General features: G+C 74.0%; 44 protein-coding genes and 2 tRNA genes (1 of these 46 running past the window's edge). 35 read left to right on the top strand and 11 right to left on the bottom strand.

Annotation, left to right across the window (positions count from 1 at the left end; genetic code table 11):
* Positions 1-655, bottom strand: the beginning of a protein-coding gene (locus tag ACWD4P_RS11440; RefSeq protein WP_359824931.1) for a penicillin-binding transpeptidase domain-containing protein. 1,106 nt of this gene lie to the left of the window's left edge; the window shows 655 of its 1,761 coding nt (coding positions 1-655); its start codon is at positions 653-655; its stop codon lies off the left edge, out of view.
* Positions 656-844: 189 nt separating this feature from the next.
* Positions 845-2,626 (bottom strand): dolichyl-phosphate-mannose--protein mannosyltransferase, encoded by a 1,782-nt coding sequence (locus tag ACWD4P_RS11435; RefSeq protein WP_359824933.1) that lies wholly within the window; start codon positions 2,624-2,626, stop codon positions 845-847.
* A gap of 106 nt (positions 2,627-2,732) precedes the next feature.
* Between ACWD4P_RS11435 and rsmI the strand changes: the two genes are divergently transcribed.
* The 8 genes from rsmI to ACWD4P_RS11395 all read left to right on the top strand — a co-directional run bounded on the left by rsmI (position 2,733) and on the right by ACWD4P_RS11395 (position 11,403).
* Entirely contained in the window at positions 2,733-3,602 is an 870-nt protein-coding gene (rsmI, locus tag ACWD4P_RS11430) for a 16S rRNA (cytidine(1402)-2'-O)-methyltransferase (RefSeq protein WP_359824935.1), read from the top strand.
* A gap of 235 nt (positions 3,603-3,837) precedes the next feature.
* Positions 3,838-4,263, top strand: coding sequence for a hypothetical protein (locus tag ACWD4P_RS11425; RefSeq protein WP_359824938.1), 426 nt, complete (start codon positions 3,838-3,840; stop codon positions 4,261-4,263).
* 84 nt (positions 4,264-4,347) lie between these two features.
* Positions 4,348-5,970: a methionine--tRNA ligase gene (gene metG / locus ACWD4P_RS11420; RefSeq protein ID WP_359824940.1), complete on the top strand. Its 1,623-nt coding sequence runs from the start codon at positions 4,348-4,350 to the stop codon at positions 5,968-5,970.
* Position 5,971: 1 nt separating this feature from the next.
* Complete coding sequence (locus ACWD4P_RS11415) at positions 5,972-6,850, top strand: TatD family hydrolase (protein ID WP_449779422.1); 879 nt, start codon at positions 5,972-5,974, stop codon at positions 6,848-6,850.
* A gap of 70 nt (positions 6,851-6,920) precedes the next feature.
* Entirely contained in the window at positions 6,921-7,520 is a 600-nt protein-coding gene (locus tag ACWD4P_RS11410; protein ID WP_449779421.1) for a Uma2 family endonuclease, read from the top strand.
* 28 nt (positions 7,521-7,548) lie between these two features.
* Entirely contained in the window at positions 7,549-8,472 is a 924-nt protein-coding gene (rsmA, locus tag ACWD4P_RS11405) for a 16S rRNA (adenine(1518)-N(6)/adenine(1519)-N(6))-dimethyltransferase RsmA (RefSeq protein WP_449779420.1), read from the top strand.
* A 59-nt stretch (positions 8,473-8,531) separates the two neighbouring features.
* Positions 8,532-9,464, top strand: coding sequence for a 4-(cytidine 5'-diphospho)-2-C-methyl-D-erythritol kinase (locus tag ACWD4P_RS11400; RefSeq protein ID WP_359831556.1), 933 nt, complete (start codon positions 8,532-8,534; stop codon positions 9,462-9,464).
* Between the two features lie 121 nt (positions 9,465-9,585).
* The gene (locus ACWD4P_RS11395; RefSeq protein ID WP_359831558.1) at positions 9,586-11,403 is read left to right on the top strand and encodes an ABC-F family ATP-binding cassette domain-containing protein; all 1,818 of its coding nucleotides are present in this window, start codon (positions 9,586-9,588) and stop codon (positions 11,401-11,403) included.
* Between the two features lie 40 nt (positions 11,404-11,443).
* On the opposite strand, the gene ACWD4P_RS11390 is transcribed toward ACWD4P_RS11395, so the two are convergent.
* On the bottom strand, positions 11,444-13,579 hold the full coding sequence (locus ACWD4P_RS11390; protein WP_449779419.1) for an FUSC family protein: 2,136 nt from the start codon (positions 13,577-13,579) through the stop codon (positions 11,444-11,446).
* A 562-nt stretch (positions 13,580-14,141) separates the two neighbouring features.
* Here ACWD4P_RS11390 and ACWD4P_RS11385 point away from each other — a divergent pair.
* The 5 genes from ACWD4P_RS11385 to ACWD4P_RS11365 all read left to right on the top strand — a co-directional run bounded on the left by ACWD4P_RS11385 (position 14,142) and on the right by ACWD4P_RS11365 (position 20,156).
* Positions 14,142-14,624 carry a hypothetical protein gene (locus tag ACWD4P_RS11385; RefSeq protein ID WP_359828836.1) on the top strand — a complete coding sequence of 161 codons (483 nt, stop codon included), beginning with the start codon at positions 14,142-14,144 and terminating at the stop codon, positions 14,622-14,624.
* A 43-nt stretch (positions 14,625-14,667) separates the two neighbouring features.
* Complete coding sequence (locus ACWD4P_RS11380) at positions 14,668-16,329, top strand: hypothetical protein (RefSeq protein ID WP_449779418.1); 1,662 nt, start codon at positions 14,668-14,670, stop codon at positions 16,327-16,329.
* 99 nt (positions 16,330-16,428) lie between these two features.
* Positions 16,429-17,703 (top strand): type VII secretion-associated serine protease mycosin, encoded by a 1,275-nt coding sequence (mycP, locus tag ACWD4P_RS11375; RefSeq protein ID WP_449779417.1) that lies wholly within the window; start codon positions 16,429-16,431, stop codon positions 17,701-17,703.
* 70 nt (positions 17,704-17,773) lie between these two features.
* Entirely contained in the window at positions 17,774-18,631 is an 858-nt protein-coding gene (locus ACWD4P_RS11370; RefSeq protein WP_449779416.1) for a S8 family serine peptidase, read from the top strand.
* A gap of 145 nt (positions 18,632-18,776) precedes the next feature.
* On the top strand, positions 18,777-20,156 hold the full coding sequence (locus tag ACWD4P_RS11365; protein WP_449779415.1) for an MFS transporter: 1,380 nt from the start codon (positions 18,777-18,779) through the stop codon (positions 20,154-20,156).
* Between the two features lie 17 nt (positions 20,157-20,173).
* On the opposite strand, the gene ACWD4P_RS11360 is transcribed toward ACWD4P_RS11365, so the two are convergent.
* The gene (locus ACWD4P_RS11360; RefSeq protein WP_359828828.1) at positions 20,174-20,770 is read right to left on the bottom strand and encodes a flavodoxin family protein; all 597 of its coding nucleotides are present in this window, start codon (positions 20,768-20,770) and stop codon (positions 20,174-20,176) included.
* A 176-nt stretch (positions 20,771-20,946) separates the two neighbouring features.
* Between ACWD4P_RS11360 and ACWD4P_RS11355 the strand changes: the two genes are divergently transcribed.
* The 5 genes from ACWD4P_RS11355 to ACWD4P_RS11335 all read left to right on the top strand — a co-directional run bounded on the left by ACWD4P_RS11355 (position 20,947) and on the right by ACWD4P_RS11335 (position 25,031).
* Positions 20,947-21,402 (top strand): winged helix-turn-helix transcriptional regulator, encoded by a 456-nt coding sequence (locus ACWD4P_RS11355; protein ID WP_359828827.1) that lies wholly within the window; start codon positions 20,947-20,949, stop codon positions 21,400-21,402.
* Positions 21,403-21,595: 193 nt separating this feature from the next.
* Positions 21,596-21,671: transfer RNA gene (locus tag ACWD4P_RS11350), tRNA-Thr, on the top strand.
* Between the two features lie 200 nt (positions 21,672-21,871).
* Positions 21,872-22,540 carry a response regulator transcription factor gene (locus tag ACWD4P_RS11345; protein WP_359828825.1) on the top strand — a complete coding sequence of 223 codons (669 nt, stop codon included), beginning with the start codon at positions 21,872-21,874 and terminating at the stop codon, positions 22,538-22,540.
* Between the two features lie 141 nt (positions 22,541-22,681).
* Entirely contained in the window at positions 22,682-23,644 is a 963-nt protein-coding gene (galE, locus tag ACWD4P_RS11340) for a UDP-glucose 4-epimerase GalE (protein ID WP_359828823.1), read from the top strand.
* A gap of 373 nt (positions 23,645-24,017) precedes the next feature.
* Entirely contained in the window at positions 24,018-25,031 is a 1,014-nt protein-coding gene (locus ACWD4P_RS11335; RefSeq protein WP_449779414.1) for a LuxR C-terminal-related transcriptional regulator, read from the top strand.
* A 125-nt stretch (positions 25,032-25,156) separates the two neighbouring features.
* Here ACWD4P_RS11335 and ACWD4P_RS11330 read toward each other — a convergent pair whose 3' ends face one another.
* Entirely contained in the window at positions 25,157-25,654 is a 498-nt protein-coding gene (locus ACWD4P_RS11330) for a MarR family winged helix-turn-helix transcriptional regulator (RefSeq protein WP_359827718.1), read from the bottom strand.
* Between the two features lie 110 nt (positions 25,655-25,764).
* On the opposite strand from ACWD4P_RS11330, the gene ACWD4P_RS11325 reads away from it, so the two are divergent.
* On the top strand, positions 25,765-26,562 hold the full coding sequence (locus ACWD4P_RS11325) for a methyltransferase domain-containing protein (protein WP_449779413.1): 798 nt from the start codon (positions 25,765-25,767) through the stop codon (positions 26,560-26,562).
* A gap of 118 nt (positions 26,563-26,680) precedes the next feature.
* Here the strand turns inward: ACWD4P_RS11325 and ACWD4P_RS11320 are convergent, their stop codons facing one another.
* Together ACWD4P_RS11320 and ACWD4P_RS11315 are read right to left on the bottom strand one after the other, a co-directional pair.
* Entirely contained in the window at positions 26,681-27,283 is a 603-nt protein-coding gene (locus tag ACWD4P_RS11320; protein ID WP_359827732.1) for a TetR/AcrR family transcriptional regulator, read from the bottom strand.
* A gap of 212 nt (positions 27,284-27,495) precedes the next feature.
* Complete coding sequence (locus ACWD4P_RS11315) at positions 27,496-28,539, bottom strand: acyl-CoA desaturase (RefSeq protein WP_449779412.1); 1,044 nt, start codon at positions 28,537-28,539, stop codon at positions 27,496-27,498.
* Between the two features lie 258 nt (positions 28,540-28,797).
* Between ACWD4P_RS11315 and ACWD4P_RS11310 the strand changes: the two genes are divergently transcribed.
* The 6 genes from ACWD4P_RS11310 to ACWD4P_RS11285 all read left to right on the top strand — a co-directional run bounded on the left by ACWD4P_RS11310 (position 28,798) and on the right by ACWD4P_RS11285 (position 33,713).
* Positions 28,798-28,868 (top strand) — tRNA-Gln (locus ACWD4P_RS11310).
* 143 nt (positions 28,869-29,011) lie between these two features.
* Complete coding sequence (gene glmU, locus ACWD4P_RS11305) at positions 29,012-30,466, top strand: bifunctional UDP-N-acetylglucosamine diphosphorylase/glucosamine-1-phosphate N-acetyltransferase GlmU (RefSeq protein WP_449779411.1); 1,455 nt, start codon at positions 29,012-29,014, stop codon at positions 30,464-30,466.
* Between the two features lie 203 nt (positions 30,467-30,669).
* Entirely contained in the window at positions 30,670-31,647 is a 978-nt protein-coding gene (locus tag ACWD4P_RS11300; RefSeq protein WP_359827723.1) for a ribose-phosphate diphosphokinase, read from the top strand.
* 279 nt (positions 31,648-31,926) lie between these two features.
* A complete protein-coding gene (locus ACWD4P_RS11295; protein ID WP_359827724.1) occupies positions 31,927-32,514 on the top strand; it encodes a 50S ribosomal protein L25/general stress protein Ctc in 588 nt (195 codons plus the stop codon).
* A gap of 150 nt (positions 32,515-32,664) precedes the next feature.
* Complete coding sequence (pth, locus tag ACWD4P_RS11290; protein WP_359827726.1) at positions 32,665-33,243, top strand: aminoacyl-tRNA hydrolase; 579 nt, start codon at positions 32,665-32,667, stop codon at positions 33,241-33,243.
* Positions 33,244-33,431: 188 nt separating this feature from the next.
* Positions 33,432-33,713 carry a hypothetical protein gene (locus ACWD4P_RS11285; RefSeq protein ID WP_359827727.1) on the top strand — a complete coding sequence of 94 codons (282 nt, stop codon included), beginning with the start codon at positions 33,432-33,434 and terminating at the stop codon, positions 33,711-33,713.
* A gap of 145 nt (positions 33,714-33,858) precedes the next feature.
* On the opposite strand, the gene ppc is transcribed toward ACWD4P_RS11285, so the two are convergent.
* Positions 33,859-36,657 carry a phosphoenolpyruvate carboxylase gene (ppc, locus tag ACWD4P_RS11280; RefSeq protein ID WP_359827728.1) on the bottom strand — a complete coding sequence of 933 codons (2,799 nt, stop codon included), beginning with the start codon at positions 36,655-36,657 and terminating at the stop codon, positions 33,859-33,861.
* 258 nt (positions 36,658-36,915) lie between these two features.
* Here ppc and ACWD4P_RS11275 point away from each other — a divergent pair, with 258 nt between their 5' ends.
* Positions 36,916-38,184 (top strand): sensor histidine kinase, encoded by a 1,269-nt coding sequence (locus ACWD4P_RS11275; protein WP_359827729.1) that lies wholly within the window; start codon positions 36,916-36,918, stop codon positions 38,182-38,184.
* Positions 38,185-38,191: 7 nt separating this feature from the next.
* Here the strand turns inward: ACWD4P_RS11275 and ACWD4P_RS11270 are convergent, their stop codons facing one another.
* Entirely contained in the window at positions 38,192-38,719 is a 528-nt protein-coding gene (locus tag ACWD4P_RS11270; protein ID WP_359827733.1) for an SUKH-3 domain-containing protein, read from the bottom strand.
* Between the two features lie 77 nt (positions 38,720-38,796).
* On the bottom strand, positions 38,797-39,258 hold the full coding sequence (locus ACWD4P_RS11265) for a YwqJ-related putative deaminase (RefSeq protein ID WP_359827730.1): 462 nt from the start codon (positions 39,256-39,258) through the stop codon (positions 38,797-38,799).
* Between the two features lie 369 nt (positions 39,259-39,627).
* Between ACWD4P_RS11265 and ACWD4P_RS11260 the strand changes: the two genes are divergently transcribed.
* The 6 genes from ACWD4P_RS11260 (at position 39,628) to mfd (ending at position 51,957) form a co-directional block, all read left to right on the top strand.
* On the top strand, positions 39,628-40,791 hold the full coding sequence (locus ACWD4P_RS11260) for a Gfo/Idh/MocA family protein (RefSeq protein WP_449779410.1): 1,164 nt from the start codon (positions 39,628-39,630) through the stop codon (positions 40,789-40,791).
* A complete protein-coding gene (locus ACWD4P_RS11255; RefSeq protein ID WP_449779409.1) occupies positions 40,788-41,957 on the top strand; it encodes a DegT/DnrJ/EryC1/StrS family aminotransferase in 1,170 nt (389 codons plus the stop codon). The genes ACWD4P_RS11260 and ACWD4P_RS11255 overlap by 4 nt, the downstream gene beginning before the upstream one ends.
* A 123-nt stretch (positions 41,958-42,080) precedes the next feature.
* Positions 42,081-43,082: an SMI1/KNR4 family protein gene (locus tag ACWD4P_RS11250; RefSeq protein WP_359831654.1), complete on the top strand. Its 1,002-nt coding sequence runs from the start codon at positions 42,081-42,083 to the stop codon at positions 43,080-43,082.
* Positions 43,083-43,158: 76 nt separating this feature from the next.
* Positions 43,159-45,858: an SUKH-4 family immunity protein gene (locus ACWD4P_RS11245; RefSeq protein ID WP_449779408.1), complete on the top strand. Its 2,700-nt coding sequence runs from the start codon at positions 43,159-43,161 to the stop codon at positions 45,856-45,858.
* Positions 45,859-46,123: 265 nt separating this feature from the next.
* Positions 46,124-47,608 (top strand): DUF4047 domain-containing protein, encoded by a 1,485-nt coding sequence (locus tag ACWD4P_RS11240; protein ID WP_359831432.1) that lies wholly within the window; start codon positions 46,124-46,126, stop codon positions 47,606-47,608.
* Between the two features lie 719 nt (positions 47,609-48,327).
* Positions 48,328-51,957 carry a transcription-repair coupling factor gene (gene mfd / locus ACWD4P_RS11235; protein WP_449779407.1) on the top strand — a complete coding sequence of 1,210 codons (3,630 nt, stop codon included), beginning with the start codon at positions 48,328-48,330 and terminating at the stop codon, positions 51,955-51,957.
* Between the two features lie 122 nt (positions 51,958-52,079).
* Here mfd and ACWD4P_RS11230 read toward each other — a convergent pair whose 3' ends face one another.
* Complete coding sequence (locus ACWD4P_RS11230; protein WP_449779406.1) at positions 52,080-52,742, bottom strand: DUF4352 domain-containing protein; 663 nt, start codon at positions 52,740-52,742, stop codon at positions 52,080-52,082.
* Between the two features lie 214 nt (positions 52,743-52,956).
* Here ACWD4P_RS11230 and ACWD4P_RS11225 point away from each other — a divergent pair, with 214 nt between their 5' ends.
* The 3 genes from ACWD4P_RS11225 (at position 52,957) to ACWD4P_RS11215 (ending at position 57,581) form a co-directional block, all read left to right on the top strand.
* Complete coding sequence (locus ACWD4P_RS11225; RefSeq protein ID WP_449779405.1) at positions 52,957-55,107, top strand: N-6 DNA methylase; 2,151 nt, start codon at positions 52,957-52,959, stop codon at positions 55,105-55,107.
* A gap of 228 nt (positions 55,108-55,335) precedes the next feature.
* A complete protein-coding gene (locus tag ACWD4P_RS11220; protein WP_449779404.1) occupies positions 55,336-55,935 on the top strand; it encodes a hypothetical protein in 600 nt (199 codons plus the stop codon).
* On the top strand, positions 55,932-57,581 hold the full coding sequence (locus ACWD4P_RS11215; protein WP_449779403.1) for a protein kinase domain-containing protein: 1,650 nt from the start codon (positions 55,932-55,934) through the stop codon (positions 57,579-57,581). The genes ACWD4P_RS11220 and ACWD4P_RS11215 overlap by 4 nt, the downstream gene beginning before the upstream one ends.
* Positions 57,582-57,671 lie beyond the last annotated feature (90 nt).

Raw genomic sequence — 57,671 nt, 5'->3', positions numbered from 1 at the left:
GGTCCACCACGGTGGACGGCGGGGCGAACACCGGCTGGACGGAGATGGTCTCGTTGCCGGACAGGTGCGGGTGGATCACCGACGGCGCCCAGTGCACGGCCGGGGTGTTGTCGCTCATCTTCACGACACCGAGGAAGCCCTGGTAGTCCCAGACCCGGTTGGTGCCCGCGAACTCGGCGCGCGCCTTGTAGGACATCAGCGTGCCGGTGGGCCCGGGCGTGGCGGTGGCGGACGGCGAGTCGGTGCCGCCCGCGCCCGGCGTGGCGGAGGCCCCGGCGGACGGCTTGGCGGCCGGGGCGGGGGTGCCGGTGGCGGCGGAGAAGACCTGCTGGGTGGTCGGGCCGAACGGGGTGAGGGTCAGCGCGCTCGGCTTGACCTGGTCGCGGAAGGCGGTCAGGGCGGCGGTCGCCGCGGCCGGGTCGTCGGTCAGCGAGGCCGCCTTGGCGATGTCACCGGCCTGCCAGGCCGCCAGGAAGTCCTTCGTACCGGCTGTGGCCTGCTCGGCCGACGGCGGCTCGGCGACCACGGTGCGCGGCTTCTTGCCACCGGAGCCGCCGTCCGACTCGCTCACCAGGCTGTACACGCCGTAGCCGCCGCCCGCGAGGACGGCGATGGACACGCCGGTGATGATGCCGATCTTCGCGCCACTGCGCATGGTGCAGGTCCCCCAGGGGTCTCGCGGCCGGGCGCAACCGGCCGGGGCCGGAAACGCGGTACCCCCCCACCCTAGGCAGCGCGGATCGGTGCGCCGGCGAATCGCCGGGCACTTGTGACGGATCTGGTACGTGTCGTGCACCGCGTACGGACGATTCGCGGGAACCCGGTGTGCGCCGGGCGCGGCGGGTCAGATCCAGGTGCTGAACCACATCCGGCGGCGCCAGTCCTCCAGCGGGATGGTCTGCCCGGTGAACAGCGGGAAGAAGAAGAGGAAGTTCCAGAGGATCAGCAGGACCAGCAGGCCGGCCGCCGTGGAACCGATGATCCGGCGGTCCCGGGAGGCGCCGGCGGGCCCGATCAGGGCGCCGATCATCATCGTCACGGCGAGCACCAGGAACGGGACGAAGGCCACCGCGTAGAACAGGAAGATCGTCCGCTCCTGGAAGGCGAACCAGGGCAGGTAGCCGGCGGCCAGGCCGCAGAGCAGCGCGCCGGCCCGCCAGTCCCGCCGGGCCGCCCAGCGCCACAGGCAGTAGGCCAGCGCCACGACGCCGGTCCACCACAGCAGCGGGGTGCCGATGCCCAGCACCTCGCGGGCGCAGTCGGCGGCGGTGCAGCCGGCCTGGCCGAACTTGGGGGACTCGTAGAAGAAGGACACCGGCCGGCCCAGCACCAGCCACGACCACGGGTTGGACTGGTAGGTGTGCGGGTCGCTCAGGCCGACGTGGAACTCGTAGACCGTCGAGTGGTAGTGCCACAGGGCACGCAGGGCCTCGGGTATCCACGGGAAGTCGGTGGAGCGGCCGACCGCCCAGTCCCGGCCCCAGCCGCCCTGGCCGGGGACGGTGCTGCTGGCGAACCAGCCCCACCAGGACGCGATGTAGACCGCCACCGATACCACGACCACCGAGACGAAGGCCGGCACCGCGTCCCGGGCGAGCACCGCCAGGAACGGGCGCGGGGCACCGGCCAGGCGGCGGGCACCGACGTCCCAGAGCACCGTGAGCAGGCCGAAGGCCGCCGCGACGTACAGGCCGCTCCACTTGGTGGCGCAGGTCAGGCCGACGCAGACGCCGGCCGCGATCCGGTACGGGCGCCAGCCCAGGTTCACCCGCTGGGCGAGGGCGGCGTTCTCCACCCCGCCCAGCCGCTCCGCCAGCAGCGCCCGGGTGCGGTCGCGGTCCAGCAACAGGAAGGCGAAGGCGGCGACGGTCCAGAACATCACCACCAGGTCGAGCAGCGCGGCCCGGCTGAGCACCAGGTGCAGGCCGTCCACCGAGAGCAGCAGGCCCGCCACACAGCCCAGCAGGGTGGAGCGGAACATCCGGCGGGCGATCCGGGCGATCATCAGCACCGACAGGGTGCCGAGCAGCGCCACCGCGAACCGCCAGCCGAAGGGGTTCATGCCGAACAGCTGCTCGCCCGCGCCGATGATCCACTTGCCGACCGGCGGGTGCACCACGTACGAGGGCGTCGCCCGGTACGGGACGGCCGCGCCCGGCGTCATGATCGTGGTGTTGGCGTCCTCCGGCCAGCTGATCTCGTAGCCGCCGTGCCAGAGCGCGTAGGCGTCCTTGGCGTAGTACGTCTCGTCGAAGATGATCGCGTGCGGCTGCCCGAGGTTCGTGAACCGGAGCAGGCCGGCGAACACCGCCACCGCGACGGGACCCAGCCAGCCGGCCCAGCGGCAGAGGAAGAACCACAGGCCCTGCGGCAGCGAGACGCCCATCCGCAGCAGCAGCGGCGACTGCGGGACGTCCCGGGGCGTCACCCGGGGGCCGTCCGGCATCGGCGGCACCAGGCGCTCGGTGAGCGTCGCCGCGGGGCGGGCCGTCCAACCGTGCCGGGCCAGGCGGTCGCGCCAGCCGGCGGGCCCGGCCTGCGCCGGCCGGGGGGACGGCAGGCCGACGCCGCCGTGCGCGGAGTGGTCCGTACCGGTGGGCGTCTGGGCCGCCGTGTCGCCGTTCATCCGCCACATCGTAGGGGCGCTCTTCGCACGCGTGTCCGCTCCCTCGGAAGCTGACCGAATCGTCACCAAAAGCCCCGCCGACCGAGGAGCTGCGAGGATGGGGACCGTGACAGGAGTACTCGTTCTCGCAGGCACCCCCATCGGCGACGTCTCGGACGCCCCGCCCCGACTGGTCGACGAACTGGCCACGGCGGACGTGATCGCCGCCGAGGACACCCGGCGGCTGCGCCGCCTCACCCAGGCACTCGGGGTGACCCCGGCGGGACGGGTCGTCTCCTACTTCGAGGGCAACGAGGTCGGCCGCACCCCCGAACTCGTCGAGGCGTTGCTCGGCGGCGCCCGGGTGCTGCTGGTCACCGACGCCGGCATGCCCTCGGTCTCCGACCCCGGCTACCGGCTGGTCGCCGCCGCCGTGGCCGCCGACGTCAAGGTCACCGCTGTGCCCGGGCCCTCGGCGGTGCTCACCGCGCTCGCCCTGTCCGGCCTGCCGGTGGACCGCTTCACCTTCGAGGGCTTCCTGCCGCGCAAGAGCGGCGACCGGGCCCGGCAGCTCGCCTCCATCGCCGCCGAGCCGCGCACCATGGTCTTCTTCGAGGCGCCGCACCGGATCGCCGAGGCGCTGACGGCGATGGCCGAGGCCTTCGGACCGGAGCGGCCCGCCGCCGTCTGCCGCGAACTCACCAAGACCTACGAGGAGGTCAAGCGCGGGCCGATCGGCGAGCTGGCCGCCTGGGCCGCCGACGGCGTCCGGGGCGAGATCACCGTCGTGGTCGCCGGCGCCCCGCCGGCCGCGCCCCAGGAGCTGACCCCGGCCGAGCTGGCCCGGCTGGTGGCCGTCCGGGAGGAGGCCGGGGAGCGCCGCAAGGAGGCCATCGCGGCCGTCGCGGTGGAGCTCTCGCTGCCCAAGCGGGAGGTCTTCGACGCCGTCGTGGCGGCGAAGAGGGAAGGCCTGGAAGGAGCTCCGGGAAAGAAGTGAACACGGGGGGTTGCGTTGCCCACGGGGAGCCGTACCGTGGAGTGAAGGCCCCGGTAAACACCCGCTGAGCTGAAGTTTCGGTCGCGGTTCAAGGCACCGGGGAGGCCCTTCGTATAGGGCTCCCCAATCCGCATCCAAGTCTTCACAAGTGGGGCGTCGGCCGAGGCGGTCCGGGCATTTCCTGGAAGGGAAAGACCCAGCCGGACGAGCGTCCGGCGGGCGCTGGGAGACGGCCATGAGCGATGTTGTCGGTAGCCCCCGCAGTGGCAGCGCACTGAGCACCGCCGGCCTGGCCGGCCGGCCGCACACTCCCGTCGAGACCGTACGGGAGGCCTACTCCTTCGCGTGCCTGCGCTGCGGGTACGGCTGGGAGCAGGCGTACGACATCGAGCACCACGTGGGCAAGGACGGCCACGTCGTGTTCGAGTACCACGCCAACGGCGTCCGGGTGCCGTCACCGCTGCTCAAGCCGACCTGCCCGGGATGCGGCGGCCACACCGTGCGGATCATGCGCGAGGGCCGGGTGGCCTCCGCCGACCAGCACTGGCAGCACGCCCCCGGCTACCCGGCGCACGCCGAGCCGGCCGGGACGCCCCCGGCGGCCGAGCCCGCCCGGCCGCGCGGACGCTGGGCCCGGTTCTGGTCGCGGCTGCTGGGCTGACGCCGGGGCGCACGGAGGGACCGCCCCCGGCCGGGAGAGAACTCGGTCGAGGGCGGTCCGCGCGCCCGACTAAGCTTTCGGACCATGGCGGCCACTGCAGACCACAGCACCACCGGGGCGAACGCCCCGGCGTACTACGTTTCCACCCCGATCTACTACGTCAACGATCGCCCGCACCTGGGCCACGCGTACACCACCGTGGCGGGCGACGTCCTCACCCGCTGGCACCGCCAGCGCGGCGAGAAGGTGTGGTACCTGACCGGCACCGACGAGCACGGTCAGAAGATCATGCGGACCGCCGAGGCGAACGGCGTCACCCCGCAGGAGTGGTGCGACAAGCTGGTCGAGGAGGCCTGGAAGCCGCTCTGGGAGCACCTGGAGATCGCCAACGACGACTTCATCCGCACCACCGAGGAGCGGCACACCGCCCGGGTGCAGGAGTTCGTCCAGGACCTGTTCGACAAGGGCGAGATCTACAAGGGCGGCTACTCCGGCCCGTACTGCGTCGGCTGCGAGGAGTTCAAGCTCCCGTCCGAGCTGCTCGACGGCGCGACCGAGGACGAGAAGCTCTGCTCCGTCCACAAGCGGCCCGTCGAGTGGCTGGAGGAGGAGAACTACTTCTTCCGCCTCTCCGCCTACGGCCCGCGGCTGCTGGAGTTCTACGCGGCGAACCCGGACTTCATCCAGCCCGCCTCGGCCCGCAACGAGGTGCTGCGCTTCGTCGAGCAGGACCTCAAGGACCTCTCGATCTCCCGCTCCACCTTCGACTGGGGCGTGCCACTGCCCTGGGACGAGAAGCACGTCCTCTACGTCTGGGTGGACGCGCTGCAGAACTACATCACCGCGGCCGGCTACGGCAGCGACCCGGAGCGCTTCGCCGAGCTGTGGCCCGCCTCCGTCCACCTCGTCGGCAAGGACATCCTGCGGTTCCACGCCGTCATCTGGCCCGCCATGCTGATGGCCGCCGGGCTGCCGCTGCCCAAGCGGGTCGTGGCCAACGGCTGGCTGATGGTCGGCGGCGAGAAGATGTCCAAGTCCAACCTGACCGGCATCGCGCCCACCGACCTGACCTCGCACTTCGGCGTGGACGCGTACCGCTACTACTTCCTGCGGGCGATCCCGTTCGGCACCGACGGCTCGTTCTCCTGGGAGGACTTCACCGCCCGGTACACCTCCGAGCTGGCCAACGACTTCGGCAACCTGGCCTCCCGGGTCGCCGCGATGGTCGGCAAGTACTTCGACGGGGTGCTGCCCGAGGCGACCGCCGCCGGCGACGCCGAGCAGGCCGTCGCGGACGGACTGACCAGGGCCGTCGAGACCGCCGACCGGAAGATCGGCGAGGAGCTGGACTTCGCCGGCGGCCTCGCGGCGATCTTCGAGTTCGTCAAGCAGGTCAACGGCTACCTCACCGAGCAGGAGCCCTGGAAGGTCGCCAAGGACGACTCCGCCGAGGGCCGCGCCCGACTGGCCACCATCCTCTACACCGCCGCCGAGGCCCTGCGCGCCACCGCGGTGCTGCTCAACCCGGTGATGCCGTCCACCGCCGAGAAGCTGTGGACCTCGCTGGGCGCCGAGGCCGCCGGGCTCGGCGCGCTCGCCGCGCAGACCGTCGCCACCACGGCCGACTGGGGCCGGCTGCCCGTCGGCGCCACCGTCACCAAGGGCGAGATCCTCTTCCCGCGCCTCGAAGAGAAGCCGGCCGCCTGACATGGCCGCCAAGGACGACGCCCGGTCGACCCCGCCGCCGCTGCCGGAACCCCTGGCCGTGGCGGTGGCCGACTCGCACACCCACCTCGACATGCAGTCCGGCACCCCGGCCGAAGGCCTCGCCAAGGCCGCCTCGGTCGGGGTGACCACGGTGGTCCAGGTGGGCTGCGACGTGCCCGGCTCGCGCTGGGCCGCCGAACTGGCGGCGCGGTACGAGCAGGTGCACGCGGCCGTCGCCCTGCACCCGAACGAGGCACCGAGGATCTTCCTCGGCGACGCGGACAGCTGGTCCGGGCAGCAGCGGCTCGCGGGCGGGCAGGCCGCGCTGGACGAGGCGCTCGCCGAGATCGACCGGCTCGCCGCCCTGCCGCACGTGCTGGCGGTCGGCGAGACCGGCCTGGACTACTTCCGCACCGGGCCGGAGGGCGTGGAGATCCAGAAGGAGTCCTTCCGCCGCCACATCGAGATGGCCAAGCGGCACGGCAAGGCCCTGGTCATCCACGACCGGGACGCCCACGAGGACGTCATCGCCGTCCTGCTGGAGGAGGGCGCCCCGGAGCGCACGGTCTTCCACTGCTACTCCGGCGACGCCGAGATGGCGAAGACCTGCGCCGAGCACGGCTGGTACCTCTCCTTCGCCGGGCCCGTCACCTTCAAGGCCAACCAGCCGTTGCGCGACGCCCTGCTCGCCACCCCGCTGGACCGGATCCTGGTCGAGACCGACGCCCCGTTCCTCACCCCGCACCCCTACCGCGGCCGCCCGAACGCCCCGTACCTGATCCCGGTCACGGTGCGCTCGATGGCCGCCACCCTGGGCCTGACCGAGGACGAGCTGTCCACCGCCATCGCGGCGAACACCGCCCGGGCCTTCGGGTACTGATCCGATCGAACGGATTCCGGGTTCGGGAGAAACGGTTCGGCACTCTCGCGGCGCTGCGATGCTGGCTAGCATGAGTGCAGTGAGGGAGGTGGCGATGACCGCCGAGCCGATCGACTGGAAGCTTCCGCCGTCCCAGGGCTGGACGTACGAGCAGGTCAAGAGCATGGACCTGCCGTTCGATTGGGAACTGGTGGACGGAGCCGTCGTGGTCCGAGGGATGGCGAAGTGGTGGCACGACCAGGTGCGCGATCAGCTACTGATCGCGCTGTCGGCGGCGCGGATCGCGCCCTACGTCGTGAACGTCGAGCGGTGCGTGCTCCTCGACGAGCACAACGCGACCAAACCTGACGTCGTCGTCATCGACAAGACCGGCCTGGACTTCTTCGAGCTGGAGTGCACGTCGCCAGAGTCGGTGGCTCTGGCTGTCGAGGTCGTCTCCCCCGGGTCCCTGGCGGCAGATCGTTTTCGCAAGCCCGGTCAGTACGCCGAGAAGGGAATCCCCTCCTACTGGCGGGTCGAGCGGGGCATCGACAACCTCCCCATCGTCCACGAGTTCCACCGGGACGAGGAGAAGGGCGTCTATCTGCCCGTCGCTCAGCACGAAGGGGTGCTCCGCACCTCGGTGCCGTTCCCCGTGGAGATCGACCTCGCCGGGGTCGTCGAACTCTGAGCACCTCCGGCGCCCGTATCCTTGGCGCGTGAGCACCACCGACCCCACCCCTGACAGCCACCTTCTGGGCGCCGCCGACATCCGGGAGCTGGCGGCCGCGTTCGGCGTGAAGCCGACCAAGCAGCGCGGACAGAACTTCGTCATCGACGGCAACACCGTGCGGCGGATCGTCCGGGCCGCCGAGGTGACGGAGCAGGACGCGGTGGTGGAGGTCGGGCCCGGGCTCGGCTCGCTCACGCTGGCGCTGCTGGAGGTCGCGCGGCACGTGACCGCGGTCGAGATCGACCCGGTGCTGGCGCGGCACCTGCCGAACACCGTCGCCGCCCGGATGCCCGGCAAGGCGGACGCCTTCGACCTGGTGTTCAGCGACGCCATGGAGGTCACCGAACTGCCCGGGCCGGCGCCCACCGCGCTGGTCGCCAACCTCCCGTACAACGTCGCGGTGCCCGTCCTGCTGCACATGCTGGCGACCTTCCCCAGCATCGAGCGGACCCTGGTGATGGTGCAGAGCGAGGTCGCCGACCGGCTCGCCGCCAAGCCGGGCAACAAGGTGTACGGCGTCCCGTCGGTCAAGGCCAACTGGTACGCCGACGTGAAGCGGGCCGGCGCCATCGGGCGGAACGTGTTCTGGCCCGCCCCCAACGTCGACTCCGGGCTGGTCTCGCTGATCCGCCGCGAGCCGCCCAGGACCACCGCCAGCCGCGCCGAGGTGTTCGCGGTGGTCGACGCCGCGTTCGCCCAGCGGCGCAAGACCCTGCGCGCCGCGCTGGCCGGCTGGGCGGGCTCCGCCGCCGGGGCCGAGCAGGCGCTCGCGGCCGCCGGGATCGACCACAAGCTGCGCGGCGAGATGCTGACCGTGGAGCAGTTCGCCGCGATCGCCGAGCACAAGCCCGCTGTCGGCGAGCCCGCTGCCGACAAGCCCGCTGGCGAGCAGACGCCCGCCGCCGAGTAGAAGCCTGTCGGCGAGCAGAAGCCCGCCGCCGCCGAGTAGAAGCCTGCCAAGGACACTTTGTGATCACCGTACGGGTACCGGCCAAGGTCAACGTCCAGCTGGGGGTCGGCGGGCTGCGCGCCGACGGCTTCCACGACCTGTCCAACGTCTTCTTCGCCGTCGCACTCGGCGACGAGGTCACCGCCTCCGCCGGGCAGGGCGTGACGCTGAGCTGCTCCGGCCCGGACGCGGCCGTCGTCCCGCTGGACGAGAGCAACCTCGCCGCCCGCGCCGCCCGACTGCTCGCCGCCCACCACGGCATCGCCGACCCGGGCGTCCACCTGCACATCGCCAAGGCCATCCCGGTGGCCGGCGGCATGGCCGGCGGCAGCGCCGACGGCGCGGCGGCGCTGGTCGCCTGCGACGCGCTCTGGCAGCTGGACACCCCGCTCCCGGTGCTGCTGGAACTCGCCGCCGAACTCGGCTCCGACGTGCCGTTCGCCCTGCTCGGCGGCGTCGCACTCGGCCGCGGCCGGGGCGAGATCCTGGAACCGCTGGCCGCCGAGGGCACCTTCCACTGGGTCTTCGCGGTCGCCGAGGGCGGACTGTCCACCCCCGCGGTGTTCCGCGAGTGCGACCGGCTCCGCGAGGAAGCCGGAACCGGCTCCAGTGACACCGACGTCCCCACCCCGGACGCCGACCCGGCACTGCTCGCCGCCCTCGCCGAAGGCGACGCCGTCGCACTGGCCGCCGCACTCGCCAACGACCTCCAGCCCGCCGCGCTCTCCCTGCGCCCCGCGCTCGCCGCCACCCTGCGGGCCGGCACCGAGGCGGGCGCGCTCGGAGCCCTCGTCTCCGGCTCCGGTCCCACCTGCGCCTTCCTGGTCAAGGACGCCGAGGCCGCCGCCGCGGTGGCCGGGGCCCTGCGGGCCTCCGGCACCTGCCGGACCGCCCACGCCACCCACGGGCCGGTGCCGGGGGCGTCCGTGACGGAGGCGTCCACCGAGGGCTGACGCGGTGAACGGGCCCTCGGCGGGCCCATTAGGCTGGGGAGATCGGGGTGTCCCGACAGGGGCACCCGGCCGCCGAGCGGCGGGCCGCCCCGCGACCGCCGAACCCAGGAGCGCAGCACACGTGGCCGTCAACCTCGCCACCATCGAGTCCGTCACGAAGGTCTACGGCACCCGCGCCCTGTTGGACGCCGTCAGCCTGGGCGTCAGCGAGGGCGACCGGATCGGCGTCGTCGGCCGCAACGGCGACGGCAAGACCACCCTGATCCGGATGCTCGCCAAGCTGGAAGAACCCGACGGCGGCCGGATCACCCACTCCGGCGGGCTGCAGATGGCCGTCCTCACCCAGCACGACTCGCTGGACCCCGAGGCCACCATCCGGCACGAGGTGATCGCCGACCGGGCCGACCACGAGTGGCTCGGCGACGCCCGCATCCGCGACATCATCGAAGGCCTGTTCGGCGGCCTCGACCTGCCCGGGTTCGCCGACGGCCTGGACACCGTCATCGGCCCGCTCTCCGGTGGCGAGCGCCGCCGGATCGCCCTCGCCAAGCTGCTGCTCGGCTCGCCCGACCTGATCGTCCTCGACGAGCCCACCAACCACCTCGACGTCGAGGGCATCAACTGGCTCGCCGAGCACCTCCAGAAGCGCCGCTCCGCGCTCGTCTGCGTCACCCACGACCGCTGGTTCCTCGACCAGGTCTGCACCCGGATGTGGGACGTCCAGCACGGCGAGGTGCACGAGTACGAGGGCGGCTACTCCGACTACGTCTTCGCCCGCGCCGAGCGCTCCCGGATCGAAGCCGTCGAGGAGCAGAAGCGCCAGAACATGGCCCGCAAGGAGCTGGCCTGGCTGCGCCGCGGCGCCCCCGCCCGCACCTCCAAGCCGCGCTACCGGATCGAGGCCGCCAACGCCCTGATCGAGGACGTGCCGGACCCGCGCGACAAGTCCGAACTGATGAAGTTCGCCAACGCGCGGCTCGGGAAGACCGTCTTCGACCTGGAGGGCGTGACCGTCAAGGCCGGCCCCAAACTGCTGCTGGAGAACGTCACCTGGCAGCTCGGCCCCGGCGACCGGATCGGCCTGCTCGGCGTCAACGGCGCCGGCAAGACCTCGCTGCTGCGCGCGCTGCGCGACGCCTACGCCAGCGAGGGCGACGTCCAGCCGGCGTCCGGCGTCATCAAGGTCGGCAAGACCGTGCGGCTCGCCTACCTGTCGCAGGAGGTCGCCGAGCTGGACCCGGCCACCCGGGTGCTCCAGGCCGTCGAGCAGGTCCGCTCGCGGGTCGACCTCGGCAAGGGCCGCGAGATGAGCGCCGGCCAGCTGTGCGAGCAGTTCGGCTTCGGCAAGGACAAGCAGTGGACGCCGGTCGGCGACCTCTCCGGTGGCGAGCGGCGCCGCCTCCAGCTGCTGCGGCTGCTGATGGACGAGCCCAACGTGCTGTTCCTGGACGAGCCCACCAACGACCTCGACATCGAGACGCTCAACCAGCTGGAGGACCTCCTCGACGGCTGGCCCGGCTCGATGATCGTCATCAGCCACGACCGCTTCTTCATCGAGCGCACCACGGACACCGTCCAGGCGCTGCTCGGCGACAAGAAGATGCGGATGCTGCCCAACGGCGTGGACGAGTACCTGGAGCGCCGGGCCCGGATGGCCGCCGCCGCGGCGCCCGCCGCCGCACCGGCGGCCCCGGCCGAGGCCACCGCCACCGCCGCCGGGCTCTCCGGCGGGGACCTGCGGGCGGCGAAGAAGGAGATGCAGAAGCTGGAGCGGCAGATCGCCAAGCTGGACGAGAAGGAGTCCAAGCTGCACACCCAACTCGCCGAGCACGCCGCGGACTTCTCCAAGGTCGCGGAGCTGGACGCGCAGCTGCGCGCGGTCCGGGAGGAGAAGGAGGAGCTGGAGATGAGCTGGCTGGAGCTGGCCGAGCAGGTCTGATCCGCTGTTCTCTGTTCTCCGCTTTTGGCTCCCGGGCGGATCACCCGTCGGATCGGTGGCGGAGGAGCGCTTCGAGCTCCTCCGCCGCACGGCCCAGCGCGCTGCGCGTCGGGTCGTGCGGGGCGGCCGGTCGGGGCGCCGGGTCGATGGCCGGACTCGTCGCGGGCGCGGTGTTCGGGGCGGGCGCGGTGTTCGAGGCGGCCGAGGCGGGCGGAGCCGCCGGCGGGCGGTGCGCCCGGGCGGCGGCGGTGAGTTCGTCCAGCGCGCGCCGCACCCGGTCGACCTCGGCCCGGTCCGGCACCCGGCCGCCGTACCGGATCTGCGCCGCGAAGGCCGCCACCGCACCACCCAGCCGCTCCAGCGCCGCCGTCGCCGGCAGCCACCGCTCGGCCAGCCGGCCGGTGGGCGGCGGCTCGGACAGCCCCTGCCGCACCTCCCGGCGGGCGTCCGCCAGCGACCGGTAGGCCCTACGGCGCAGCCACACCTGGGCGTTGCCGGGGCGGCCGGGAGCGCCGTTGTCGGCGACGGCGCTCCCGGTGACGGCGCTGTCAGTGACGGCGTTCTCGGTGACGGCGCTCTCGGCGACGGCGTCGAGGTAGGACCGCAGCGCCGTCGCCGCGTCGACCAGCCTCGGCTCGATCCGGTGCCGAGGGCGCTCCGGCCACAGCAGGTAGCCGAAGAGCAGGACGATCGCGCTGGCCAGCACCGTGTCCAGGACCCGGGGCCAGAACTCGGCGGCGCTGCTCTGCCCGCCGAGCTGCAGCAGGACCAGCGCCATCGGCGTCACCACCACGGTGTTCAGCCCGTAGTGCGCCGCCGTGGCGTACGGGAGCAGGGCCACGCAGCCGGCCGCCATCACGGTCAGCGCCCACTCGTCGGTGGTGGCCGTCAGCAGCGCCGCGGTCACCGCCACCCCGAGCACCGTGCCGACCGAGCGGCTCACCGCGCGCAGGAACACCGAGCCGAGGTCCGGCTTGAGCACGAAGGCGATCGTCATGGGCACCCAGTAGCTCTTGCTGAGCGGGTAGTTGGCGGTGACCGCCGAACCGGCCGCGATGCACAGCGCGACGCGCAGCCCGTACCGCACCGAACCCCGGGACAGCAGCCGCACCCGCAGCCGCCACGGGTCCGGCGGCGGCGCGGGGGCGGTGCCGAGCCGCGTCTCGCGGCCGGCCACCGTGTCGGCGGCGGCGCGCAGTGCCACGTCCAGGGCCTGCCGCGAGGGGGTGTCGGGCCGCCAGTCGGGAACCTCGACCTCGCCGCCGCCCCGCCGCACGGCGGCCGCCAGCCGGCCCGGTATCTCGGCCACCTCCGGCGGGACGGGACGGCGGGCCCACAGCAGCCCGGTCGCCGCCTCGGTGGCGGCCAGCGCGGCCTCGTACATCCGGCGCCGGCGGTCCCGTGTGCTCCGCTCGTCCCGCGCGTTCCGGCGCTCCCGGCGGCTCGGGCTGCCCCCGCGGCTCAGGCGGCTCGGGCGGTCCGGGCGGTCCGGGCGGCTCGGGCGGTCCGGGCCGAGGAGGTCCTGGAGCTGGTTCAGGCGGGCCGTCAGCACCTGGCGCGAAGCCCCCGCCCGCGGGCCGCCCAGATCGGCGAGGGTACGGCCGAGCGCGTCGTACGCGGCGGCCAGCGCCCGGTTGCACGGATCCGCGGCAGGCCGGCGCGGCACCCCCGCCCGCAGTCCGAGCAGCACCACGAACGCCGCCCCCACCAGCAGCAACGGCGCCGCCGCCCACCACGGACGCGGCAACGGCATCCCGCTGCCCAGCGCGGCCGACACCAGCAGCAGCATCCCGGCCGCCGAACCGCGCGGACCCGTCGAGCTCAGCGCACCGGACACGAAAGCGGTCAGCGTCAGCGCGACCCCCAGGGCCAGGCCGTCCGCATCGGCGTGCTGGAGAGCGGTACCGATCAGCATGCCGAACGCGGAGGCGAGCACCGCCCACCCGATCCGGGCGGCCCGCAGCCTGCCCGGCTCGACCCGGTCGTTCATCGTCGCGTGCATCGCCCCGAGCCCGGCGAACACCCCCAGATCCAGCCGGTGCGCCAGCAACCCCACCGCCAACGGCACCGCCATGCCCACCGCCGCCCGCACCATCAGCGCCACCGGCACCAACGGCCGCGCGGGCCGCGCGGCACGGGCCCACCAGGGGGAGGAGGAGACGTCGAGGGAGCTCACGCGGTCACGTCCGTTCTGCGGCCTTGGGTCGCTGCTGTGCGACATTGCGCGGCAGAAGGGGGCGTTCCGGGTCAGTCTACCCAGGACCGCCGCGGCGCCTCGCACGTGTCAAGTTCGTACCGATCGTTTGCGGGCGGGCCAAGGTCCCTGCCGGTCCGACAGGGGTGGTGGCTACGATGACGGAGGCGGAAACCGCCCACAGGGCGGGCGGTGCACCGACCAGGACGGTGCGAGCCAGAAGTTGACGGTGTGTTGCGGCCCGCGGCCGTCCGGGATGCCCGGGGCGGCAGGCCGTACGGGGGAGAGGTGAACTGCCGTGGCAGGCAATGCAACTAGTTCGGGGACGCCGACTCCTTCGGCGAGTCCGTCACCCAGTCCGACGCCGACACCCTCGGCGAGTCCCTCGCCGAGCCCTTCACCGAGCCCGGCCCCGAGCCCCTCGCCGAGCCCGTCGGCCAGCCCCTCGCCCACCCCTTCGACGAACCCCTCGGCGAGCCCGGAACCCGGCGCGACGGGCACGGACCCCAAGAGCCCAGGGCCCTCGGGCGACGCGGCGCCGTACATGCTGGACCAGCAGCTCCCGTGGCCGTTCGGCGTGGTCAACATCGCGCCCATCGTCAGCAAGGTGCAGACGAGCGTCAGCGCCGGCGACCTGGTGTCGGCCTTCGGCCAGCAGAACGTCCAGATCGAGCTCGACACGCTCAGGACGTTCGCCGGGAAGGTCGAAGCCCTGCTCGCCGCGATGGAGGGCTCCGAGGCCGCGCCGTACAAGCTCCAGGAGCAGAAGCTGACGGGCAAGAGCTTCGCGAGCGCGGAGTTCGCCGAGGCGACGGCCCTGACCGCCGCCTACGGTAAGGTCCACGGCCAACTCGTCCAGCTGCACAAGGACTTCGCGTCGCAGATCCAGGCGATGCAGACCGCGGTCTCGAAGACGGCGAGCGTCTACGCGAACAACGAGGACCACACGACGGCCGACCAGAATGCCGTCGCGAAGAACGCGGGCGTCACCACCCCGGCGCCGGGCACGGGCGACGGCAAGTACTGATGGCGGTCCGGGGAGAGTCTTACGGGGAGACGGGGAACACGCAGTGACAGCCAGCACCAACTTCGAAGGCATGGAACACGCCCACCTGCGCAAGATGGTGGACAGCACGGATCCGGCGACGGTCCTCAGCCGCGGCACCCAACTGCAATCGGCGGGCCGGGTGCTGAAGGAACTCAGCACGGCGCTCAAGTCGCACGTCGGCAACGTCACCTGGGAAGGCCCTGCGGCCGAGAACTTCAAGACCTGGGTGAACAACCTGCAGCAGTCCGCGCAGATCATCGGCGACCACGCCACGACCGCCGGTGACGCGATGCACCAGGCGGGCGAGGCCCTCAGCACCGCCAAGGCCGCCGTGCCGGAGCCGCCGAAGACGGAGATCCAGGCAGTCAGCAAGTACAACAGCCAGTCGAGCCTGGTGAAGATCCCCCAGCTCGCCGTCGGCCAGACCGCCGACCAGTACATGAAGACGGTCGACCCCAAGTGGGTGACGGCCACGGAGTTCACCCTGGCCAAGGCCAAGGTCGACAAGGAGCACCAGGAAGCCGTCCTCCAGATGGAGAAGTTGGCGCAGGCGTACAACGCGGCGACGACGACGCTGAACGGGATCCCCACGGACGTGGTGCTGCCGGGGACGCCTGGTGCGAAGGACCGGAATGACTCTTCGGTTTACCCCCAGGGCGGAGGTTCCGGGGGCGCGGGTGGTTCCGGAGGGCTGGTTCGCTCACCCCGTTTGAGCGGCGGAAGCGTCGGGGGCGGTTCCAACCCGTCCGGCGACGGGAACTACGGCGGCGGAAAGGTCCTGCCCCGTGACCCGGGGGCGGGCGGGCCGGGCCCGTCCAACCCGGGCAGCACCCCGCCCCCGTCGCACGGTGGCGGCGGCCAGTTGCCGCCCGCGCCGCAGGACCCGGGGGTCTCGACCCCGCCGTCCTACCCGTCGGAGCCGGTCAACCGCCCGGGCACCGACCTCAACAGCCTGCCCCCCGCACCGACCCTGCCCACCCAGACCGGCCCGTACGGTCCTGGCGGCGGCCAGCTGCCGACGGACGGGCCGACCACCCTTCCCGGGTACCCGAGCGGGCCGAACGGCCCGGGCACCGGGCCCGGCGTCCCCGGCGGCGGCCCGGTCCCGGGCTTCCCCACGGGAACGGGCGGCGGCTCCGTCCCGGCCAAGGGCGGCGGTGGCAGCGGGTTCCTCCCCGGCAAGGGCGGCGGCCAGATACCGGCACGCACGACCCCGTTCGGCGGAGGCCCCGGTCAGGGCAGGGGCGGTACTCCGGGTCTGCCCAGCGGGACGGTCTTCGGCGCCCGCGAGGCGGGACCGGCCGGTGGCCGGGCCGGCGGGCCCGCCGGCATGGGCGGCGGCATGCACCCCGGTATGGGCGGCGCCCACGGTGGTGCGGTCGGTGCGGGCGGCGGCTCGCGCGGCCGGGGCCTGGCCTCGACCACGGGCGGGACGGTCGGAGGCCGCAAGGGGCCGACCGCGGGCGGGGAGTTCACACCCGGTGGCACCGGCCTGCGCAACCGTGCGGCGGCCGCCGGCGAGGGCGGACCCCAGGCCAGGCAGAACGGCATGATGACCCCCGGTACGGCGGGCCACGGCGGCCGGAACGAGCGCGACCGCCGCAAGCGGGCCGACTACCTGCACGAGGACGAGGAGACCTGGACCAGCGGTACGCCGCACAGCAACCCGGACGTGATTGAGTAGGACGGCAACGACTGCCCGGCCACTGGGCTTCCCCGGTGGCCGGGCAGGCTTGTTCGGGGCACGCTTCCCGGTCGACGGAGAGATTGACGAGGAGTTGTGATGGGGCGGACGAACGCGCGAGCGCGTTGGCGGGCTACTGCTGCGGCGCTTGTGGCGGCGGGGATCGTGGTCGGCCCGATCGCAGCGCCAGCGTTTGCTGCCGGTGTGATCCGTGACGATCAGTGGCACCTGGATGCCATGCGTGCCCCGGAGATGTGGAACACCTCCAAGGGGGAAAACGTAACCGTTGCCGTCATCGACGGCGGTTTCAAGCTGGATCACCCGGATCTGGTCGGCCAGTTCCTCCAGGGCAAGGACTTCAGCGGCAGCCCGGGTGGAGTCGGATCCTCTGCGAATGGCCATGGAACGGAGATGGCCAGCCTCATCGCGGGAACCGGGAAGTCCGATGGCGGCAAGGGGGCCTACGGCCTTGCTCCCCATGCCAAGATCCTTCCGTTGAAGATCGCGAACGGATCCGAGCGGGGGGTGGTTTCGGCCGAATTCCTGGACCAGATCGGCCAGGCCGTCACGTATGCGGTCGAACAAGGCGCCAAGGTCATCAACATCTCGCAGGGGACTGCCGCCGTCACAACGACGCCGGCTGATGTGGAAAAGCTGAACAAGACGCTGGCATGGGCGCGGGCAAAGGGCGCGCTGGTGGTCTCCAGCGTCGGAAACTCCGGAAATGACGGGAACATCGTCGAATACCCGGGGGCCCTGCCCAATGTGGTCGGGGTGGGAGCCTCGGACCGGAACGGTACGGTCACTGCCGAGTCCGAGCGTGGACCGCAGGTTGCTCTTGTCGCCCCGGGTGTGGACATGATCGCGGCCTGTACCGGTGCCACCGGCTACTGCAAGAGCCACGGCACGTCGGATGCGACCGCCTTGGTTTCCGCATCGGCGGCTTTGGTGTGGTCGTTGCACCCGGACTGGACGGGGAACCAAGTGCTGCGGGTGCTCATCAACACCGCGGGGAAGGCGAACGACGCCTCCGGCCGCAACGATCTGATCGGTTACGGGGCCGTGCGTCCGCGGGTTGCGCTGACGGATCCGGGGGATCCGGGTCCGGCGAATGTGTCGCCGATTCCGACTGACGCGGCTGCGCCATCGGTGGCCCCGGTGCCGTCGGCGGCGGTACCGGTTCCGGTCGAGAGTCCGACCGATGTGGCGGTGGGCGCTCCGTCCGCGCGGCCGGTGGCGGAGAAGTCGGCCGGTTCGAGCGGTGCGCTGCCGGTCGTGGGTGGTGTGGTGGCCGGGTTGGTGTTGGTGGCTGGGGTGGTTTTCGTGCTGATGCGGCGTCGGCGGAAGCCGGAGGACAATCCGTATACGAGGTAGTTCAGATTGTTGGGGGAGTAGGGGGATGTGGGCTCGCCGGGTTGCGTTCCTTGCGGCTGCGAGTTTGTGCGTGACGGGGGTGGTGGCGACGCAGGCTGCCGCGGATGACTCGATTCGGCAGCAGCAGTGGCACCTGGAGGCGATGCGCGCCCCGGAGATGTGGAAGGTGGCCAAGGGTCAGGGCGTCACTGTCGCGGTGATCGACAGTGGGTTCAAGCTGGATCATCCCGACCTGGAGGGGCAGTTCCTGCCCGGCAAGGACTTCAGTGGGAGCCCCGGTGGTTTCGGGTCATTCGCGGACGGTCACGGCACGGGCATTGCCAGCCTCATCGCCGGGACCGGCAAGGGGAATTCGGGGACCGGCGCACAAGGCGTCTCTCCTGGAGTCAAGATCCTCCCGCTGAAGATCAACACCGGAAAAGTCGGGTCGCTCGTTTCGACTGACTTCCTGGACCAGATCGGGCAGGCCTTGGTTTCCGCATCGGCGGCTTTGGTGTGGTCGTTGCACCCGGATTGGACGGGGAACCAGGTGTTGCGGGTGCTGACCAATACTGCGGGGAAGGCGAATGACGCGTCCGGTCGCAACGATCTGATCGGTTATGGCGCTGTGCGTCCGCGGGTTGCGCTGACGGATCCGGGGGATCCGGGTCCGGCGAATGTGTCGCCGCTTTCGGCTGACGCGGCTCCGGTGCCGTCGGCGCCCGCGTCGGCGGTACCGGTTCCGGTCGAGAGTCCGACTGATGTGCCGTCGGCGCGGCCGGTGGCGGGGAAGTCGGAGGCCGGTTCGGGTGGTGCGCTGCCGGTCGTGGGTGGTGTGGTGGCCGGGTTGGTGCTGGTGGCGGGCGTGGTGTTCGCGGTGGTGCGGCGTCGGCGGAAGCCGGAGGGGGTTCAGGTGCCTCCGCCGGAGGACAATCCGTACGCGAGGTAGTCGCGTTCGGGTGGGCACGTGGGTGAGGGCGTCGGGTCATCCCGGCGCCCTCGTGCGTGGTGTGGGGCGTGCGGGTGGTGGGGGTGCGCCGGGGTCACTCGGGTGGCGGCTGGTGGGGTGGGGCGGTGGTGGCGAGGGTGGCGGTATGGATGCGGAGGGTGCTTGGCGGGTCGGGCAGGTGCGGCGGGCGGCGGCTGCGGCGCTGATCGGGACGGCGATCGAGTTCTACGACTTCTTCATTTACGGGACGGCGGCCGCGTTGGTGTTCGGTCCGGTGTTCTTTCCCGGATTGGGCACGGTGGGGGCGCTGTTGGCGGCGTTCTCGGTGTACGCGGTGGCGTTCCTGGCCCGGCCGGTGGGGGCGGTGGTGTTCGGGCACTTCGGGGACCGGGTGGGGCGGAAGGCGACGCTGGTGGTGTCGCTGTTGCTGATGGGGCTGGCGACGGCGGGGGTGGGGCTGTTGCCGGGGTTCGCGGTGTGGGGGTGGTGGGCGCCGGCGGTGCTGGTGGTGCTGCGGGTGTGTCAGGGCGTGGGGTTGGGCGGGGAGTGGGGTGGGGCGGCGCTGCTGATCGCGGAGAACGCGCCGACCGGGCGGCGGGGGCGGTACGGGGGGTTCCTGCAGTTGGGGCCGACGATCGGGTTCGTGTTGGCGAACGGGGTGTTCCTGGCGCTGCAACTCGGCCTGGACGAGGGGGCGTTCCGCGCGTGGGGTTGGCGGGTGCCGTTTCTGGCCTCGTTCGTGATGGTCGCGGTGGGGCTGTTCGTGCGGTTGCGGGTCGAGGAGTCGCCGCTGTTCCGGGCGGGGGAGCGCCGTGAGCGGCTACCGGTGCTGGAGGTGCTGCGCGAGCACTGGCGCCCGGTGCTGGCGGGCGGTGGGGCGATCACGGTGGGGTACGCGCTGTTCTACCTGACCACGACGTACGCGTTGGCGTACGCGACGAGCGGGTTGGGGGTGGCGAGCACGGTGGTCCTGTCGATGCTGCTGGTGGGTGCGGTGGGGATGGCCGCGACGGTGTGGCTGAGCGCCTCGTGGAGTGACCGGTGGGGGCGGCGGCGGACGCTGCGGTGGGCGACGGGGCTGGCCGCGGTCTGGTCGCCGGTGCTGTTCCCGCTGTTGGAGACGGTGAGCCGGCCGTTGATGTCGGTCGCGCTGGCGGGGGCGATGGTGGTGCTGGGCGGCATGTTCGGGCCGTTGGCGGCGTTCCTGCCGGAGTTGTTCCCGACGAGGGTGCGCTACACGGGTGCGGCGCTGACGTACAACCTGGGCGGTGTGGTCGGCGGTGCGACGACGCCGCTGGTGGCGACCAGGCTGACCGGGGCGTACGGGACGGCGCAGCCGGTGGGCTGGTACCTGGCGGTGCTGGGTGTGCTGGCCCTGGGGTGTCTGTGGATGCTGCCGGAGAACACCGGCGCGGAGCTCGGGTCGGTGGAGGGGGCGGCCCCCGGCGGTCCCGGCGGTCCGGGCGGTACGACGGACGGCGGAGGCCGCCGGGCGCCCCGGTGGGGGACGGACCCGGCGGCCTGACGGCAGGGCGCGGGGGCTCAGCCGGCCAGGGCGGCGCGGCCGGCCAGCACGACGGCGGTGTGCCGGGCGACGCGCTCGCCGAGGTGCTCGGCGGTGGCGATGTCGGCCTTGTGGACGGCCTCCGGGCCGGCGTCGGACGGGGAGGACGCGGCGGCGCCGTTGAAGAAGCCGAGCCGGTTGAGGTCGTTCTCGGAGGCGGTGGTGGCGTTCCAGCCGGGCTTGAGGCCGAGGTTGACCCAGCTCATGCCGTGCTGGGCGGCGAGGGTCTGGAAGAAGGCCAGGGTGCTGGCCTTGTCGCCGCTCTTGGAGGCGGAGTTGGTGAAGCCGGCCGCGACCTTGTCCTTCCAGGCGTCGGAGAACCAGCGCTTGCTGGTGGCCTCGGCGAAGACGTGGAAGGCGCCGGAGGCGGTGCCCATGTAGGTGGGGGAGCCGAAGACGATCGCGTCGGCGGCGTCGAGCTGGGCCCACTGCTCGTCGGTGATGGTGTCGACGGCGATCGGGAGGACCTCGGCGCCGGCGGCGGCGGCGCCGCGGGCGACGGCCTCGGCGATCACGGCGGTGTGGCCGTAGCCGGAGTGGTAGGCGAGGGCGACGGTCGGACGGATGGCGGTCATGGGGGCACTCCAGGGAGGACGGGCGCGGGGACGGGCGCGGAACGGGGCAGGGCAGGGCGGTGCGGGGCCGGTGTGCCGCGGTGTTCCGCGGCCCCGGCCTTGCGGTCTCGAATATAGACCAGGTCTCTATTGGTTACCAAGGGTCGATCGGAGACCTTGAGGGCTACCCTGGAGGCATGACGACGGAGGAAGCGGCCCGGACCCGGACCGGACAGCCCGCGGAGCGGGACGTGCGAGACGTGCGGGAGGAGCCGCGGGGCGGGCAGGCCTACGACGTGTTCGGCCGGCTCTGCCCCAGTCGCGAGCTGTTCGCCGAGCTGGCCGACAAGTGGTCGATGCTGATCCTGATGAGCCTCCACGCCTGCGGACCGCAGCGCTTCTCCGAACTCCAGCGCGGGGTCGGCGGAGTCAGCCGCAAGATGCTCACCCAGTCCCTGCGCAACCTGGAGCGCGGCGGGCTGGTGCTCCGTACGGTCTTCCCGGAGACGCCGCCGCGGGTGGTCTACAGTCTGCTGCCGCTCGGTCGCGAACTGGCCGAGCTGCTGGCGCCGGTCGGCCGGTGGACGGAGCGCCGCGCCGGGCGGATGCTGGCGGCCCGCGAGGAGTTCGACGCGGCGCACGGCGAGGGCTGAGCCGACGCGGGGCGAGGGTCGGGCCGGCCCGCAGCGGGAGTCGCGCCCTCCCGCGACGAGGCCCGGGAGGAGCTCGGGAGAGGTCCGGGAGAGGTGGAGCGGCCGGAGCGGAGGCCGATTTCCCTTCCGGCCCCGGAGCCGTGTAATGTCTTCCTTGTTCGAGCGGCCGGGAGAAACACCGGCAAGCGAGCAAGCCCCTATAGCTCAGTCGGTAGAGCGTCTCCATGGTAAGGAGAAGGTCTGCGGTTCGATTCCGCATGGGGGCTCCACTGAAAGACCCTCGCCTCGTGGCGGGGGTCTTTCGCGTTTCAGGCGAGGGCCGCGCCGCCGGCGCGCCCCGAGGAGCCCCGGCGCACCCCGACACGCCACGGCCTAGCGGGTCGGGTACGGAATGCGCTGTGATGGTGCGTCATCGGCCGCCCGCCCGAGGGGTGCGGGGCGCGAGCCGAACCCCGACCGGGAGGGCGTCATGGGTGTTCGACTCGTGGTGGTCGACGACCATCGGCTGCTGGCCGAGGCGCTGGCCACCGCACTTCAGCTGCGCGGTCACCGGGTGCTCGCGGTCGGTTCCCCGGCCGGTGTCGCCGCGGACCTGGTGGTCGGGCGGCGGCCCGAGGTGTGTCTGCTGGGGGTGGCCGCGCCGGGGGAGTCGGGGGCCTTCGACGGGTTGCGCCGGATCCGTCGCGAGCGTCCCGAGGTGGCCGTGATCGTGCTCGGCCCGGTGGGTGAACTGCGCGGTGTGGCAGGGGCGTTCGCGGCCGGAGCGGCCGGGTACGTGCCCAGTGACGAGCGGATCGAGGTGGTCGAGCGGGCCATCGGACGGGCGCGCGCGGGCGAGGCCGCGGTCGCGGTGGACATCCTGCGCGGGGCCTTCGACCAACTGCTGCGCCCGGTGGCCGAACCGGACGACGAGGCCGTCCGGCTGCTGCGGCTGCTGACCCGCCGTGAGGTGCAGGTGCTGGCCCGGATCGCGGACGGCGAGGACACCGCGGCGATCGCCGCCGGGATGCGGATCGCCGCCAGCACCGCCCGGACGCACGTCCAGCGGGTGCTGATGAAGCTCGGTGCGCGGACCCGGCTGGAGGCGGCCGCGGTGGCGGCGCGCACCGGTCTGCTGGAGCGGATGGCCGGCGCCTGAGGACTCGGTGAGAAGGTCGGGAGCGGCCGTCCGGGTGGTGCGGAGCACCCTTGCGGGATTGGGAGAATGACCCCAGTCGTTCGCATTCCGTCGATGGCTTCCGCCCGTTCGGGCGGACCGTCGTTCGCTGGAGGTCGCAACATGAGTAAGTACCTGGTCACGGGTGGCGCCGGCTACGTCGGCGGCGTGGTCGCCGCCCACCTGCTGGAGGCGGGGCACCGGGTGACCGTCCTGGACGACCTCTCCACCGGTTTCCGCGAGGGCGTCCCGGCCGGTGCCGAGTTCGTCGAGGGCCGGATCCAGGAGGCCGACAAGGTGCTGGACGGCTCCTTCGACGGGGTGCTGCACTTCGCCGCCTCCTCGCAGGTCGGCGAGTCGGTCGCGGACCCGGAGAAGTACTGGCGCAACAACGTGGCCGGTTCGCTGGAGCTGATCAGCGCGATGCGCGCGGCGGGCGTGCGCAAGCTGGTGTTCTCCTCGACCGCCGCCACCTACGGCGAGCCGGAGGCCGTGCCGATCGCCGAGACCGCCCGCACCGCGCCGACCAACACCTACGGCGCCACCAAGCTCGCCGTGGACCACCTGATCACCAGTGAGGCCGTCGCGCACGGCCTGGCCGCGGTCTCGTTGCGCTACTTCAACGTGGCCGGCGCGTACGGTGCCTACGGCGAGCGGCACGACCCCGAGTCGCACCTGATCCCGCTGGTCTTCCAGGCCGCGCTGGGGCAGCGCCCGCACATCGCGGTGTACGGCGACGACTACCCGACCCCGGACGGCACCTGCATCCGCGACTACATCCACGTCGCCGACCTGGCCGACGCGCACCTGCTGGCGCTGGACGCGGCCCGGCCGGGCGAGCACCTGATCTGCAACCTGGGCAACGGCAGCGGCTTCTCGGTGCGCGAGGTGATCGAGTCGGTCAAGCGTGTCACCGGCCGGGAGATCCCGGTGCAGGTCGCGGGCCGTCGGGCCGGCGACCCGGCGGTGCTGGTGGCCTCGGCCGCCCGGGCCCACGAGACGCTGGGCTGGACCCCGCGCCGTCCGAACCTGGACGAGATCGTCGCCGACGCCTGGGAGTTCACCCTGGCGAAGAACGCCGGGTGAACGATGCCCGTCGGGCAACAGCTGTCGGGCGACGCCCGTTGAGCGACGCCCGTTGAGTGACGGCTGTTGAGCAATGGCTGTTGAGCAACGGCCTTCGAGAGAAGGCTGGTTGGAGAGGGGTGGCCGGGCGGGGACCGCTCCTCGGCGAGGGATCGACGGCCCAAGTCCAGCCAACCACGCAGGTTCTGACGAAACTTCACCGAATCGCCACGAGCCCGTTTCCCGCCCCGTAGGCTGAGTGCGGTACCGGTGGGGGCCGGCGCCCATTCGGCCTCACCGGCCACCGGTGAGCGGGCGGAACGGCGGGTCCGGAACGCGGATGCCGGGCCGGTCCCCGCCCCGGGCTCGGGCGGTGTGAGCAGGGGGAGGGACGATGGCGCGGATTCGCGTCCTGGTGGTCGACGACCACCGGATCTTCGCCGAGGCGCTGGCCGCGGCGCTGGCCGCCGAGCCGGACGTGGAGGTGGGCGCGGCGGGCAGTGCCGCCGCCGCCGAGCGGGCCTTGGAGCGTGCGGCCGGCGAGGGCCGGGCCTTCGACGTGGCACTGATCGACGCCGATCTCGGCGTCGAGGCGGTCGGCACGGCCGGTGCGGCCGGCGCGGCGGGGGCGGGGATCGGCGCGGCCGGATCGCCCGGTGCGGCGGGAGGCCAGGGGGCCGGCGCGGCGGCCGTCCGGCGCCGGCCCGGAGCGGAGCACGGTGACGAGGTCCGGCGCGGCCGGGTCGCCCCGCCCGTGCCGCAGCCGCGTCGGCCGGCCGTACCGGCGGGGGTGCCGGTCCCGCTGTCGGGCGGGCTGCCGGGCGGCGTCCGGCCCGTGGCGGACGCCCTGCGGGGCGACCAGTTCAGACCCTCCGCCCCTCCGCCCGACGGAATCACCCTGCTGGCCAGGCTCCGGCGCGCCCACCCCGGGTTGCGCGCCGTCGTCCTGGCCACCGCCGACGATCCGCACCGCGCCGCCCGGGCGCTGCACGCGGGTGCCACCGGCTGGGTGGCGAAGGAGAGTTCGCTGGCCCGGCTGCTCGCGGTGGTCCGGGGTGTGCTGCGGGACGAGACGCACCTGCCGCCCGCACTGCTGACCGGGGTGATCCGCGAGCTCACCACCGCCCGGCGGGACCGGACCGAGAGCGAGCGGCTGGTCGACACCCTGACCCCGCGGGAGAAGCAGATCCTGCGCTGCATGGTGGCGGGCCTCGGGCGGCAGGCCGTCGCGGAGCGGCTCTACCTGTCGCCGCACACCGTCCGGACGCACATGCAGAACGTGCTGGGCAAGCTCGGGGTGCACTCCACGCTGGCGGCCGTCGCGGTCGCCCGCCGGGCCGGGGTCAGTCCGGCCGAGCCGGTCGCGCCACCGTCGCCCCCGGCGGTCAGCACCGTCGAACGGCCCTGAGCCCCGAGCCCCGGGTCCCGAGTCCCGAACCCCGTGTTCCGAGCCGAGCCCTGGCCCGAGCCGAGCCAGGCCAGGGCGGGCCGAGCCGAGCCGAGGCAAGCCCCGGGGCCCGAGCGGGAGCGCCGTCAGCCCGGGATGTTGTCGAACGGGGCGACCAGCTGCCGCAGCAGCGCGGCGAGTTCGGTCTGCTGGCCGGAGGTGAGCTGGGCGAGCAGTTCGCGCTCGTGGGCGAGCAGTCCGGCGAGCGCCTGGTCGGCGCGGTCGCGCCCGTCGTCGGTGAGCCGGACCAGCACGCCGCGCCGGTCGTCCGGGTCGGGCAGGCGCTTGACCAGGCCCTTGCCGGTGAGCCGGTCGATCCGGTTGGTCATGGTGCCGGAGGTGACCAGGGTCTGGGTGAGCAGCTGGCCGGGGGAGAGCTGGTACGGGGAGCCGGCCCGCCGCAGGGCGGTCAGGACGTCGAACTCCCAGGGCTCCAGGCCGTGCTCGGCGAAGGCGGCGCGGCGGGCGCGGTCGAGGTGCCGAGCGAGCCGGCTGACCCGGCTGAGCACCTCCAGCGGCTCCACGTCGAGGTCGGGGCGCTCCCGGCGCCACGCTGCGACCAGCCTGTCGACCTCGTCCTCCATGACGATCAGTGTATCGGTGGATGTGTCGATGTGAAGTCTCTTGACATCGAGAAATGTGCCAGGAACGCTACCGGGGATATCTTGATATCGAGATACTTGCGAGGTGAACCATGACCACCCCCGTCTGGGACCCGGCGCAGTACCTGCGCTTCGCCGACGAACGCACCCGCCCGCTGCGTGACCTGCTCGCCCGCGTCCCCGCCCTCCCGCACCCCGGTGCCGAGACGGTCCTGGACATCGGCTGCGGCCCCGGCAACTCCACCGCCGTGCTGCGCGAGCGCTGGCCGCACGCCCGGCTGACCGGCGTCGACAACTCCGCCCCGATGCTGGCCACCGCCCGCGCCGAGGGCGAGCCCGGTGCCTCCTACCTGCTCGCCGACGCCCGCGACTACGACCCGGCTCCGGCCCGGCCCGACCTGATCGTCTCCAACGCCACCCTCCAGTGGGTGGACGGGCACCTGGCGCTGCTGCCGCGCTGGGCTGACGCCCTCGAACCCGGCGGGGTGCTGGCCTTCCAGGTGCCGGGCAACTTCGACGCCCCCAGCCACACCCTGCTCGCCGACCTGCGCCGCAGTGCCCGCTGGCGGGACGCGCTCGGCGAGAAGGCCGTCCGGGCCGGCGTCCACCCGCCCGAGCGCTACCTCGACGCCCTGGCCGCCGCCGGGTGCCTCCCGGACGTCTGGGAGACCACCTACCTGACCCCGCTGCCGGGGTCGGACCCGGTCCTGGAGTGGGTCAAGGGCACCGCGCTGCGCCCGGTCCTCACCCGGCTCGCCGACCCGGCCGACCGGGCGGCCTTCCTCGCCGAGTACGGGCGGCTGCTGCGCGAGGCCTACCCGGCCGGGCCGGGCGGGACGGTGTTCCCGTTCCGGCGGATCTTCGCGGTGGGGACCAAACGGTCGGGCTGACCCAAGCGGTCGGGCTGACCCCAGGGGCCGGGCTGACCCGAGGTGCCGGGCCGAACCCCAGGGGCCGGGCCGCCCCCCAGGGGCCCGAGAGGCCCCGAGCGGCCCCGGGCGGGGCCGGTCAGCCCCTGCGTTCGCCGACCAGCTTCGGGTGCCGCTCCAGGCCCTCCAGCCCGTGCCAGGCGAGGTTCACCAGGTGCGCCGCCACCGTCGCCTTGTCCGGCTTGCGGACCTCCAGCCACCACTGCCCGGTCAGCGCGACCATCCCGACCAGCATCTGGGAGTACATCGGCGCGAGCCGGGCGTCGAAGCCGCGGGACTTGAACTCCAGACCCAGGATGTCCTCGACCTGGGTGGCGATGTCGCTGATCAGCGAGGCGAAGGTGCCGGTCGACTGGGCCACCGGGGAGTCCCGGACCAGGATCCGGAAGCCGTCCGTCGAGGTGTCGATGTAGTCCATCAGCGCGAAGGCGGCCTGTTCCAGCAGCTCGCGGGAGTGCCCGCCGGTCAGCGCCCCGGTCACCATGTCCAGCAGCAGCTGCATCTCGCGGTCGACGACCACCGCGTACAGCCCCTCCTTGCCGCCGAAGTGCTCGTACACCACGGGCTTCGACACCCCGGCGCGCTCGGCGATCTCCTCCACCGAGGTGCCGTCGTAGCCGCGCTCGGCGAAGACCGTGCGGCCGATCTCCAGCAGCTGTTCGCGCCGCTGCTTGCCGGTCATCCGGACCCGGCCGCCGCGGCGGCGCGGGGCCGCGGCCGAGCCGCCGCCGGCGGCCCGGTCCGGGCCCCCCTCCTCGGTGCCGGCCGCCGGTGCAGCGGGCCGCGGACGGGCCGGCGCCGTGGCGGGCGCCGCGTCCGTCCGCGTGCTGTGGTGACCGCCTGTGCTGTCTGCGCTGCTCCCGTTCACCCCTACATCATGCTGGAAGCGCCGCCTCATGCGGCGCGGCGGGCGGCGATCCGCTGTGCGTCCGGCCAGCGGACGTCCCGCACCCAGCCGGCCAGTTCGAACCAGCGGATCAGCCGGGCCGAGGAGTCGATCTGTCCGCGCAGCACCCCGTGCCGGGCCGCGGTCGGGTCGGCGTGGTGCAGGTTGTGCCAGGACTCCCCGCAGGAGAGCACGGCGAGCCACCAGACGTTGCCGGAGCGGTCCCGGGAGCGGAACGGGCGCCGGCCGACGGCGTGGCAGATCGAGTTGATCGACCAGGTGACGTGGTGCAGCAGTGCCACCCGGACCAGCGAACCCCAGAAGAAGGCGGAGAGCGCGCCCTCCCAGGACAGGCTCAGCAGGCCGCCGACCAGCGCGGGCAGCAGCAGCGAGATGGTGGTCCAGAGCCAGAACAGCCGGGAGATCCGCCGCATGGCCGGATCGCGCACCAGGTCGGGGGCGTACTTGACCTGCGAGGTCTGCTCCTCGTCGAACATCCAGCCCATGTGGGCCCACCACAGGCCCTTCATCAGGGCGGGGAGGCTCTCCCCGTAGCGCCAGGGCGAGTGCGGGTCGCCGTCCTTGTCGCTGAACCGGTGGTGCTTGCGGTGGTCGGCCACCCAGCGCACCAGCGGGCCCTCGACGGCGAGACTCCCGGCGATCGCCAGCGCCAGCCGCACCGGGCGGTTGGCCTTGAAGGCGCCGTGGGTGAAGTAGCGGTGGTAGCCGACGGTGACGCCGTGGCAGGTGAGGAAGTACATGGCGACGGCGATCGCGAGGTCCGTCCAGCCCACCCCCCAGCCCCAGGCGACGGGAACGGCGGCCACCAGGGCGGCGAACGGCACGAGGATGAACAGGGAGAGCGCGATCCGCTCGGCCAGGCCCTGCTTCTCCCCGCCGCGGGTGGCGGACGCCCGGGCGGCCGTGGTGTCGGCCGTGGTGCCGGCGGCGGTGGCCCCGGCCGGATCGGCGGGACCGGTGGGATCGGAGTCGGGTGACGGAGTGCCGGACGCGGCGTTCCCCGCGCGCGCCTCGCCTGCCTGGATGGTCATGGGCGTCCCTTTGCGGCGTCCCGGAACGGGAGAGAAACGGGAGAGAAGCGGAGCTACGTTTGCGTAACCTACGGCATCGTAGGTTGCGCTCCGTGTCCAGGGGAACACTCCGCCGCGCGGCGCTTGAGTGAATTCACCCGACTGGATGGATGAACCGCCGGCCCGGCGGGTTGGCTCGCGGGCGCTGGAAATGGGGCCGCGGATCGGTCAAGTCGATACCCACGGCAGGGCCCTCTCGGGTAGGGTCTGACACGACTGTCCGCCGTGGTGTAATGGCAGCACAGGGCCCTTTGGAGGCCTTTGTCTGGGTTCGAATCCTAGCGGCGGAGCCTCTGCACGCCTCGGGTTCGGGCGTTTTCGATCGCGCCGGTATTGTCGGTGCTGCTCGGCGGACTGTGCGAATGGCGACCGGCCTGGGTCCGGGCCGGGCCTGCTCTGCCCTCTCTGTGAACCTACCGAGGAGCCTCCCCGCATGGGTGCCAATTCGCTTGCCGCCGTTGTCGTGCTCGCCGCCGGTGGCGGGACCCGGATGAAGTCGAACAAGCTGCCCAAGGTGCTGCACGAGGTCTGCGGGCGCTCGCTGGTGGGCCACGCGGTCTCGGCGGCCCGGGAACTGACCCCGGGCCAGCTGGTCGTGGTGGTCGGCCACCAGCGCGAGCAGGTCGTGGAGCACCTGGCGGAGCACTACCCGGCCACCCGCACCGCGGTGCAGGAGGAGCAGAACGGCACCGGGCACGCGGTGCGCACGGCGCTGGAGTCGCTGACCGCCGACGGCGTCGCGCTGGACGGCACGGTCATCGTCACCGCCGGCGACTCGCCGCTGCTGACCGGCGAGACCCTGCGCCGGCTGGCCGACGCGCACACCGCCCAGCGGAACGGCGTCACCGTGCTGACGGCCGTCGTCCCGGAGCCCTTCGGCTACGGCCGCATCCTGCGGGACGAGGACGGCACCGTCGCCGCGATCGTCGAGGAGCGGGACGCCAGCGCCACCCAGCGCGCGATCACCGAGATCAACTCCGGCGTCTTCGCCTTCGACGCCGAGCTGCTCACCGCGGCGCTGGGCGAGCTCACCACGGACAACTCGCAGGGCGAGGAGTACCTGACCGACACCCTGGAGATCCTGCGCAAGGCGGGCCACCGGGTCGGCGCCGTGGTGGCCGAGGACCACCGGGACATCCTGGGCATCAACGACCGGGTCCAGCTGGCGCAGGCCCGCCGGCTGCTGAACGACCGCCTGCTGGAGCGGGCGATGCGCGAGGGCGTCACCGTGGTGGACCCGGCGACCACCTGGTTCGACGTGCAGGTCACGTACGAGCCGGACGCCGTGGTGCTGCCGAACACCCAGCTCCAGGGCGCCACGCACCTGGGCGAGGGCTGCGAGGTGGGCCCGAACTCGACCCTCCGGGACACCCTGGTCGGCGCCGGCGCCCGGGTCAGCAACACCACGGCCGACCGCGCCGAGGTGGGCGAGCTGGCCACCGCCGGCCCGTACGCCTACCTGAGGCCGGGCGCCAAGCTGGCCCGCAAGGCGAAGGTCGGCACCTACGTCGAGGTGAAGAACTCCGAGCTGGGCGAGGGCGCCAAGGTGCCGCACCTGTCCTACATCGGCGACGCCACGATCGGCGAGGGCACCAACGTCGGCGCGGCCTCGGTCACCGTGAACTACGACGGCGTGAACAAGCACCGCACGGTCATCGGCGCGCACTGCCGGACCGGTTCGGACAACATGTTCATCGCTCCGGTCACCATCGGTGACGGCGCCTACACCGGCGCCGGCTCGGTGATCACCAACGACGTCCCGGCCGGGGCACTCGGTGTGAACCGGGCCACGCAGCGCAACATCGAGGGCTGGGTCGAGCGCAAGCGCCCCGGAACGGTGTCCGCGCAGGCGGCGAAGGCCGCGGCGGACGGCGCCGAGCAGTCCTGAGCGGGCGGGCCGGGGGGCCGCTGGGCGGTCCCGGGGCGGACGGTTTCTGCGCGGGCGCGTAACCTTGGGGACATACGTGCGCCACTGGGCTTACCGCCCGTGTCCAGGCGTACCGACATTTCCCCTACCCGTGCCGCGAGCGGGCCCTGCCTGCCCGCCGCCGGGTCGAGGGTTCAGCGTCCGCAACGCGAGGAGACGGTGCAGTGAGCGGGATCACGACGTCGGGTGAGAAGAAGCTGAAGCTCTTCTCCGGCCGTGCCCACCCGGAGCTGGCGAGTGAGGTGGCCGCGGCGCTCGGGACCGAGCTGGTCCCCACCAAGGCCCTGGACTTCGCCAACGGCGAGATCTACGTACGCTTCCTGGACTCCGCGCGCGGCGCGGACTGCTTCGTGATGCAGAGCCACACGGCTCCCATCAACCAGTGGATCATGGAGCAGCTGATCATGATCGATGCTCTGAAGCGGGCCTCCGCCAAGAGCATCACCGCGATCCTGCCGTTCTACGGCTACGCCCGCCAGGACAAGAAGCACCTCGGCCGCGAGCCCATCTCGGCCCGCCTGGTCGCCGACCTGCTGCGCCAGGCCGGCGCCGACCGCCTGATGGCCGTGGACCTGCACACCGCGCAGATCCAGGGCTTCTTCGACGGCCCGGTGGACCACCTGTTCGCGCTGCCGCTGCTGGCCGACTACATCGGCGAGAAGGTGGACCGCTCCAAGCTGACGGTCGTCTCTCCGGACGCCGGCCGCGTGAAGGTCGCCGACCAGTGGTGCGACCGGCTGGACGCCCCGCTGGCGATCATCCACAAGCGCCGCGACATCACCCAGGCCAACACCATCCTGTCGGCCGACGTCGTCGGTGACGTCAAGGGCCGGGTCTGCGTGCTGGTCGACGACATGATCGACACCGCCGGCACCATCTGCGCCGCGGCCGACGCGCTGTTCGACAACGGTGCCGCGGACGTCGTGGTGGCGGCCACCCACGGTGTGCTCTCCGGCCCGGCCGCGGACCGGCTGAAGAACTCGCGGGTGAGCGAGTTCGTGTTCACCAACACGCTGCCCACCCCCGCCTCGCTGCAGCTGGACAAGATCACCACGCTGTCCATCGCCCCGTCGATCGCCGCCGCGATCCGCGAGGTGTTCGAGGAGGGCTCGGTGACCAGCCTCTTCGAGGGCGTGCACTGACGAAGGCTCGCGCAGGCGGCCCCGGTCCGGACGGACCGGGGCCGCCGCCGATTTCGCGGGAGGCCGTCGGTGCGGTTAGACTCGTGAAACTGCTCGGCGAGGGATGCCGTGCGCCTGCTCGACGGGCGCCCGCTCCGTGATCGACGCGCTGCCGGTGCCGGATTCCCGTCCGCCGGCAGGCCGTTGCCGCCGAGTGACCCCCGAACGTACTGAGGGTGTGGTCCCGGCGGTTTTTCGCGTTGCCTGCACCCCCGCGCCATTTCCACGAGGAGTGCAGTCGTGTCCGAGATCCGTATTGCCGCTGAGACCCGTTCCGAGTTCGGCAAGGGTGCCGCCCGTCGCGCCCGCCGCGCCGGCTTCGTCCCCGGTGTCGTCTACGGCCACGGCCACGCCCCGGTTCACCTGAACCTGCCCGGCCACGACCTGATGATGGCCCTGAAGACCCCGAACGCCCTGCTGGTCGTTCCGATCGAGGGCAAGGACGAGTACGTCCTGCCGAAGGCCGTCCAGCGCGAGGCCATCAAGCGCACCATCGAGCACGTCGACCTGCTGCTGGTCAAGCGCGGCGAGAAGGTCACCGTCGAGATCCCGGTCCACACCGAGGGCGAGCTGGCCCCGGGCGGCAACCTGCTGGAGCACGTCCTGCAGGCCCTGCCGATCGAGGCCGAGGCCACCCACCTGCCCGAGTCCGTGACCGTCTCGGTCGAGGGCCTGGAGGCCGGTGCCGCCGTCCACGCCAAGGACATCGTCCTGCCGGCCGGCGTCTCCCTGGCCGTCGAGGCCGACGCCGTCGTGCTGCAGGTCATCGCCGCCCAGGCCGCCCCGGCCGAGGACGAGGCCGCCGAGGCCGAGGGCGCCGAGGCCTGAGCCTCGTAGCGTTCGACCGCTGAGACCGCTGCCCCGGTCGCTCCAGCTGGAGCGACCGGGGCAGCGGTGCGTCCGGGATGATGACGTCGAGGGTGAAGACGAGGAGAGAAGCGTGAGCGAGCGCAGCGAGCGAGCCGTGGAGGTTGACGCATGAGCGAGGACTACGACGGCCCCTGGCTGGTGGTGGGGCTGGGCAACCCCGGGGAGCAGTACGCCCGGAACCGGCACAACATCGGCTTCATGGTGGTGGACCTGCTGGCACAGCGGATGGGTGCCAGGTTCAAGGCGCACAAGAGCCGGGCGCAGGTGGCCGAGGGGCGGCTGGCGGGCAAGCGGGTGGTGCTGGCCAAGCCGATGTCCTTCATGAACCTCTCCGGCGGGCCGGTGACGGCACTGCGCGACTTCTACAAGGCTCCGGCCTCGGCGCTGATCGCGGTCCACGACGAGCTGGACATCGACTACGCGGCGCTGCGGCTGAAGCTGGGCGGCGGGGACAACGGCCACAACGGCCTGAAGTCGATCACCAAGTCGCTGGGCCCGGACTACCACCGGGTGCGCTGCGGGATCGGCCGCCCGCCGGGCCGGATGGAGGTCGCGGACTTCGTGCTGAAGGACTTCTCCTCGACCGAGCGCAAGGAGCTGGAGTGGTTCGTGGACCGCTCGGCGGACGCGGTGGAGGCGCTGCTGTCCGAGGGGCTGGAGCGGGCCCAGGGAACGTACAACTCCTGACCCGTCCTGACCGGACGTCAGCACCGTGTGCGGAGTACGCAACGGTCGTACAACGCTTGGTCGCCCAAACCTGAATCGGTGTGAGAACCCTGTGCGGGATCGGATAGCGTCGGCCCGGTACGCGAACGAGTCCTGGGGAGTTCTCGATGCGGGGATTGGGTCCGGTCCGCGGAGTGCGACGGCGCCGGGTGGCCGAGCTGAAGCGGCTCGGACGGCGGGTCGGCACGGCCGGTGCGCTGGGGGCGGCCGGGATCCTGCTGTCGGGCGGTGCGGTGGCGCACGCGGACCCGGTGGCCGAGCCGGGCCCGGCGGACTCCCCGGAGCCCGCGGCGGCGCAGTTCGCCCCGGTGCTCGGCGACTCGATGGGCCCCGACGCGGGCCTGCTGGCGGTCGGCGGCGGCCTGGTGGTGGCGGCCGGTGGTGCGGCGCTGTGGCTCAGGCGCCGGCGCGCCGGCGAGGGCGCGGAGTAGCCGTCCCGCGGAGCCCCGCGGGACCTGCCGGGCCCCGAGGGCCGCACGGGCCCCACGGAGCCCCGCCGAACCGCACGGAGCCTCATGGCGAGGGGCCGGTGTCCCGGACGGGACACCGGCCCCTCGGCCGTTCTCGGAGCGGCCGTCAGCCGGTGTTGCGCAGACCGGCGGCGATGCCGTTGACGGTCAGCAGCAGCGCCCGGGCGCGCAGCGGGTCGTCCTGGCGCCCGGCCGAGAGCTCCTCGCGCTGGCGGCGCAGCAGCGCGACCTGGAGGTAGGAGATCGGGTCGAGGTAGGCGTCGCGGACGGCGAAGGTCTGCTTCAACACCGGGTTGTGCTCCAGCAGTTCGCTCTCGCCGGTGAGCCGGAGCACCTCGCGCAGGGTGAGCGCGTGCTCGGCCTTGATCTCGTCGAAGACGTGGTGCAGCTCGCCGGGCACCAGCTGCTCGACGTAGTGGCGGGCGATCCGCAGGTCGGTCTTGGCCAGCGTCATGGCGACGTTGGACAGGAAGTTGCGGAAGAAGTGCCACTCGCCGTACATCTCGTCCAGCACGTCGCCGAGGCCGGCCGCGCGGGCGGCGGCGAGGCCGGAGCCGACGCCGAACCAGCCGGGGACGATCTGCCGGGACTGGGTCCAGCCGAACACCCACGGGATGGCCCGCAGGCCGTCCAGGCCGGCGCCGGAGTCGGGGCGGCGGGAGGGGCGGGAGCCCAGGTGGAGCGAGGCGAGCTGGTCGACCGGGGTGGAGGCGAAGAAGTACTTCGGCAGGTCCTCCTGCTCGACCAGCCCGCGGTAGGCGGTGTGGGCGGCCTCGGAGACCCGGTCCATCGCGGCGTCCCAGCGGGCCAGCGACTCGGGGGCCTGGCGCGGGGCGGTGTGCAGCGCGGAGGCGGAGAGCGTGGCGGAGAGGGTCAGCTCCAGGTTCTCCCGGGCCAGCGAGGGGAGCAGGTACTTGTCGGAGATGACCTCGCCCTGCTCGGTGACCTTGATCTCGCCCTCCAGGGTGCCCCAGGGCTGGGCCAGGATGGCCTCGTGCGAGGGGCCGCCGCCGCGGCCGACGGTGCCGCCGCGGCCGTGGAACAGGCGCAGCCGGATGCCGTAGCGGTGGGCGACGTCGCGCAGTCGGCGCTGGGCGCGGTGGATCTCCCACTGGGAGGTGGTGATGCCGCCGAACTTGGAGGAGTCCGAGTAGCCGAGCATGACCTCCTGGACGTCGCCGCGCAGCGAGACGAGCAGGCGGTACGACGGGTCGGAGAGCATCTCGTCGAGGATGCGGTCGGCCTGCTGGAGTTCGTCGGTGGTCTCCAGCAGCGGCACGATGCCGATCTTGGCGATGCCGGCGTGGAGGTCGATCAGGCCGGCCTCGCGGGCCAGCACGGTGGCGGCGAAGACGTCGTCGGCGCCCTGGCACATGGAGATGATGTAGCTCTCGACGATCTCGTCGCCGAAGCGCTCGAAGCCCTGGCGGATGGTGTTGAACACGCCGAGGGTCTTGGTGCCGGCCTCGTCCAGCGGGGCCGGGGTGGGGGCGAGCGGGCGGCGCGAGCGGAGCTCCTTGGCGAGCAGCTTCTGCCGGTACTCGCGGGGCATGTCGGCGTAGCGCCAGGCCTCCTCGCCGAGCCGGTCGAAGAGCTGGCCGAGGGCGTGGTGGTGGGCCTCGGCGTGCTCGCGCACGTCCATGGTGGCGAGCTGGAGGCCGAAGGCCTCGACGGTGCGGATGGCCCGGGCGAGGCGGCCGTCGGCGATGAGCTCGCCGCGGTGGGAGCGCAGCGAGTCCTGGATCAGCCGCAGGTCGGCGATCAGTTCGCGGGTGCCGAGGTAGTCGCGGCCGTCGACGTGCGGGGTGCCGCCGGCCAGCCGCTCGCGGGTGTTCTCCAGCTTGAGCCGGATGCAGGTGGCCTTGAGGCGGTAGGGCTCCTCGGCGTTCATCCGCTTGTAGCGCGGGCTGAGTTCGGGGAGCAGGTGCAGGTCGGTGTTGAGCGAGGCGAGCAGTTCGACCGAGGCGCCGGCCAGCCGCTCGGAGGTGGAGAGCGTGTTGCGCAGGTCGTCGATCGCGGCGAGCGCGTCCTTGATGCCGTACTCGTGCTGGAGGTTGAGGACGTCCCAGGTGACCTGCGGGGTGACGTTGGGGTTGCCGTCGCGGTCGCCGCCGATCCAGGTGCCGAAGGTGAGCGGGCGTACGCCGTCGGGCAGGACCAGACCGACCCGGGCGAGCTCCTCGTGCAGCTCCTCCAGGACCTCGGGGACGGCCTCGCGGTAGAGCTCGTCCAGGTAGTAGACGGCGTTGCGGGCCTCGTCGGTGGGCTCCGGGCGGGCGATGCGCAGTTCGTCGGTCTGCCAGAGCAGGTCGATGACCTCGGCCAGGCGGCGGTCGGCGGAGCGCTTGGCGCTGCTGGTGCGGGCCTGGTCGGCGGCGGCCAGGCCGGAGGTGACCTCGTCGCGGTGGATGCGGTCGAGGAGTTCGCCGATCCGGCGCAGCTTGTTGAGGACGCTGCGGCGGGCGGCCTCGGTGGGGTGCGCGGTGAAGACCGGGCGGACCGCGAGGTGGGCCAGGGTGTCCTGGAGGTGCTTGGCGTCGGCCTCGGCGAGCAGGTCGGCGGTCTGCGCGAGCAGCGAGCCCTGCCGGGCGCGGCGGGTGGCGAACTCGCGGCCGCGGTGCACCTGCTCGGTGACGTTGGCGAGGTGGAAGTAGGTGGAGAACGCCCGGACCAGCTTGGCCGCGGTGTCCAGGTCGATGTCGGAGAGGAGTTCGGCGGTGGCCTCGCCGTCGGTGCGGCTCAGCAGTCGGACCTGTTCGACCAGGCCCAGCAGCTGGGGGCCCTCCTGGCGGACCAGCGTCTCGCCGAGCAGGTCGCCGAGGCGGCGGATGTCCGCACGCAGGGCGGCGTTGTCCGCGGGGGCGGGCGTGGGGTTGTCCGCCGGGGCGGGGACCGGAGCGGTCACGGCTGGCTCCCTGTGGTGGTGGGGTTCGGCAACGGCTCATCGTCACAGGCCACACGCGTGTGGCGGGTGTGACGCGTGCGGACCGCGCTGTCCGACGCGACCAGCATAGGTGTCGGGGACGGTGCTGTCCGCGAGGTGGCCGGATGGCGGACAGGCCCGCCGAAAAGCACCTGTGGTCTGGACCACTTGAGGGCTCCGGGACGTGTGCCGGGCAATCCCGGTGGGGAGGGGAGGGGGTTGCCGCTTACGCTGTGGGGCATGAGCAAGTCGCCTGGGGAGCGCGTGCCGGTCCGGTCGTTCTGGTGGTGGGAGCGGCCGCGCGGCGCCCTCCTGGACATCGGGCTGGCGCTGCTCGCCGCGGTGGAGTGCGCGGTCAGCACGATCGCCTTCCTCTCCGCCCGGATCCACGTCAGTACCGCGGGAGCGGTCGGGATAGCCGTGCTCGGCACGCTGGCCGGCGGCTCCCTGGTGGTGCGTCGGCGCTGGCCGGCCGTACCGGTGCTGGTGACGCTGCTGGTGATGCCCGGGATGCTGGGCGTGCTGCTGCTGGTGGTGGCGCTGTACACGCTCGCGTCGACCTGGGAGTGGCCCTCCCGCCGCCGCCGGGTGGTGGCGCTGTCCGGGCTGGCCTTCGCCGAGGCGGCCGCCGTGATGGCGGTGTCGCTGATGACGCCCGGGGACGTCCCGGTGGACCCGCCGCCGCTGTGGGGCCAGATCCTGCTGTCGATGATGGTGTCGGTCGGGCTGACGGTCGCCCCGGTGGTGACCGGACTGTACGTCGGCGCGCGGCGGCGGCTGATCGACTCGCTCAAGGACCGCGCGCACGGCCTGGAGACCGAACTGGACCTGCTGGCCGAACAGGCGCAGGAGCGCGCCCGCCGGGCCCGGCTGGAGGAGCGCACCCGGATCGCCCGGGAGATGCACGACGTGGTGGCGCACCGGGTGTCGCTGATGGTGGTGCACGCCGGAGCGCTGGAGCGGATCGTCGGCAAGGACCCGGAGAAGGCGGCGCAGAGCGCCAAGCTGATGGGCGAGGTGGGCCGGCAGGCGCTGAACGAACTGCGCGAGATCCTCGGGGTGCTGCGGATGGAGAACGAGCGGCAGCCGGAGCCGGACTCGCTGACCGGGCTGCCCCGGCTGGTGGACCAGTCCCGGGCGGCCGGGATGGCGGTGACCCTGACGGTCAGCGGCAGCCGGCAGGAGTTCACCGGCGAGGCCGAGCAGACCGCCTACCGGGTCGTCCAGGAGGGCCTGACCAACGCGCACAAGCACGCGGGCGGCGCCCAGGTGTCCGTCCTGCTCTCGTACGCGCCGAACGGGGTGCGGGTGGCGGTGGTGAACGCCTGCCCGGGCGGGGAGAAGGGTGCGGCCGCGCTGCCCAGCGGGGGCAACGGACTGGTCGGGATGCGGGAGCGGGTGATCGCGCTGGGCGGCACCTTCTCCTCCGGACCGGAGGCGGACGGCGGGTTCCGGATCGAGGCGGTGCTGCCGTCCCGGCTGGCGGTGCGGGCCGAACGGCTGCGCTGAGCGGCCCTCAGTACTCGTCCGGGGCCCGCAGCCGCTCCGGGGCGGTGCCCAGGACCAGGGCGGAGATCGCCTGGTCGATGCCCTGGCCGAGGAACCACTCGCCGGCGTGGTCCAGGCTGTAGACCCGGCCCTCCTCGTCGACGGCCAGCAGCGCCTGCCCGTACGCCTCCTCGCCGAGCGGGGCCAGCTGCGTGCCCAGCGCCCGGCCGAGGTCCAGCAGGGTGCGCGGCTGGTGCAGCCCGCACAGCGGGTCGATCAGGAACGGGGTGCGGGCCAGCTGCCGGCCCGGGCCGGCCAGGTCGAAGGCGAGGCCGCCGAACTCGGCCCAGGCCTCCACCGCCGCCGGGAACACCGCGTGCCGCACACCGGTGGGCGCGCCGTACCCGACCAGGGCGTCGGCCCACTCCTCGGCCTGCCGGATCTGCCAGCGGCCGGGGTGCCAGCCGGCCGCCTTCAGCTCGGCGGCGACGTCGGCGGGGAAACGCGGGCGGGTCCGGTTGCCGGCGGGGGAGAGGGTGGCCGGCGGGGACGGGATCGGCGGGTTCAGGGCGGACTCCAGGGCTGGGGGACGGGGGGACGTGCCGGCGCTCGGCCGGTCCGTGCGGGGTCGGCCTAGTGCGCCGGCGGTGCGACGGCGACGCTGCGCACGGTGAAGTGCTCCAGCATCGGGGCGCAGGAACGGCACGGCGGGGCGTGGCTGCCGTGCGCCGGATCGCCCTCCTCGCGGATGCGCACGGTCGTCATCCGGGACCCCTTGAGCGCCTTGCGTGCCTCGTGCAGCGTCATCGGCTTGCGGGCGGCGCGCTTGGAGCGCCTGCCGTCGACCGTGCCCAGGTACTGGGAGAGCAGGACGGCCTCCGGGCAGCGGCCCGTGAACCGCTCGCGGGCCTCCGTCGGCAGGGTGTCCAGGAAGTCGGCGACCAGGTGGTGCAGCACCGGGCGGCGCGCGTCCTTGTCGCCCGCCAGGGTGTGCACCTCGCCGCCCTTGAGTGACAGCGCGGCGGCGACGGCGGGCAGCAGGCTGTCGCGGTGGTGGCGCAGCACGGGCGGGCCCGCCGGCTCACCGGTGGTCATCCGTCGTCCTCCTCCTCGTGGCCCGGCGTCGGCCGGGAGTGACCGGGCCGGTCCGGGGCAAGCCTGTCAAACGGTACTGACAACCGCACAACCGGGGTGCGGCGGCGGCCGGCGCCGCACCCGCCGGACGGGCGGTCACCCGAGCCTGGCCGAACGCGCACCCGGCCGTCACGACTTGTCCACCGATTTACCGAAACGGCCTCCGGGCCCGGTGCACGGCCGGTAGCGTTCCGGCAGCGGAGCGAAACGGGACGGGGCCGACCGGGCGGACAGCCGGCGGCCGGCCCGACTCCGGTGCCCGCGTCGGACGTTGAGGCCGCCGGGGCGGGCCCGCCGCCCGCCCCGGCGCTGAGCGAAGGGGCTCGTGCGATGACGTCGGAACCTCAGGACGAGCACTGGCAGGCCGCCAACCAGGCACCCGGCGGCCACGTGCCCGCACCGGACGAGCCGCCCCGGCCCGTTCCCGAGCACCCGGTCGGGCTGGCCGTGGTCGGGGCCGGCTACTGGGGCCCGAAGCTGGTCCGCAACGCGCAGCACACCCCGGCGCTGCGGCTGCACTGGCTGTGCGACCTGGACGAGGCCAAGGCCCACGCGGTGCTGGGGGAGTACAGCACCGTCGGGGTCACCGGCAGCTACCCGCGGGTGCTGGCCGACGAGCGGGTCGGCGCGGTCGCGGTGGCCACCCCGGCGGGCGCCCACTACGCGCTGGTGCGGGCGGCCCTGGAGGCCGGCAAGCACGTACTGGTGGAGAAGCCGATCACCACCTCCGCCGCCGAGGCCGAGGAACTCGTCGAGCTGGCCGAGCGGCGCGGGCTGGTGCTGATGTGCGACCACACCTTCTGCTACACCCCGGCGGTGCGGCGGATCCGCGAACTGGTGCACGGCGGGGAGATCGGGGACGTCCAGTTCTTCGACTCGGTGCGGATCAACCTCGGCCTGGTGCAGCCCGACGTGGACGTGCTGTGGGACCTCGCCCCGCACGACCTGTCGATCCTGGACTTCGTGCTGCCGCCCGGGGTCGAGCCGGTCGGGGTGTCCGCGCAGGGCGCCGACCCGATCGGGGCCGGCCGCGCCTGCGTCGCCTACCTGACGGTCCGGCTCAGCAACGGCGCGCTGGCGCACTGCCACGTCAACTGGCTCTCCCCGACCAAGGTCCGCACCACCCTGATCGGCGGCTCGCGGCGCACCCTGGTCTGGGACGACCTCAACCCGCAGGCCCGGCTGGCGGTGCACGACCGCGGGGTGGACCTCACCCCGCCCGACCAGCTCACCGACGCGATCCGGCACCGGGCGCTGATCTCCTACCGGGTCGGCGAGATGGTCGCGCCGGCGCTCGTCGAGCAGGAGGCGCTGCGCAACGTGATGGCCGAGTTCGCCGCCGCCATCACCGAGGGCCGGGCCCCGCTCACCGACGGCCGGGCCGGGGTGCGGGTGCTACAGCTGCTGGAGGCGGCCTCGCTCAGCCTCGAACTCGGCGGTGCCACCGTGCCGGTGGGCGCGGAGGCCCGGGCCGGGGCGGAGGCCGCCCGGTGAGCGGCGCGGAGCGGGCGGGCGGCGCGGCCGGGGGCGGCGGCGGGGGCGGCGGGGCACGCGAGGGCGTCCCGCTGGTCGACCTGGCGGCGGCGCACGCCGAGGTGGCCGACGAGGTGCGGGCCGGCTTCGACCGGGTGCTCGCCTCCGGCGCCTTCGTCAAGGGCCCCGAAGTGGCCGCCTTCGAGCGGGAGTACGCGGACTTCGCGGGCGTCCGGCACTGCGTGGGCGCCGCCAACGGCACCGACGCGCTCGAACTGGCCCTGCGCGCGCTGGACCTGCCGCCCGGCGGCAGGGTGGTGCTGCCCGCCAACACCTTCGTCGCCACCGCCGAGGCGGTGCTGCGGGCCGGGCTGCGCCCGGTGCTGGTCGACGCCGACCCGCGGTACCTGCTGATGGACCCGGAGCGGGCCGCCGACGCGGTGCCCGGCGCGGCCGCGCTGCTGCCCGTCCACCTCTTCGGCCAACTCGCCCCGATGGGGCCGCTGCTGGCGGTGGCCGACGGCCGGCCGGTGGTGGAGGACGCGGCGCAGTCCCAGGGCGCCCGGCAGCACGGGCGCACCTGGTACGGGCGGATCGCGGCCACCAGCTTCTACCCGGGAAAGAACCTCGGCGCCTACGGCGACGCCGGGGCGGTGCTCACCGACGACGACACCCTGGCCGACGCCGTCCGGCTGACCGGCGACCACGGCGCCCGCGACCGGTACCGGCACGAACGGTTCGGCTGCAACTCCCGGCTGGACGCGCTGCAGGCCGTCGTGCTGCGCGCCAAACTGCGCCGGCTGCCCGCCTGGAACGCCGCCCGCCGCGCCGCCGCCGCCCGCTACGACGAGCTGCTGGGCGGGCTGGACGGCCTCGCCCTGCCCCGGACCGCGCCCGGCAACGAGCACGTCCGGCACCTGTACCCGGTGCGGATCGGCCCCGGCCGGGACCGGGACGCCGTGCTGGCCGCGCTCAACGCCGCCGGGATCGGCGCCGGGGTGCACTACCCGGTGCCGGTCCACCTGCAGCCCGCGTTCCGTCACCTCGGCCACCGCGAAGGCGCGTTCCCGGTGGCCGAGCGGGCCGCCCGCGAACTGCTCAGCCTGCCGCTGCACCCGCACCTCACCGAGGCCCGGCAGCTGCGGGTGGCCGAGGCGCTGGCGCGGGCGCTGGGCGGGCGGTTGTGACTCCGGCCCCGCCCGCCCGCGGAGCGCCCCCGGGGCCCGCCTGGCAGACGGGGGGTTGAAGGCAGGCCCTAGGCTGGTGCCCAGCAGGCACCGTATTTTGCAGCAGCCAGTGGGGGCTCCCAGATGACGACAGGTCGGCCCGGCGTCGCCGCCGCACCGAACGCGGCGTACGCAGGTCAGGTGGTGCAGTTCCCGGACCCGGTCCGCGCGGAGCGGCACCCCGCCGGGGTCAGGGTGGACGAGTACGGCTACCCGGACTTCGGCCCGTACGCCGCCGCCGCGGCCGAGGTGGCCGACCCGCCGGAGGGCTTCGGCGTGGACGAGCTGCGGCTGACCGACTACGTCTCGGCCAACGCCGCGCTCTACACCCAGGGCCACCCGCTCTGGGCCGACCTCCCGACCGCCGTCGCCACGCCGCCCGGCTGGACCTGGCACCACGCGGTCGGCCGGGCCGCCCCCGGCTGGCGGCGGATGGAGCTCGTCCCGGTCGAGGTCAAGGCGCTGCTGAGGCACCACGGCGGGCTGGCCACCTCGGCCGCCGACCACACCCGCCGCGGCACCCGCCCGCTGCAGGAGCGCCGGGCGGTGCACTTCTCGCTGGCCAAGGACGGCGGCGACCCGATCGGGGTCCCCGAGGACCTGGTGCAGCGCGCCGAGCAGCGCCTCGGCTACCGGCTGCCCGACGCCTACCGCACCTTCCTCAAGCTGGGCGGCGGCCGCGCCCCGGTCGGCGTGGCGCTGGACACCGATCTCGGACTGCTCCTCGACCAGCCGTTCCTGACGCTCACCGAGGAGTACGGCACCGACGACGTCGTGTACGCCAACAAGTGCCTGCGCGACCACCTCACCAAGGACTACCTGGGCATCGCCTACGCCCAGGGCGGCCTTGTCGCGCTCAAGGTGCGCGGCGAGCGGGCCGGCTCGGTCTGGTTCCACCTGTACGACGACGCCCGCGACACCGGCGCCCCGGAGGCCCCGGAGGACCGCTGCGCCCGGCTGCTGCTGCCCTGCGGCGAGGACTTCGACGCCTTCCTGCTGCGGCTGGCCGGCAGCCCGCCGGAGCTGGAGACGGTCGCGGCGCTGATGGTGGACGGCGGGTTCGCCCGGGCCGTCCCGATGGACTGAGGCGCGTGGTCGTGGTGGTGTCGGTGGTCGCGGTGGAACGGGGGACGACGAGGATGCGGACAGGGGTGAACCGGGCGTGGTGACGTACGCGCAGGCGCAGGAGCTCGCCGAGGAGTGGATCAACGGCGGAGTGCCGCACGCGCAGCAGCGCGAGGTACGGGTCCGGGAGTTCGACCTGGGCTTCGTCTGCTGGGCGGTGGCGCCCGCGGGCCCGGCCGACGGCACGGGCGGTGCGGGCGGCGGCTCGGGGGAGGCACGGCTGGTGATCGCCCGGGACTCGGGGGCCAGCACGCTGTGGCCCGCGCTGCCCGTCAACGAGGTGGTCCGGCAGTACGAGGAGGCCTACGGGCGGCCGGTGGCGGCCAACCCGGCCGGGGCGGCGAAGCCCGCGCCCGGGCCGGTGGAGGCGACGTCCTTCCTGCTCAGCCCGCCGCAGTGGCTCCAGGAGGCGGGTGCCGCGGCGATCGCGGCCGAGGCGGAGCGGCTCGGGACGGCTCCGGCGGGCCCGCAGGGCGCGGAGGCTCCGACTGCGGGTGCTGCGGCTGCTGCTGGGGCCGCCGTGGCGCCGGTCGAGGAGCCGTCCGCTCCGACGCCGCAGCCCGCGCCGGTCGCGCCGACGGCACCGGTCGCGCCGCCCGCGCCGGCGGTGCTGACCGAGCCTCCGGTCTCCGACCGGCCCGCTGGGGACGCGCCGACCATGCTCGCGCCGCCGCCCGGGCACGACGAGCCGACCGCCGCCGCGCCGCCGGAGCTGCCGCCGCTGCCGCAGGCCGTCGCGCCGGTGGCCCCCGGGGTGCCGGGCCCGCCGCCGGTGGGTGCGGAGGCCGCGACCATGCTGATGCCCGACGGGCTGCGGACCACCGGCTCGGACCTGTCCGAGCCCGCCGCGCCGGCGGGTGCCGAGGCCGCGACCATGCTGATGCCACCGACGGGCGGCGGCTACGGCATGCCCCCGGTCCCGCCGCCGGCCGCACCGCCGGCCGCCGTTCCCGCTCCGGCCGCGGAGTCGCCCGCCGCACTGCCGGTCGCCGTTCCCGCTCAGGCCCCCGCCCCCGCTCCGCCGGTCGCGGAGCCGGCGCCCACGCTGCTCGCCTCGCCCGACGCCATGCCCGGGCTGATGGGTCTGCCGGGCGCCCCGGCCGTCCCGCCCGCCGGCGGCCCGCAGGTCGAGCACGCGCCGACCATGCTGGCCCCGCCCGGCGGTCCGCCCGGCCTCGCCGGTCTGCCCGGTGCCCCGGCCCCCGGCGCCCCGGAGGGCGCGCCGCAGGGCGGGCCCGGCCGGGGTACGGGCTCCGTTCCGCCGCCGCCCCCGCCGGCCGCGCTGCGCGGCGGTCCCGCCGGTGCGGGCGCCGCCCCCGCCGGCCTGGGCCGCAACGCGGGTTCGGGCCCGCCGCCGCCCCCGCCCGGCGAGCTGAAGCACACCCCGGGCTCCGGTACGCCCGCCGCCGGCCCCGCCGGTCGCGGCGCGGGTTCCGCCCCGCCGCCCCCGCCGCCGGCCGGCCTGCGCGCCGGTGCGGCCCCGGCGGCCCCGCAGGGCGCGCCGACCACGGGCCCGTCCGCGTCCGGGGCGGCGTACGAGGCGACCCAGCTGGCGGGCGCGATCGACCCGGCACGGCTGGGCGGCCCGGCGGACCCGGGTACCCCGCCGTCCGGCGGTCCCGCCGTCCCGCCGCCGCCCGGTGGTCCGGCGGCCCCCGCCGCGCCCGCGGCCGGCTACGGCTACCCGAACGCGGCCGGTGCCGCCGGGGTCGTCCCGCCCGCCGCGGTGCCCGGCCCGCCGCAGCCCGCGCCGGTGCCGCCGGGCGTGCCCGCGGTCGGCCCGGGGTACTTCGCCGCGCTCAGCTACCGGGGCCCGGACGGCTCGGAGCAGAAGCTGCTGCACCGCAGCGAGCCCGGCACCCCGCACCCGGAGTGGAAGATCCTCCAGGACCTGCGCCGGCTCAACGTGCCGCCGGAGCAGGTGCTGGAGCTCTACACCGAGCTGGAGTCCTGCGACCTGCCGGGCGGCTACTGCAACCGCATGATCGCCGCGTCCTGGCCGAACGTCCGGCTGACCCACACCGCCCCGTACGGCCGGGACCACGCCTCCCGGCAGGCCGGGATGGCCGAGCTGCTCGACCACCTGGACGAGCTGCACCAGCTGGCGTCCGGCGCCCAGCGGGTCCGCCCGTTCCGGGTGCCGCCGCCGGCGCCGGGGTCGGTCCAGGCGCTGCCGCCGCTCCCGCCGCAGCAGCTCGCCCAGGAGGTCGGTGCCGCCTTCGGGCAGAACCTGTTCCGCTACGAGCAGCGCGCGGTTTCCCGCCAGGGCGTGCCCGAGCCGGTCTCCCAGACCCTGATGTGGGCGGGGCTGCCGCGCGACTTCGGGCCGTTCTTCTGGGCGCAGGCCCAGGAGGGCCGCCCGATTCCGACGCTCGCCGAGCTGGCCGCCGAGCGCGGCCTCGGCGCGGGCCCGGACTTCGGCGGGTACCTGGTGCTGGGCAACGACTACGGCCGCCAGCTGTGCGTCCAGTACGGCACCGCGCACGTGGTGGCCGTGGACGTCGAGGGAACCGGCCAGCCGCCCCGGTTCGTCAACAGCGGTGTACCGGAGTTCGTCCGCTCGCTGGCCCTGCTGGGCCGGATGTGGCGGCTGCGGTACGGGCTGACCCCGGACCAGGCCGGTCGCTGGACGACCGACTTCCAGGCCCAGCTCGCCGCGATCGACCCGGCGGCCCTGCAGAACGCGGACACGTGGTGGGCCGTGCTGCTGGAGCAGTTCTGGGACGGCCTGCTGTAGCGGACCGTCGCCGGTCCTCGCAGGTGGGAGGGGTCGTTCCGGTGTCCGGAACGACCCCTTCGGCATGTCGCCGCAGCTGTGCCTCGTTGGGGTTTCGCCCGGATCTGCGCAAAATAGGTCAAGAGGATGGGTCTACTCGACCGGTCCTCGACACATTCCGGTCCGTACGACAACGGAATCCGGCCCCGGGCTCCGAACCGGTTCCGGATCCGTCCGTTCCGTCCGATCATGGGCTCCGCAGCCCGCGAAATGAGGGGAAGAGCCCATGAGCGACGCCGTCCCCGAGTACGGCTTCACCCAGGCCCGCCGTGGCTACGCGCCCGAGCAGGTCGACCGAGCCCTCGCCGCGCTCACCGCGCAGCGCGACGAGGCGTGGGAGCGGCTGAGCGTCCTGGGCGCCGGCATCCGGCAGATGGAGGCCCGGCTGGCCGACATCCGGCGGACCGCCGAGGAGGCCCCGGATCCCGACTACCAGGTGCTCAGCGAACAGGCCGCCGGACTGGCCGCGATGGCCGAGAACGAGGCGCGCGCCGTCCGCGAGAAGGCCGAGCGCTTCGCCGAGGACCTGCGGGACGAGGTCTACGAGGCCGGGCAGGCCGCCGACCGGGCCGCCAAGGAGTACGGCGCCACGACCCGCGCCGCCGCCGACGCCGCCGCCCGCCGCACCGAGGAGCGGACCAGGGCCGAGGCCGAGGGCATCCGGGCCGACGCCGACCGGGAGAGCCGTTCCACCCGGGACTCCGCCACCGCCTACGCCGCCAAGGTGCGGGTGGCCGCCGCCGAGGCCAGCGAGCAGGCCGAGGCCGAGCTCGCCGCCCGGCGACGCAAGGCCGACGAGACCTTCGCCGCCGCCCAGGCCAAGGCCGACGCCGAGGACGCCGAGGTCTCGGCGACCGCCGAGCGCCGGGTCAAGGAGGCGGAGCAGCACCGGGAGACCGTGCTGAACCAGATCAAGCAGCTGGAGACGGACGCCCAGGCCAAGGCCGACCAGCTGGTCGAGCAGGCCCGCCGGGAGGCCGAGAAGATCAACGCGGAGAGCGAGCGCGAGCAGCGCGAGTTCGACACCCGGCTGGACACGGTGCAGCAGCACCTGGACCACATCAAGGCCACGCTGGCCTCGCTCACCGGGGCGGCGGTCGGCCAGATCGAGCCCGAGGTGGCCGCCGCGGCCGCCGCCGCGGTCCGGGCCTCCGGGGTGGGCCGGGTCTCACGGGAGGTCGCTTCGGCGCCCGCTCCGCGGGACGCGGTCGACGACGCGGTCGCGGATGCCGTCGAGGACGTCGTCGCGGACGCCGCGCCGGTGGACTCGGAGGCGGACACCGGCGAGATCCCGGTGGCGAACCTGCGCAAGGCCCTGGCCGCCACGGCTCCGGCCGGGGACGAGGGCTCCGCGCCGGGTGCCGCCCAGGCCCCGGCCCGGGCTTCCGCCCAGGCCTCCGCGCCGGAGAAGCCGGCGCCCGTGCTGCGGACGCCGGTGGTCGGCAGCAGTGCGACCAAGGCCATCGCCGGGGCCGTGGCGACCGGCCCGGTGCCGCCGAAGCCGGCCTCGCCGCCGGCCGGGGAGACGGTCGACGGGACGGCCGCGGCCGGGGCTTCCTCCGCCGGGGACCCCTCCGCCGACGGTGCCACCGCCGAGCAGGGCTCCGGGAGGCCGACGGAGGACGAGACCCGGATCGTCCCGAAGATCATCATTGTGGACGACGGCAGCGACTACGCGACCCCCAACACGGTGAGCTACCGCCGCCGCTGACCGCGCGCGACCCCGGGTCGCGCTGGCCAAGCATCACGAAGGCCGCGCATCACGCAGGCCGCGAGCCGCGAAGGCCCCGAGCCGCGCAGGCCCCGAGCCGCCCCTCGCGGGACGGCCGGGGCCTTCGTCGTGCCGGGCGTGCCCGCCCGGGCGCCGGGATAGGGCGGTGGTCGACGGGGTAGGCCCCGGAAGCGAAAGAGGCCGAGACCCGTGGCGCCCTCCAGGAAAGGGCGCCACGGTTCCCGGCGCTTGGGCGGGCGCCCCCACCCAGGGCCGCCCGGCCTCGCACCTCCGACCCCCATCGGGGGTGCGACAGTGCCCCCACAGCCATCCCCCACGGTTGGGTGCGGCGGGCACGTTCACCATGGTGCGCGATCTCCATGGACGGCCAGTGACAGGAGTATGTCCAGTTCGTGGCGGATAGCCGTGCCCGGATCGGTGCGGCTTCCGGTTGGTTCGTCCACCGGCCTGATCGGCGGTTCGTCCAGTCGTTCGTTCCCGGACGTGCCCCTGACAAAACGTGGGGGCGGCCGGGCTCCGCTCCGGCCCCCGCCCCGTCCCGGTCCGGCCCCGCCGGAGCCGTGGACCGCGTGCGCGTCCGCGCCGCGGCGTAGGCTGGAGACCCCCGGCCGCTCGGCGTGCCGGGCCGTTCGCGTTGCCCCGGCGGGCCTTCGACACCCCGGGACAGCACCAGCCACGGGACGAAGAAGAGACCGCAGATGAGCCTGACCGGACTGCTCGATGTCGTCGCGCGGGACGCGGCGATCGCCGAGGCGATCGAGGCGGCCACCGCCCCCGGCGCCGCGGCCGGCGGCCGCCGCCACCTGGACCTGGTCGGGCCGCCCGCGGCCCGCCCCTTCGCCGTCGCCGCGGTGGCCCGCGCGCTCGCCGGGCAGGCGGCCGGCGAGCGGGGCCGCCCGGTGCTCGCCGTCACCGCGACCGGCCGCGAGGCCGAGGACCTCGCGGCCTCGCTGCGCTCGCTGCTGCCCGCCGACGCCGTCGCCGAGTTCCCGGCCTGGGAGACCCTGCCGCACGAGCGGCTGTCGCCCCGTTCCGACACCGTCGGGCGCCGGCTGGCCGTGCTGCGCCGGATCGTGCACCCGCGGGCGGACGATACTGCGGCCGGTCCGGTGCAGGTGATCGTCGCCCCGGTCCGCTCGGTGCTCCAGCCGCAGGTCAAGGGGCTGGCCGAGCTGGAGCCGGTGGCCGTGCGGCGCGGCGAGTCGTACGACCTGGAGGAAGTGGCCCGCCGGCTCTCCGCCGCCGCCTACGCGCGCGTCGAACTGGTCGAGAAGCGCGGCGAGTTCGCCGTCCGCGGCGGCATCCTGGACGTCTTCCCGCCGACCGAGGAACACCCGCTGCGGGTGGAGTTCTGGGGCGACGAGGTCGAGGAGGTCCGGTACTTCAAGGTCGCCGACCAGCGGTCGCTGGAGATCGCCGAGCACGGCCTGTGGGCACCGCCCTGCCGGGAGCTGCTGCTCACCGACGAGGTGCGGGCCCGGGCCGCCGAGCTCTCCGCCGAGCACCCCGGGCTGGCCGAGATCCTCGACAAGATCGCCGAGGGCATCGCGGTCGAGGGCATGGAGTCGCTGGCGCCGGTGCTGGTGGACGACATGGAACTGCTGCTGGACGTGCTGCCGCTCGGCTCCGTCACGGTGGTCTGCGACCCGGAGCGGGTCCGCACCCGGGCCGCCGACCTGGTGGCGACCAGCCAGGAGTTCCTGCACGCCTCCTGGGTCGCCGCCGCGGCCGGCGGGGACCGGCCGATCGACCTGGAGACCATCGACGTCTCCGCCGCCTCGCTGCGCTCGCTCGCCGAGGTGCGCGAGCACGCCGACGAGATCGGGCTGCCCTGGTGGTCCGTCAGCCCGTTCGCGACCAGCGAGTCGACGATCGACGGGATCCTGGAGTTCGACGCCAACACGCTGACCCTCGGCATGCACGCGGTCGAGGCCTACCGCGGTGACACCGCCCGGGCGATCGCGGACGCCAAGGAACGGCTGGCCGCCGACTGGCGGGTCGTCATGGTGACCGAGGGCCACGGGCCGGCCTCCCGGCTCGCCGAGGTGCTGGGCAACGAGGGCATCCCGGCCCGGCTGGTCGCCGACCTCGCCGAGGCGCCCACCCGGGACGTCGTCCACGTCTCCTGCGGCTCGATCGAGCACGGATTCGTCGACGAGAACCTGAAGCTCACCGTCATCACCGAGACCGACCTGTCCGGCCAGAAGTCCTCCACCAAGGACATGCGCCGGATGCCCTCGCGCCGCCGCAACGCGATCGACCCGCTGGCGCTGGTCGCCGGCGACTACGTCGTCCACGAGGCGCACGGCGTCGGCAAGTACGTCGAGATGGTGCAGCGCACCGTCCAGGGCGCCACCCGCGAGTACCTGGTGCTGGAGTACGCCCCGGCCAAGCGCGGCCACCCCGGCGACCGGCTGTTCGTGCCGACCGACCAGCTCGACCAGGTCACCAAGTACGTCGGCGGCGAGGCCCCGACGCTGCACCGGCTCGGCGGCGCGGACTGGGCGAAGACCAAGCAGCGGGCCAAGAAGGCGGTCAAGGAGATCGCCGCCGACCTGATCAAGCTGTACTCGGCGCGGATGGCCGCCCCCGGCCACACCTTCGGCCCGGACACCCCCTGGCAGCGCGAGCTGGAGGACGCCTTCCCGTACGCGGAGACGCCGGACCAGCTGACCACCATCGCCGAGGTCAAGTCCGACATGGAGAAGTCAGTCCCGATGGACCGGCTGATCTGCGGCGACGTCGGCTACGGCAAGACCGAGATCGCGGTGCGGGCCGCGTTCAAGGCCGTGCAGGACGGCAAGCAGGTGGCGGTGCTGGTGCCGACCACGCTGCTGGTGCAGCAGCACTTCTCGACCTTCGCCGAGCGCTACGCCAACTTCCCGGTCACGGTGAAGGCGCTGTCCCGCTTCCAGACCGACAGCGAGGCCAAGGCCGTCCTGGAGGGACTGTTCGAGGGCTCGGTGGACGTCGTCATCGGCACCCACCGGCTGTTCTCCTCCGAGACCAGGTTCAAGGACCTCGGCCTGGTCATCGTCGACGAGGAGCAGCGGTTCGGCGTCGAGCACAAGGAGCAGCTGAAGAAGCTGCGCGCCAACGTGGACGTGCTGACCATGTCCGCGACGCCGATCCCGCGCACCCTGGAGATGGCGGTCACCGGCATCCGCGAGATGTCCACCATCACCACCCCGCCGGAGGAGCGCCACCCGGTGCTGACCTTCGTCGGGCCGTACGACGAGAAGCAGATCTCGGCCGCGATCCGGCGTGAACTCCTGCGCGAGGGCCAGGTGTTCTACATCCACAACCGGGTGGAGTCGATCGACAAGGCGGCCGCCCGGCTGAAGGACCTGGTGCCCGAGGCGCGGATCGCCACCGCGCACGGGCAGATGGGGGAGACCCAGCTGGAGAAGGTCGTCGTCGACTTCTGGGAGAAGGAGTTCGACGTCCTGGTGTCGACCACGATCGTGGAGTCCGGCATCGACATCTCCAACGCCAACACCCTGATCGTGGAGCGCGGCGACACCTTCGGCCTCTCCCAGTTGCACCAGCTGCGAGGCCGGGTCGGGCGGGGCCGCGAGCGCGGCTACGCCTACATGCTGTACCCGCCGGAGAAGCCGCTCACCGAGACCGCGCACGAGCGGCTGGCCACCATCGCCCAGCACACCGAGATGGGCGCGGGCATGTACGTCGCGATGAAGGACCTGGAGATCCGCGGCGCGGGCAACCTGCTCGGCGGCGAGCAGTCCGGTCACATCGCGGGCGTCGGCTTCGACCTCTACATGCGGATGGTCGGCGAGGCGGTGGCGGAGTTCCGCGAGTCGCTGGCCGGCGGCGGGGAGCCGGAGGAGGAGCCGCTGGAGGTGAAGATCGAGCTTCCGGTCGACGCCCACGTGCCGCACGACTACGCGCCCGGCGAGCGGCTGCGGCTGCAGGCGTACCGCTCGATCGCCGCGGTCAACTCGGAGGAGGACATCCGGCAGGTCAGGGACGAGCTGGTGGACCGCTACGGCAAGCTGCCCGAGCCGGTGGAGAACCTGCTGCTGGTCGCGGCGCTGCGGCTGTACGCCCGGCGGTGCGGGATCTCGGACATCACCCTCCAGGGCTCCAACGTCCGCTTCGGGCCGGTGGAGCTGCGGGAGTCCCAGCAGCTGCGGCTGAACCGGCTCTACCCGCGCAGCCAGGTGAAGGCGGCGGCCCAGCAGCTGCTGGTGCCGCGCCCGAGCACCGGGCGGATCGGCGGCAAGCCGCTGGTCGGGCGGGAACTGCTGGGCTGGTGCACCGAGTTCCTGTCGGCCATGTTCGACGACCTGGCGGGGGCGAAGAAGTAGGGCGCCCGGAGGGCCCGCGCCCTCGGGGTGGTCCACGGCGGTCTCGGGCTCTGCCCGGGGCCGCCGTTCCGTTGCTCCGGCGTACGGCGTGCCGGCGGGGGCGGTGGCTGTGAACGGAGGCGTCAGCCGATCTTCCACTGGCCGGTCTGCGGGGCGAAGCCGCTGTCGAGGCCGAACTGGGCCTTGTCGAGCTTGGCGTCCTTCGGGACCTCGAAGGTGACGAAGCCGAGGGCGCTCTCGCCGGGGGCGATGTTGGCGGGGATCTGGAAGCTCGGACCGGCCGTCGTGTCCGCGATCGTCGTGCCGTAGGCCTGGCCCTGGGCGTCCAGCAGCTTGGCACTGTTGCCGGGGACGTCGCTGTAGGCCTTTTTGCCGCTCGCCTTGATCCGGAACTGGACCGCGACGAAGCGCTTGCCGTCGGCCGGGTGGGTGAACTCGTTCTCGCCCTCGGCGCTGTCGACCACCTTCACCAGCGTCACATCGGCGGTGTCGGCCGGGTCGTTGCCCTTGAGCGCGATGGTGTCGCCGAGCTTGGCGGGGGCCTTGGCGGTGTCGGCCGGCTTGTTCCCGGCGGGCTTGTTCTCGGTGGGCTTGGCGGCCTCGGAGCCGGTGGCGGCCGCGGTCTGCTTGGCCTCCGTCGAGACGGAGGAGCCGCCGTTGGAGTCGCACGCCGTCGCGCCCAGGGTGACCAGCGCGGCGCCCAGCAGCAGGGCGGCGGCGCGGCGGGTGGTGCCGCGGTGAACGGCGGTGCGGTGAACGGCGGTGCGGCGGGTGTTCGCGGACATGGGTGTCTCCCGGTGATCGGTGGTCTTCCCTGGTGTCGCCCCCGTTCGGTGGCGACGGAGAGATCACACCACCGAGCCGTGAACCATGTCAATGCGATTTCACAAAAGAGCTCTGTTCACATGTGAACTCCGTTCGACGGGTGCGTCGCTATGCTGTGTGGTCACACCCGCCCCGGCCCGGCCGCGCGGTCGCCGCCCCACCGAAGGAGCCCCCGTGCCGGACCGTCCCGAAGTGACCGCCGCCGAGATCGCCCGGCTGGCCGGCGTCGGCCGGGCCGCGGTGAGCAACTGGCGCCGCCGCCACCCCGACTTCCCGCGCCCGGTCGGCGGCACCGACGCCAGCCCGGCCTTCGCGCTCGCCGAGGTGGAGTCCTGGCTGCGGGCCCAGGGCAAGATCGCCGAACTCCCCCTGCTGGAACGGGTCTGGCAGCTCGTCGACACCCTCCGCGACCCGGCCGGTCACCCCGCCGCCCCACTGGTCGAGGCGGGCGCCCTGCTCCTGCTGCTGCACCGCGAGCCCCGGCAGTGGGCCGAACTCGCCGACCGGCCGGACACCCGGCTCGCCCTCGCCCTGCCCCGGGCCGTCGCCGGGACCGCCGTGCACGCCTTCGGCCCCGACGGGGCCAACACCCTCGGCCTCCCCGGCCTGCTCGGCAGCACCCAGCTGGACCTCGCCCGGCTGCTCGCCGAACTCGCCGACCAGGCAGGCCCGGCCGGCGCGTACGAGCAACTGCTCACCCGGTACGCCGAGGCCAACACCCGCCAGCTCAGCCCCACCCCGCCGGAGGCCGCCGAGTTGCTCGCCGCCGTCGCCGGCGTCCCCGCCACCGTGCTCGACCCGGCCGTCGGCCTCGGCTCCGTCCTGCTCGCCCACCCGCCGACCACCGGCCGCTACGGCCAGGACGCCGACCCGGTCACCGCCGCCCTCGCCCGGCTCCGGATCGCCCTGCACACCCCCGCCGCCGAGCCCGGCCCGCTGCCGCTCGACCTGCGGGCCGGCGACGCCCTGCGCGCCGACGGCTTCCCCGGCGACACCTTCGAGGCCGTGCTCTGCCAACCCCCCTACAACGAACGCGACTGGGGCCACGACGAGCTGCAGTTCGACACCCGCTGGCCCGGCGGGCTCGTCCCGCCGCGCGGCGAGTCCGAACTCGCCTGGGTGCTGCACTGCCTCGCCCGCACCCGCCCCGGCGGCCTCGCCGCGCTGCTGCTCCCGCCGACCGTCGCCGCCCGCCGGGCCGGCCGCCGGGTCCGGGCCGAACTGCTGCGCTCCGGCGCCCTGCGCGCCGTCATCGCGCTGCCGGCCGGCGCCGCCCCGCCGTACGGCGTCCCGCTGCACCTGTGGGTGCTGCGCGCGCCCCGGCCCGGGGACGACTTCCGCCAAGTGCTGATGCTCGACGCCGGGGCCGCGCCCTCCGGCCCGGCCGGGGCCGCCGGAGCGCCGGGGGCCGAGGGGGGCCGGGACCGCGTCGACTGGACCGAGCTGCACCGCACCGTCCTGGAGGCCTGGCGCGGCTTCGACCTCGCCGCGCGCGAGGGCCGGCCGGTCCCCGCCGACCGGCCCGGCGTCCACCGGGCGATGGCCGCGATCGACCTGCTCGACGACGAGACCGACCTCTCCCCGGCCCGGCACGTCCCGCCCGCCGCCCCGCTCGGCGGCGCGGCCGAACTCTCCCACCTCGGCGGCCGGCTGGCCGAGCTGCTGGCCGGGCTGCCCGACCCGGTCGCGCTGCTGCCGCGGCCGGGCGCCGAGCCCGGCGGGGCGTCCGGGGCCGCCCCGGCCGGGGTCGTCACCATCGGAGAACTGGTCCGCGCCGGCGCGCTGGAGGTGTACTCCTCCGGCACCGGCGCCGCCACCCGCCCCGCGGGCCCCGGCGGCACCCCCGTCGTCACCGACCAGGACCTCGCCACCGGTGCCGCGCCCAGCGCCGTCCTGGCCACCGGCCCGGGCCCGGCCGGGGACGTCCGCACCCGCCCCGGCGACGTCCTGGTGCCCGCGCTCGGCGGCGGCACCGCACTGGTCGTCCCGGCCGAGGGCCCCCTGGTCGGCGTCGCCCTCGGCCGCCAACTCCACCTCCTGCGGCCCGATCCGGCCGCCCTCGACCCCGAGTTCCTGGCCGGCCAGTTCCGCTCCACCGCCGGCACCCGGCGCGCCGCCAGCCACGCCACCACCACCGCCCGCCTCGACATCCGCCGGGTCGAGCTGCCCCGCCTCCCGCTCCCCGCCCAGCACCGCCTCGGCACCGCCTTCGCCCGCCTCGCCGCCTTCGACGCCGCCCTCGACCGGGCCGCCGCCCTCGGTCGCAGCCTCGCCCGGGCCGCCACCGACGCCCTGGCCACCGGCACGCTGGAACCGCCGGCCTGACAGCCGTCCCGCGGACCGTGCGGGGGAGGGGGCCGGGCCGGGGCCGTGGTGGCCGCCCGGTGCGCGCCCGGTGAGGTGACCGGGGCTCAGTAGCGCTGCGATCGCGGCGCGATACCGATGCGGCGGCGGGCGGACGGAAGCCCTCCGGAGCGGCCGGACCTGGCGGTACGGTGGGCGCAGCCGTCCGCACCGCCCTCGGTGCCGGTCCTCACCAGCTCAGGAGCGCGCATGTCAGGGCAGTACCCCGGGCAGTTCGGGCCGCCGCCCGGCGGAACGCCGTACGGGTCGGGGCCGGGGCAGGCTCCGATCCCCGGGCGGTTCGGGGTGGCCGCGCGGGTGCTGTGCGCGCTGGCCCCGCTGCTCACCTTCGGCCTGCTCGGGGCAGTCCCCTCGCTGCTGCTGGCGGTCCGGCGCCGCAGGGCGTACGACATCGCCGGCGCGGTGGTGTTCTGCGCGCTGCTGCTCACCATGATCGTCTGCGCCGGGGTCGCGGGCAGCCTGAAGAACCCGACCGCCGACACCACCGGTGAGATCACGCTGGCCGTGCTGTGGCTCCTGCCGACGGCGCACTTCCTGGTGATGGACAGCCGGGCGGTCTGGCTGGCCGGGAGGCCGACGCCGCAGGCCGCCCCGCGGATCGTCCCGCCGTACGCGGTGCCCGGCGTCTCCTCGTACGCGGGGACCGTGCCCGGGTACGGGTTCCCCCCGCCGGCCGTGCCCGTCGCCCCCGCTGCCCCGGCTCCCGTCGCGCCGGCGCCCGAGACCGCCCACGACCTGCGCGAGCTGGGCGAGTTGCTGCGCCGCCAGGCCCGCGAGGACCGGCCGTGACCGCCACCCGGTTGATCGCCGGCCGCTACCGGCTCACCGAGAAGATCGGCCACGGGGGCATGGGCCAGGTCTGGGCCGGCCGGGACGAACGGCTGCACCGTCCGGTCGCGGTCAAACTGCTCCGCCCCGAGCACCTGCTGCCCGGCGGGACCGGCTCCGGCGGCGAACGGGCCCGCCACAGCGACGAGTTGCGCCGCCGCTTCCTGCGCGAATGCCGGGTGACGGCCGCACTCGACCACCCCGGACTGGTCACCGTCTTCGACGCGGGCGAGGACGGGGACGAGCTCTACCTCGTCATGCAGCGCATCCCCGGGGTCAGCCTGGCCGACCTCATCGCCGAGGACGCCCCCCTCCCGATCGAGCGCGCGGCGGCCGTGGCCGCGCAGCTCTGCGCCGCACTGGCCGCCGTCCACGCCATCCCGGTGGTCCACCGCGACCTCAAGCCGAGCAACGTCATGGTCCGTGAGGACGGCCGCACCGTCCTGCTCGACCTCGGCATCGCCACCGCCCTCGACACCGAGACCACCCGGCTCACCCTCACCGGCGTGCCCGTCGGCAGCCCCTCCTACATGGCCCCCGAGCAGGCCCTCGCCGCCACCACCGACCCGCGCAGCGACCTCTACGCGCTCGGCTGCCTGCTGCACGAGATGCTCGCCGGCGAGGAACCGTTCCGAGCCCCCACCGCGCTCGGCGTCCTGCGCCGGCACGTCGACGAACCGCCGGTCCCGCTACGGGAGTTGCGGCCCGAGGTGCCGCAGCCGCTGGAACAGCTGGTGCTCGACCTGCTCGCCAAGCAGCCCGCCGACCGCCCGGCCGACGCCCAGACCGTGTACGCCCGGCTGCTCCCGCTGCTGCCCGCGGCCGACCGAGCCCCGCAGCCCCGCTACACACCGCTGCCGGACCCGGCCCGGCCCTTCCGCTACCCGCACCAGCCGCAGCCGCCGGCCGCGCCGGCCGCCCAGGCACCGGCGGTCCGCTCCGAGTCGCGGCCCTTCCTCACGCCGCCCGCCCCTCCGACACCGCCGCCCGCGCCTCCGACACCGCCGCCCGTCCCGACGGGGCCGGACCTCGGCGCGGAGTGCGCCCGGCTCTCCGACCTGGTCGACGCCGGCCGCCACACCGAGGTGCTCGGCCTCGCCGCCCGCCTGCTGCCCCGCGCCGAGAGCGAACTCGGCGACGCCGCACCCCTGGTGCGCACCATCCGCACCATCTACGCCCGCACCCTCCTGCACGAGGGCCACCCCCAGCAGGCCCTCCCCGAGTACCGCCGCCTCGCCACCACCGCCGACGGCGGCCCGCACGGCCCGCAGGGCCTCGACCACCGCTACCGCGCCGCCGTCTGCCTGGACCGGCTCGGCCACGGCGCCGAAGCCCTCGCCGAGTACCAGGCCCTCCTCACCGCCCACACCGCCCGCCTGGAAACCGGCCTCGACACCGACCCCGAGCGCAGCTACGACCTCCGCGAACGCATCGGCCTCCACCTCGCCGCCACCGGCGACCCGCAGAACGCCTGGCAGTGGCTGCTCCCGCTCCTCCTCGACCGCGAACGCCGCGACGGCCCCCACCACCCCACCGTCCGCCGGCTCCGCCAGTCCCTCTCCACCCTCACCCCCGCCTCCACCCCCTGGCCCCCACCCCGCCGCTAGGGCGTGTCTGACAATTCCCGCCGGGCGTGCGACGCCGGGGCACGCACCTCGCCGCGTTGTCGTCGGTCGCCAATGCTCCGCAGTGGCTCC

Source organism: Kitasatospora sp. NPDC002543, from assembly GCF_053594915.1.
The sequence above is the reverse complement of the archived record's forward strand: the minus strand, read 5'-3'. Positions and strand labels throughout refer to the sequence as shown.

What these genes read in the sequence shown, in the direction of transcription:
- ACWD4P_RS11330 (WP_359827718.1), bottom strand. Translation starts at nt 25,654, where the DNA reads ATGGAGGACGAGGTCGACAGGCTGGTCGCAGCGTGGCGCCGGGAGCGC.
- ACWD4P_RS11250 (WP_359831654.1), top strand. Translation starts at nt 42,081, where the DNA reads ATGACGACAGGTCGGCCCGGCGTCGCCGCCGCACCGAACGCGGCGTAC.
- ACWD4P_RS11320 (WP_359827732.1), bottom strand. Translation starts at nt 27,283, where the DNA reads ATGACCGGCAAGCAGCGGCGCGAACAGCTGCTGGAGATCGGCCGCACG.
- ACWD4P_RS11385 (WP_359828836.1), top strand. Translation starts at nt 14,142, where the DNA reads ATGCTGGACCAGCAGCTCCCGTGGCCGTTCGGCGTGGTCAACATCGCG.
- ACWD4P_RS11435 (WP_359824933.1), bottom strand. Translation starts at nt 2,626, where the DNA reads ATGAACGGCGACACGGCGGCCCAGACGCCCACCGGTACGGACCACTCC.
- ACWD4P_RS11365 (WP_449779415.1), top strand. Translation starts at nt 18,777, where the DNA reads ATGGATGCGGAGGGTGCTTGGCGGGTCGGGCAGGTGCGGCGGGCGGCG.
- ACWD4P_RS11265 (WP_359827730.1), bottom strand. Translation starts at nt 39,258, where the DNA reads ATGACCACCGGTGAGCCGGCGGGCCCGCCCGTGCTGCGCCACCACCGC.
- mycP (WP_449779417.1), top strand. Translation starts at nt 16,429, where the DNA reads ATGGGGCGGACGAACGCGCGAGCGCGTTGGCGGGCTACTGCTGCGGCG.
- ACWD4P_RS11415 (WP_449779422.1), top strand. Translation starts at nt 5,972, where the DNA reads ATGGCCGCCAAGGACGACGCCCGGTCGACCCCGCCGCCGCTGCCGGAA.
- glmU (WP_449779411.1), top strand. Translation starts at nt 29,012, where the DNA reads ATGGGTGCCAATTCGCTTGCCGCCGTTGTCGTGCTCGCCGCCGGTGGC.
- ACWD4P_RS11410 (WP_449779421.1), top strand. Translation starts at nt 6,921, where the DNA reads ATGAGTGCAGTGAGGGAGGTGGCGATGACCGCCGAGCCGATCGACTGG.
- ACWD4P_RS11335 (WP_449779414.1), top strand. Translation starts at nt 24,018, where the DNA reads ATGGCGCGGATTCGCGTCCTGGTGGTCGACGACCACCGGATCTTCGCC.
- ACWD4P_RS11315 (WP_449779412.1), bottom strand. Translation starts at nt 28,539, where the DNA reads ATGACCATCCAGGCAGGCGAGGCGCGCGCGGGGAACGCCGCGTCCGGC.
- ACWD4P_RS11230 (WP_449779406.1), bottom strand. Translation starts at nt 52,742, where the DNA reads ATGTCCGCGAACACCCGCCGCACCGCCGTTCACCGCACCGCCGTTCAC.
- mfd (WP_449779407.1), top strand. Translation starts at nt 48,328, where the DNA reads ATGAGCCTGACCGGACTGCTCGATGTCGTCGCGCGGGACGCGGCGATC.
- ACWD4P_RS11275 (WP_359827729.1), top strand. Translation starts at nt 36,916, where the DNA reads ATGAGCAAGTCGCCTGGGGAGCGCGTGCCGGTCCGGTCGTTCTGGTGG.
- ACWD4P_RS11360 (WP_359828828.1), bottom strand. Translation starts at nt 20,770, where the DNA reads ATGACCGCCATCCGTCCGACCGTCGCCCTCGCCTACCACTCCGGCTAC.
- ACWD4P_RS11345 (WP_359828825.1), top strand. Translation starts at nt 21,872, where the DNA reads ATGGGTGTTCGACTCGTGGTGGTCGACGACCATCGGCTGCTGGCCGAG.
- galE (WP_359828823.1), top strand. Translation starts at nt 22,682, where the DNA reads ATGAGTAAGTACCTGGTCACGGGTGGCGCCGGCTACGTCGGCGGCGTG.
- ACWD4P_RS11220 (WP_449779404.1), top strand. Translation starts at nt 55,336, where the DNA reads ATGTCAGGGCAGTACCCCGGGCAGTTCGGGCCGCCGCCCGGCGGAACG.
- ACWD4P_RS11355 (WP_359828827.1), top strand. Translation starts at nt 20,947, where the DNA reads ATGACGACGGAGGAAGCGGCCCGGACCCGGACCGGACAGCCCGCGGAG.
- pth (WP_359827726.1), top strand. Translation starts at nt 32,665, where the DNA reads ATGAGCGAGGACTACGACGGCCCCTGGCTGGTGGTGGGGCTGGGCAAC.
- ACWD4P_RS11240 (WP_359831432.1), top strand. Translation starts at nt 46,124, where the DNA reads ATGAGCGACGCCGTCCCCGAGTACGGCTTCACCCAGGCCCGCCGTGGC.
- ACWD4P_RS11325 (WP_449779413.1), top strand. Translation starts at nt 25,765, where the DNA reads ATGACCACCCCCGTCTGGGACCCGGCGCAGTACCTGCGCTTCGCCGAC.
- ACWD4P_RS11425 (WP_359824938.1), top strand. Translation starts at nt 3,838, where the DNA reads ATGAGCGATGTTGTCGGTAGCCCCCGCAGTGGCAGCGCACTGAGCACC.
- metG (WP_359824940.1), top strand. Translation starts at nt 4,348, where the DNA reads ATGGCGGCCACTGCAGACCACAGCACCACCGGGGCGAACGCCCCGGCG.
- ACWD4P_RS11260 (WP_449779410.1), top strand. Translation starts at nt 39,628, where the DNA reads ATGACGTCGGAACCTCAGGACGAGCACTGGCAGGCCGCCAACCAGGCA.